The following is a 57,671-nucleotide window of genomic DNA, read 5'->3' as shown; positions in this document are numbered from 1 at the left end:
TATATCTAACCTACATGATGTAACTCAACTTACTCAGTTATAATTGAGTTAGAGAGATGTGAAATATTTATTCAACGTGTCAATTTGAAAAAAATGATATTAATTGAGAAAAAAATCGAATTCTATTTGCTCAAAAACTTATTTGTTTTAAATTTGCATCCGAATTTGTCCCATGGTGTAATGGTAACACTCCGGTTTTTGGTACCGTCATTCAAGGTTCGAGTCCTTGTGGGACAACTTTTAAATCCTGATTCTTAATTGAGTCAGGATTTTTTGCTTTTATAATAACTGTATATGTAAAAAAGCACCTCAAAAATATCGAGGTGCTTTTTTATCTTATGCTTTCGCGAAAGCGATATCATTAATAACTATTTGATCCTAAAGGTAACAACAGGTAAGGATGAGTGGTTTACAATATCTTCACTAACGCTGCCATTAAAGAAATGCGATATACCGCGTCTTCCATGTGTTGCCATACCTATTAAGTCTCCTTTAATATCTTTAGTGAAGTTAAAAACACCTTCTTCAATGGAGAAATCATTGTAAATAGTGTAATCAGTAGGTTCGACATTAATGTCTTTTAGGTATTCCTTTACTTTTTGTTCTGCTTTTTGAGTATTTAAAAAATTTGACGGAGTATTTACATAGAGCAAGTGTAATTTGCATCCAGTGCCTTTTGCAAATGCAGCTGCCTCTTTAAGCGCGTTACTAGATTCTGGATCTAAATCTGTTGCAAAAACAAATTCATTAACATCTAGTCTTTTTTTACGGTCCTTAATAACAAGTACTGGTATTTCTGAATTGCGCACTACTTTTTCTGCATTTGAACCTATGAAAATATTTTTCATGCCGCTAGCTCCATGGCTACCCATTACAATTAAGTCTGCATTATGTCTTTTTACAGTATCCATGATACCGCTGAAGGCTGCGCCAGTTTCAACATCACCATGTATGGTGACGTCGTTTAAATAATCTGCTTTTAGTAAGTTGTCAAACTTTTCTTTGGCTAATTTCATAAAAAAAACAGCTTCCGGTAAATTTGAGCTGGCATTATTTGCCAGATGTAAAGGAAGGTCTAATTGGTGTAATAAGAAAATCTCACCATTGTTTTCACGAGCTATATCTGCCGCAACACGCAAAGCATTGTCTGCTTGTTCTGAAAAATCAGTAGGTACGATTATTTTTTTCATAGAGTTGGATTTAGGACTATAAAGATAAGTAATTCTGTTTCAAGCTGACAGTGTGAAATATCGCTTGCAAAAGCCTAAAAAAGTCGTATATTTGCAAAGTATTTAAACAATATGAGGGGACAGATGTCCCCTCTTTTTATAAAATATGCTGAAAGATACCGTACAAGATTTACTCGATGATGCCTTTGAGGAGCGACCAGATTTGTTCCTTATGGAGATGACAATAGATGGAGGTAATGACATTAAAGTTATTATAGATGGTGATGAAGGTGTGACTGTTGCTGATTGTATTTTTATATCGCGTGCGGTGGAACACAACCTAGATAGAGATGAGGTTGATTTTTCTCTAGAAGTAGCTAGTGCTGGTGCAAGTGCGCCGCTTACATTGCCTAGACAATTTAAAAGAAATGTAGGTAGGCAGTTAGAGGTTATTGATAGGGAGAAAAAGAAAGAAACTGGTGAGCTGGTGTCTGCAGATGATGAAGGTATTGCAATTCAGTGGAAGGCGAGAGAACCTAAACCGATTGGGAAAGGAAAAGTAACGGTTGAAAAAGAGTGGTCGATCAAATATGACGACATTAAACAAGCAAAAGTGATTATAACATTTAATTAATAAGTGAATATGGAAAATCTCGCATTGATCGAGTCTTTTTCTGAGTTTAAAGATGATAAAATGATAGATCGTGTCACGTTGATGGCGATCTTAGAAGATGTTTTTAGAAGTGCTCTCAAAAGAAAGTACGGCGATGACGATAACTTTGATATTATTATTAATCCAGATAAAGGAGATTTAGAGATCTGGCGTAACCGTGTTGTGGTCGCTGATGGTGAAGTTGAAGATGATAATTCAGAAATTGAATTAACGGCAGCTCGTAAAATTGAGCCAGATTATGAAGTTGGTGAAGATGTAGCTGAAGAGGTAAAGCTAATTCAGTTGGGTAGACGTGCAATTCTAGCATTAAGACAAAATCTTATAGCTAAGATTCATGAGCATGATAATACAAATATCTATAAGCACTTTAAAGAGCTTGAAGGAGAATTGTATAGTGCAGAGGTTCATCACATTCGACATAGAGCAATCATTTTGTTGGATGATGAAGGAAATGAAATCATTATGCCTAAAGATCGTCAGATTGGTTCTGACTTCTTTAGAAAAGGAGAGAATGTTAGGGGTATTATCGAGAGTGTTGAGTTGAGAGGTAATAAGCCTAATATTATACTTTCTCGAACTTCTCCTAAGTTTTTAGAAAAGCTTTTTGAACAAGAAATCCCAGAAGTTTTCGATGGTTTAATTACTGTTAAAGCAGTTGTTCGTGAACCAGGTGAGAAAGCAAAAGTAGCAGTAGATAGCTATGATGATCGTATTGATCCTGTTGGAGCTTGTGTAGGAGTGAAGGGTTCTCGTATACATGGTATTGTTAGAGAGCTAGGGAATGAAAATATTGATGTTATTAATTATACTTCAAATACTCAGTTGTATATTGCTAGAGCTTTAAGTCCTGCAAAAATTATTTCTATGGAAATAAATGAAGAGACTAAAAAAGCTGAAGTAAGATTGAATCCTGAAGAGGTTTCAAAGGCAATTGGTAGAAGAGGTCATAATATTAGATTAGCTGGTAAATTAACTGGCTATGATATTGATGTTATTAGAGATGGTGCCGAGGAAGATGTTGAGCTGGCTGAGTTTAGCGATGAAATTGAGCCTTGGATCATTCAGGAATTTAGTAAAATTGGATTAGATACGGCAAAAAGTATCTTAGAACAAGATGTTACTGATTTAGTAAAGCGTACAGATTTAGAGGAGGAAACAGTCATTGCGGTTGTGAATATCCTTAAATCAGAATTTGAAGATTAGATAAAATAAAAGTCAACCCATAACCATTTATGGCCGAAGTAAAGAACATGAGACTCAATAAGGTGCTAAGAGAATTTAATATATCTCTGGATCGTGCTGTAGAACATTTAGCTGCTCAAGGAATTGAGATTGAAGCTAGACCGACTACAAAAATCGATGCAGATGTATACAAGGCTCTTGCAGATGAGTTTCAAACTGACAAGAGTAAGAAGGTAGCTTCTAAAGAAGTTGGTAAAGAGCGTCGCAAAGAACAGGAAGAGTTGCGCGAGCAGCGTGAGAAAGAGCAGGAAGAGAAGCAAAAAAGGCAAGAAGTTATTAAAGCCAAAGCCACTCTTGACGGTCCTAAGCAAGTAGGTAAAGTTGATTTATCTGGTGGCGCTGATGCAAAACCTGTCGAAAAGAAAGAAGTGCCTCAAAAACCAGTCGAAAAGAAAGTTGAGCCAGCTCCAACTGAAGTAGTTGAAGATTCTTCTCCTAAAATTGTTTCTAACCGTCCAAAGGTGCAAGAGACGAAGGTGAAAGGTAAAATAGATCTTGAACCTAAGAAGAGACCTGTTTCTAAGAAGAAAGATGTAGCTTCACAAAAGCCTAAAGTTGAGAAATCGCCTAAGGTGGAATCCAAAGTTGATAAGCCTAAAGTAGATAAAAAGCCTGATGCAAAGAAGGAGTCTGTTGAAAAAACTTCAGTAACTAAATCTACTGAAAGTAAGACTTCTGAAGCTAAGGCTCCCGAGGTAAATCAAGAGCCTGAAAAGATTAAAACCGAGTATCAGAAACTTGGTGGTTTAAAAGTTACAGGTAAAACGATTGACTTATCTCAATTTAAAAAGCCTAAGAAAAAGGAGGATCCTAACAAGCGCAAGCGTAAGAGGATAACAAAATCTCCGGGCTCATCTGGTTCTGGAGGAAATCGCTCAGGTGGTAATAGACGTGGTCCTGCTCAAAAGCGCACTCCTATAGTTAAGGCTGAGCCTACAGAAGAAGAAATCCAAAAGCAGGTAAGAGAGACTCTTGAAAAGCTTCAAGGAAAGTCCTCTAAGTCTAAAGCGGCTAGATATCGTCGTGATAAAAGAGATTCTCACCGTGAAAAGGTTGAAGCTCAAGAACAAGCTGATTCAGAAGAGAAAATCTTACAAGTTACAGAGTTTGTAACAGTAAGTGATATATCTACTATGATGGATGTTGCTGTTAACCAAGTGATCGGAGCTTGTATGTCATTAGGTATGATGGTGACAATGAACCAAAGGCTTGATGCAGAAACTATTTCTATTGTTGCAGAAGAATTTGGTTATGATGTTGAGTTTGTTAACGCAGATATTGAAGAGAGCATAACTGAAGTTGAGGATAGTGAAGAAGACTTAACTACACGAGCTCCTATTGTAACAGTTATGGGTCACGTTGATCACGGTAAAACATCTTTATTGGATTATATCCGTGAAGAAAATGTTATTGCAGGTGAGAGTGGTGGTATAACACAGCATATAGGTGCTTATGGTGTTCAATTAAAGAACGGTCAAAAGATCGCATTCTTAGATACACCAGGTCACGAAGCATTTACAGCGATGAGAGCTCGTGGTGCGCAAGTTACTGACCTTGCTATTATTGTAATTGCAGCAGATGATGATGTGATGCCTCAAACTAAAGAAGCAATTAGTCACGCACAAGCAGCTGGTGTGCCTATTATCTTTGCAATAAACAAGGTAGATAGGGAAGCGGCTAATCCTGAAAAAATTAAAGAAGCACTTGCTCAAATGAATTTGCTTGTAGAAGATTGGGGTGGTAAAATCCAATCTCATGATATCTCTGCAAAAACTGGTCAAGGTGTTGAAGAGTTATTAGAAAAAGTATTGCTAGAAGCTGAATTGTTAGATCTTAAAGCTAATCCAGACAAACCTGCTGTCGGAACTGTCGTAGAGGCGTTCTTAGATAAAGGTCGTGGTTATGTTTCTACCGTGTTAGTGCAAGCAGGAACATTGAGGATAGGTGATTACGTACTTGCAGGTCGTAATCATGGTAAGGTTAAGGCGATGCAAGATGAACGTGGTAATAACGTTGATGTAGCTGGTCCTTCTACACCGGTTTCAATATTAGGTTTAGATGGCGCACCTACGGCAGGTGACAAGTTCCATGTGTTTGAGGATGAAAAAGAAGCGAAAGATATTGCTTCAAAACGTACTCAACTACAGCGTGAGCAATCTGTTAGAACGCAAAAAACTCTTTCTCTTGATGAGATTGGTCGTCGTATTGCATTAGGTGACTTTAAAGAATTGAACTTAATACTGAAAGGAGATGTTGATGGTTCTGTTGAAGCATTAACAGATTCATTCCAGAAGTTGTCTACTGAGGAGATCCAAGTTAATATTATACATAAAGCGGTTGGAGCAATTACAGAAAGTGATGTGCTTCTAGCTTCTGCTTCTGATGCAATCATTATCGGATTTAATGTACGACCTCAAGGTAATGCAAGATCTGTTGCAGAGCAGGAAGAAGTTGATATCCGCATGTACTCAATCATATATGATGCTATTAATGACCTTAAAGATGCTATGGAGGGAATGCTTTCTCCAGAACTTAAAGAAGAGATTACTGGTAATGCAGAGATTAGAGCAACATTTAAAATATCTAAAGTAGGAACTATTGCTGGTTGTATGGTTACTGACGGTAAGATATATCGTAATAGTGGTGTAAGATTAATACGTGATAGTGTTGTTGTCTACACTGGTGAGCTTTCTGCCTTAAAGAGGTTTAAAGATGATGTTAAGGAGGTTGCAAAAGGATATGAATGTGGTATGCAAATTAAAAACTACAACGACCTTCAGGAAGGAGATATTATAGAATGTTTCCGTGAAGTAGAGGTAAAGAAAAAGTTGAAATAATCTTTCAATTTTATTTATAAAAAAAGGCGATTTCGTTAGAAATCGCCTTTTTGATTTTTAAGAGATATTTAAATTATGGCTTTAATATAAATGCGTTAGGAAATTCTTTCTTAATTTCAATTAACGCTCTTTCTGCTTGTAATTTGTTTCTGTAACTACCTACCCATAATTTAAAATTGGGTGCTTCATATTCTAAGTTTGATTCCCATGTCATTGGGCTTGCTTTGTATTTTGCTTCTATTTTTTTAGCCCCTTCTATTTCTCCATAAAACAACTGAATGGTGTAGCGATCTTTGAATTTTCCTTCCTTATCCATAGATATTTTTTTAGAAATAAGGCTTTCTATTTTAGTTTCTTCAACTTGATTCGAATGTTGAGCAAGCGCTATGGAGCTCAACATTAATATTGCTACGGTTACTACTATTCTTGAATTCAGGTGCTTATGCATATCTATGGATTTTGTTATTCCGCTTTCGCGAAAGCGAGTTTATTTAGAATTATTATAAATTATTTTGTTCAATTTAACTGCTGCAAAATTATAGACTTTATACCTTATTTTTGCGGCAGCATTTACGATACGGTAAAATACCGTAATTATTGTGCCAAATTTATTGCAATATTCAGTAAAAGACATGATAAAAAGGAAATTACATTTTTCCGCTTGGCAATTTATACTTGCGTCTGTTTTTGTAACGTTTTCAACATTAAGCGTTTACGGTCAGGATGCAGCCACAAATGATGGCGAGCCAGCGGCACCTGTTGAAGCATCCGGATCTGGGAATGCAGCTGCAGGAGAGGCTTTATTTAAAGCAAACTGTGCGTCTTGTCACAAACTTTACAAAAAAGCGGTTGGGCCAGCGTTACATGAAGTATCTCAAAAATATGACCGTGAGTGGTTGTATAGTTGGATTACAAATTCAGCTGCTTTAATTGCTAGTGGTGATGCGCAAGCGGTAGCGGTTTACAATGAGTATAATCAGACTGCGATGAATGCTTTTCCGCAATTATCGAATACAGACATTGATAATATTCTTGCGTATACTGATACACCTAAGCCTGCGCCGGCTGCTGCGGTTGCGGGAGCTGTAGGTGGTGATCAAGCTACTGGTGTCACAGATAACTCTTTAAATAGTATCGTTCTGGCAGCGCTGGCGCTCATATTAGTACTATTAGTTGCTTTGCTTTTTGTTGTAAACAGTACATTAAAGAGGTTTGCAGATGCTAATGGTATTCAAACTGACTTTGAAGAGGAAAAAGAAGTGCGTCGTCCTATTTGGAAGGCTTTTGCTGAGAATCAATTCTTAGTATTGGTAAGCGCAGTGTTCTTATTGTTAGCGAGTGCGTATTTTGCTTATGGTGCTTTAATGTCAGTTGGTGTGGATCAAGGTTATGCTCCGGTACAACCTATACATTATTCGCATAGAATACATGCTGGGACTAATCAAATAGAGTGTAAGTATTGTCACTCTAGTGCTAGAGAGTCTAAGCATTCAGGTATTCCTTCATTGAATGTTTGTATGAATTGTCATAAGTCTGTAGGTGAAGTTGCAGATGCAACTTACCAAGAAGGTATAAATGAATATGGAGTCGATTATAATAAAGAGATTCAAAAGTTATATGCAGCAACTGGATGGGATTCAGATGAGCAAGCATTTACGGGTGAAACGCAGCCGGTAAGATGGGTTCGTATTCATAACTTGCCAGACCTAGCGTATTTCAACCATGCGCAGCATGTTACGGCAGGAAATATAGCTTGTCAGCAATGTCATGGTCCTGTAGAGGAAATGGAAGTTATGTATCAATACTCACCTTTAACGATGGGCTGGTGTATTAACTGTCACAGAGAAACTAATGTAGATCTAGCAAATAACGGGTACTACGAAAAAATTCATGAAGAGTTGTCTAAGCAACGTGGTGGTAAACAACTTACTATTGCAGATTTAGGTGGTCTTGAATGTGGTAAATGCCACTATTAATAAATAGTTTTAGAGAGATATATGGCTACTACTAAGAAATATTGGAAAAGTACAGCGCAGCTCGATGAAAGCAATGAGATTGTAAAGAATCTTGAGCAAAACGAATTTGCTGCACCTGTTCCTACTGAAGAATTTTTAGGAAATAACGAGGTAATGGAGGAGTCTTCAACTACACGTCGTGATTTCTTAAAGTATGTTGGTTTTAGTACCGCTGCAGCTTCATTGGCTGCATGTGAAGGACCAGTAATTTATTCTGTGCCTTACGTAAACCAACCAGAGCAAATTATTCCTGGAATGGCTAATTACTATGCAACAACTATCGCAGATGGTTATGATTTTGCTAGTATATTAGTGAAAACGCGTGAAGGTCGTCCTATTAAGATAGAGAGTAATAAAGATGCAAAATATCGTGGTCATGCAAATGCACGTGTTCATGCCTCTGTTTTATCTTTATATGATAATAATCGTTTAAAGACACCTCTTGTAAAAGGTGCGGAGTCTACATGGGAAACTTTAGATAAAGAAGTCGCTCAAAAGCTTAATGAGTTAAATGGCAAAACACTTGCAGTATTGACTCAAACTTTTGCTAGTCCTTCCACAATGGCTATTATAGAGATGCTTAAGTCGAAGTATTCTAATGTTCGTCACGTTACTTACGATACGGTAGGTGAAGATGGTGCGTTAAATGCTTTTGAGGCTAAATATGGCGTTCGTGGTCTTGCTGATTATGATTTCACTGATGCTGAGACTATTGTTTCGATAGGTGCTGATTTTGTAGGTAACTGGCAAGGTGGTGGGTTTGATAAGGGTTATTCTGCATCAAGAGTGCCATCTAATAAAAGTATGTCGCATCATGTTCAGTTTGAGTCTAACATGACTCTTTCTGGTGCGAATGCAGATTTACGTTATCCAGTAACTCCTACAGAGCAAAAGCATATTCTTGCTGCTTTGTATAGTAAGTTAGTTGGTGGTGCGGCTAATGTCTCTTTGAGTGATAAAGTTGCTAAGGTGGTTGAGCAAACAGCTCAAAAGCTTTCAAAAGCTGGTAGTAAAGCCGTTGTGTTATGTGGTCTTCCTGATCAAGCAGCGCAGCAATTAGTTCTTGCTATTAATGAAAAATTAAATAGTTCTATAGTAGATACTGCTGCTCCTATAATGACTCGTCAAGGGAATCGTTTAGCGGTAGATCAGTTGGTTAAAGAAATGCAATCTGGTTCAGTTGGTGCGTTATTTGTGGCTGGTGTCGATCCTATCTATAGTTATGATAATAGTGATGCTTTCGCGAAAGCGATGGAAAAAGTTGCCTTAACGGTTTCATTTGCCTCACGTGAAGATTCAACAGCGCAGAAATGTGATTATGTAGCTACAACACCTCATTATCTTGAGTCTTGGGGAGATACAGAGATAAAGAAGGGAATTGTTTCTTTAGCACAGCCTACCATTCGTCCTATTTTTGATACTCGCCAATTACAAGATACTTTATTGAAATGGTCTGGTAGCGATCAATCTTATAAGGATTACTTAAAGTTATATTCTAAAAGTAGCGGTGCGAGTTGGTCTCAAGCCTTACAGGACGGTTTCTTTACATCTAATATCGGCTTGCAGGTTGATGAAAACGCATCAGAGTTTGTCGCTTCGGTTTCAGATAATAGCGCGCTTTCTCAGTTAGTGAATTCTAAAAAGCCTTCTGGTTTTGAATTGATATTATACACTAAAACTGGTTTAGGTGATGGTACGCAAGCTAATAACCCATGGTTACAAGAGCTTCCAGATCCTATTACTCGTACTACGTGGGATAATTATGTTACTATTTCGCAAATCGATGCAGAACAATTAGGTGTTGAAAATGAGAATGTAGCAAACGGTGGTTTGAACGGTAGTTGTGTTGTGGTTAAAATGAATGGCGTTGAGCGTAAGTTACCGGCATTAATCCAGCCAGGACAAGCTCAAGGAACTATTGGTATCGCTTTAGGATACGGTAAGACGGCTTCTATACAAGCTGAAATGCAGACTGGTGTAAATGCATATCCATTCTTTAAGAGTGGTTCTTCAATCCAGGCTGTTACTGTAGAGAATGTTGGTGGAGAACATGAGTTTGCATGTACACAATTACAAAATACAATGATGGGTCGCGATATCATACGCGAGACTGATTTAGCTACATATATAAACGGTGATAAACACGAGTTTAATCCGATGCCAGAAGTTTCTCTTAATCATATTGAGACTCCGGTAACTTCACCAGATGTAGATTTATGGACTAGTTTTGATCGTTCAACGGGTCATCATTTTAATATGTCTATAGATCTTAATGCTTGTACAGGTTGTGGTGCATGTGTTATTGCATGTCATGCAGAGAATAATGTGCCAGTTGTAGGTAAGCAAGAAGTTAGAAAATCACGTGATATGCACTGGTTGCGTATTGATAGATATTATTCTTCTACAGATAGTTTTGAATCAGATGAAGACAAGAAAGATGGATTCGAAGGCTTATTTGGTGATAATGGTTCTTTAGGTGGTTTTGGTGAGTTAGAAAATCCAGCAGATAATCCACAAGTGGCATTTCAGCCAGTAATGTGTCAGCATTGTAATCACGCACCTTGTGAAACTGTATGTCCTGTGGCAGCTTCTTCACACGGCCGTCAAGGTCAGAATCATATGGCTTATAACCGTTGTGTAGGTACTCGTTACTGTGCAAATAACTGTCCATATAAGGTACGTCGTTTCAACTGGTTCTTGTATAATGGGAATGATGAGTTTGATTATCACATGAATAATGACTTAGGTCGTATGGTAATCAATCCTGATGTTACGGTGAGATCTCGCGGTGTTATGGAGAAATGTTCTATGTGTATGCAAATGACACAAATGACAATTCTTGAAGCTAAGAAAGATGGACGTATGATCAAAGATGGAGAATTTGCTACGGCATGTTCAAATGCTTGTTCAAACGGAGCAATTAAATTTGGTGATATCAATGATAAAGAATCTGAAATCACTAAACTTAAAAATAGTGACCGTATGTATCATTTATTAGAGGAAGTAGGAACTGAACCTAACGTGATATATCAAGTTAAAGTAAGAAACGCATAATAATTAAGGAAAACTAATCGATACATTATGGCTCATTACGAAGCGCCCATAAGAAGAGCTCTAGTTACAGGAGATAAGTCTTACTCAGACGTAACAAGAGATATTGCTGCACCTGTAGAAGGTGCTGCTAACAAACAATGGTGGATTGTCTTTACAATCGCTCTTGTAGCTTTTCTTTATGGAATAGGATGCATTATTTATACGATCTCTACCGGTATAGGTGTTTGGGGTCTTAACAAGACAATTGGATGGGCATGGGACATCACCAACTTTGTATGGTGGGTTGGTATTGGTCATGCTGGAACGTTGATTTCTGCGGTTCTTCTGCTTTTCCGTCAAAAGTGGAGGATGGCCATTAACCGTTCTGCAGAGGCGATGACTATTTTCTCGGTAATACAAGCAGGTTTATTTCCAATTATTCACATGGGACGTCCATGGTTAGCCTATTGGGTATTGCCTATTCCTAATCAGTTTGGTTCTTTATGGGTTAACTTTAATTCGCCTCTACTTTGGGATGTATTTGCGATTTCCACTTATCTTTCAGTTTCTTTAGTATTCTGGTGGACAGGTTTACTTCCTGATTTTGCGATGATACGAGATAGAGCAATTACTCCTTTTAACAAAAAGATATATGGTATACTTTCCTTTGGTTGGTCAGGTAGAGCTAAAGATTGGCAACGTTTTGAAGAGGTATCTCTCGTTCTTGCTGGATTAGCAACACCGTTAGTACTTTCGGTTCACACGATTGTATCTTTTGACTTTGCAACCTCAGTTATCCCTGGATGGCACACTACTATATTTCCTCCTTACTTCGTTGCAGGTGCGGTTTTCTCTGGATTTGCTATGGTAAATACGCTTCTTATCGTAATGAGAAAAGTGGTAAGCTTAGAAAACTATATTACAATTCAGCACATTGAATTAATGAATATCGTAATTATGATTACGGGTTCTATTGTCGGTGTTGCATATATCACAGAGCTTTTTGTAGCTTGGTATTCTGGTGTAGAGTATGAACAATATGCATTTTTAAATAGGGCAACTGGACCATATGCATGGGCATATTGGGCGATGATGACTTGTAATGTGTTTTCACCTCAATTCATGTGGTTCAAGAAATTAAGAACAAGTATTATGTTCTCTTTTGTAATCTCTATCGTAGTAAATATAGGGATGTGGTTTGAGCGTTTTGTGATTATAGTTACATCTCTTCACAGAGATTATCTTCCATCATCATGGACAATGTTCTCTCCAACTTTTGTTGACATAGGAATTTTTATTGGTACAATAGGATTTTTCTTTGTTTTGTTCTTACTTTATTCAAGAACGTTCCCTGTAATAGCACAAGCAGAGGTTAAGTCAATTCTTAAAGCTAGTGGAAGTAAGTATAAGAAATTAAGAGAACAAAAAGGAACTAATGTTGAATCGGACACCGCATCTGGTGACCCTATTGCTCATCCTTCAAAGTAGTAATTATGTCAGATAAAACTATACACGCTCTTTATACTGATGATGATGTTTTACTCGGTGCAGTAAAACAAGTCAGAGAAAAGCATTATCACATTGAAGAGGTTTTTACTCCTTTTCCTGTGCACGGACTAGAAAAAGCAATGGGTATTGCAGATACTCGTTTAGCCATCAATGCATTCCTTTATGGTCTCGTTGGTCTTACAGTGGCTACCGTTATGATGAATTATATAATGATTCAGGACTGGCCACAAAACATTGGAGGTAAGCCTAGTTTTTCTTATTTAGAAAATATGCCGGCATTTGTGCCTATCATGTTTGAGTTGACGGTATTTTTTGCGGCTCACTTAATGGTTATCACTTTCTATCTTAGAAGTAGATTATGGCCGTTTAAATCTGCTGAGAATCCAGATGTACGTACAACTGATGATCACTTTTTGATGGAGATTGATGCTACTGGAAAAGATATTGAAGAAATGAGTAAATTTTTACATGACACTGGTGCTGTAGAAATAAAAATAATTGACAAAGACGCACACTAATGAATAGATATTTTCAAACGTTCATTTACGCCTTTGCTTCACTGATGATTATTTCATGTGGTGGAGATAGTAATGCAGTAGATGCTAAGTCAGACAGAAGTGTACAATACTTCCCTAATATGTACGAATCGGTAGGTTATGAAACCTATCAAGAAGGAGACATATTTGACGGGAATGTTGAGGCTCAACTTCCTGTAGAAGGAACAGTTAATAGAGGTTGGTTACCCTATGAATATGCAAACAGTAATGAAGGGTATGCTTCCGCGAAAGCAGAATTAAAAAATCCTTTGCCATATACTGAAGAAAATCTTGCTTCTGGTCAGGAATTGTACAATATATATTGTGCGATATGTCATGGTACTAAAGGTAATGGTCAAGGTCACTTAGTTAAGACTGAAAAGATACTAGGTGTACCTTCTTATGCAGATCGTGATATTTCTCAAGGTTCTATTTATCATGTAATGTATTGGGGAATTAACTATATGGGTTCTTATGCTTCTCAAACTTCTATTGAAGAAAGATGGCAAATAGCTCATCATGTTGATGCACTAACTAGAGACTTAAAAGGTCAAGACGCTAAGGATTTTGTTTCAGTTCAAGATGAATTGGAAATGGAATCTCAACTAGGAAATCATGCAGTCGAAGATCATGGTGTTGAAATGCACGGTGAGGACGCTCATGAAGACGACCACGGTAGTCAAGTAGAAAATCATTCATCAACTGAAGGCGAGTAATCGACCACGAAATTTTATTATATGTACAAAGTTTCAAGTAAATTAAAAATTTTCGCATTTGTCCTTATTGGATTAGGGGCATTACTTACCGTAGGTGGGTTTTTAAGTGCGCCTGCCTCTGAGGATGCAGTAAGAGAAATGTTAGCAAACGATGCTTCACATGGCGATGGTCATGGTTCTACAGATACTCATCAAGTGGTTTCACATGATGCTCATGATGATGCACACGCTTCCAATGCTCATGGTGATGAACATGCATCTGGTCACGAGTCTGATCACGTAGAGCACTTGTATCATCAATTAGCAAACAAGCCTTGGTCAGCACTATATGTTGCTTGCTTTTTCTTTTTTATGATAGCATTAGGTTGTACCGCTTTTTACGCAATTCAGAAAGTTGCGCAAGCAGGATGGTCTCCTGGTTTATTCAGAGTTATGGAAGGTATCAGCAGCTATTTACTAGTTGGTGGTATATTAATGTTTGTATTACTTCTTGCCACTGGTTTAGGTGCTAATCATATTTTTACTTGGATGAATCCTGGTGTGGCAGAAGTAGGTCATGAAAATTATGATGCTTTAGTTGCAGGTAAAACAGGATTCCTAAATGTCCCTTTTTGGTTAATTAGAGCTGGTGCATTTTTAGTAGGATGGAACTTATACAGATGGAATATCCGTAAGTTCTCGCTTAAACAAGATGAAGAGCCAGAAGGAAATGTTTGGTACAAAAAAGGATTCAAGCATTCTGCTATGTTTCTAGTTTTCTTCATTGTTACGGAATCTATTATGTCTTGGGATTGGATCATGAGTTTTGATCCTCACTGGTTCTCAACATTATTTGGATGGTATGTGTTCGCTAGTATGTTCGTTAGTGGTATTACAGTGATTGCATTAGTAACTATTTACTTAAAATCCAGAGGTCATTTAGAATTTATCAATGATTCACATATTCATGATTTAGCTAAATTCATGTTTGGTATTAGTATATTTTGGACCTACTTATGGTTCTCTCAGTTTATGTTGATTTGGTATTCTAATATCCCAGAAGAGGTAACTTACTTTATTACAAGAATAGAAGACTACAATATATTATTCTTTGGTATGGTTGCGATTAACTTCTTATTCCCGTTATTAATTCTTATGAATTCCGACTTTAAACGTGTGAATTGGTTTGTTGTAACTGCAGGAATCTTTATCTTACTAGGTCACTATTTAGATATTTATGTAATGGTTATGCCGGCTACTGTAGGTGAATCTTGGTTTATCGGTATGCCTGAAATAGGCTCGTTTATGTTATTTGCAGGTATTTTCTTGTTAGTAATATTCAACACTATTTCAAAAGCTCCGTTACTTGCAAAAGGAGATCCATTTATTGGAGAAAGTAAACATTTTCACTATTAATTAATTATAGAAAAACACTGAAATGACTGCATTTCTTATCATATTAATTGCTGCTTTGTTTGTTATTGCTTTATGGCAAATTTCAAAAATTGTTCAGCTAGGAAAATCTCCAGAAGCAAACGGTGCTGATGGTGAAATCGCCAATGACGCCGATAATAATCGTCAAGGTAAATACATGCTTTACTTCGTTATCGCGATGTATGTAATGATGATTGCTTGTTTTATAGGCTATCAAGATTATTTCTTACCAGATGCTGCATCTGCTCATGGGGCAGAATATGATTCATTGTTATTATTGACGACAGTGGTTATCATGATCGTTCAATTTTTAACTCAAGCATTATTACACTGGTTTAGTTATAAATATCGTGGTAGAAAAGGTCAAAAAGCTTTATTCTATGCTGATAATGATCGATTGGAATTTATATGGACTGCAATCCCTGTGGTTGTTTTAGCTGGCCTTATTTTGTGGGGATTATTCTCGTGGAATGATATTATGGATGTAGATAAACATGAGGATCCGTTAGTAGTGGAAGTATATGCTTATCAATTTGGCTGGAAAGTTAGATATAGCGGCGCTGATAATACTTTAGGAGATGCTAACGTGCGATTTATCGAAGGAGCTAATATTTTAGGTATTGATCCTACAGATGCTGATGGTAAAGATGATATGGTAGCTACAGAATTACATCTACCGGTTAACAGACCAGTAGTCTTTAATTTCCGTAGTCAGGACGTTTTACACTCTGCTTACATGCCTCACTTTAGAGCTCAGATGAATGTTGTACCAGGTATGGTGACTAAATTTAGCTTTACACCTACTGTAACTTCTGAGGATTATAAGTCAACTGAATTTATGACTGAAAAAGTTCGTAAGATTAATGAAATTAGACGACAAAAAAGTAAAGAATTAGAGGCTGCAGGTGATGTAGCTTTGGATCCTTACGAATTTGAATACTATTTATTGTGTAATAAAATATGTGGTGCGTCACATTACAATATGCAAATGAAGATAGTAGTTGAATCTGAGGAAGACTACAATAAGTGGTTAGAAACACAAACAACTTTTGAAACAACTTTAGCTAACGCTGAAAACTAAGATATATGGGACAAGTGATTGCAGCAGCAACAGAGCATGGACATGATGATGGTCATCACCATCACAAAGAAACATTTGTAACAAAATACATTTTCTCAACAGATCATAAGATGATTGCTAAGCAATATCTTATTACGGGACTTATTATGGGTGCTATAGGTATCTTAATGTCTGTACTAATGAGAATGCAGATTGCAAATCCAGAGCAACCAAATGTTATTTTTGAAGCGCTATTAGGTAAGTGGGCACCAGGTGGTGTAATGGATCCTAATATTTACTTAGCATTAGTTACCATTCATGGTACCATAATGGTATTCTTCGTTTTAACAGCTGGTTTAAGTGGAACTTTCTCTAACTTTTTGATTCCTTTACAAATTGGAGCTCGTGATATGGCTTCTGGTTTCTTAAACATGGTTTCTTATTGGTTGTTTTTCCTTTCTTCTGCAATAATGATTAGTTCTTTATTTGTTGAATTAGGACCTGCCGCAGCTGGTTGGACTATTTATCCTCCATTAAGTGCTGTAGCTAAGGCGATGCCTGGTTCAGGTATGGGTATGACATTATGGTTAGTTTCTATGGCTATATTTATTGCTTCTTCATTGTTAGGATCATTAAACTACGTTGTAACTGTCATAAACATGCGTACAAAAGGTATGTCTATGACTAGACTTCCATTGACAATCTGGGCATTTTTTGTAACTGCTATCATTGGTGTCGTTTCGTTCCCAGTATTATTTGCAGCGGCTTTATTGTTGATCATGGATAGGAGTTTCGGAACTTCATTCTTCTTGTCTGATATTTATATCAAAGGTGAAGTACTAGCACATCAAGGAGGTTCTCCAGTTTTATTTGAGCACCTTTTTTGGTTCCTTGGTCACCCGGAAGTTTACATTGTATTATTACCTGCTTTAGGTATTACATCTGAGATTATAGCCACTAACTCGCGTAAACCTATTTTTGGTTATAGAGCGATGGTAGCGTCTATTTTAGCGATTGCGTTCTTGTCAACAATTGTTTGGGGTCACCATATGTTTGTATCTGGAATGAATCCTTTCTTAGGTTCAGTATTTACATTTACAACTTTATTAATTGCGATTCCATCTGCAGTAAAAGCATTTAATTATATAACCACGTTATGGAAAGGTAATTTGCAGCTCAATCCGGCAATGTTGTTTTCTATAGGTCTTGTTTCTACATTTATTACTGGTGGATTAACCGGTATCATTTTAGGTGATAGTACGCTGGATATAAATGTGCATGACACTTACTTTGTTGTAGCTCACTTTCACTTAGTAATGGGTATCTCTGCGCTTTATGGATTGTTTGCAGGAGTTTATCACTGGTTCCCAAAGATGTTTAACAAGATGATGAATAAAAATCTTGGTTACGCACATTTCTGGTTGACAGCGATTGGTGCGTATGGCGTTTTCTTCCCGATGCACTTTATAGGTATGGCTGGTTTACCTCGTCGTTATTATACAAATACTAACTTTCCTTATTTTGATGACCTTGCAGACACTAATCAATTGATTACATATTTTGCTATTGCAACTGCACTTGCGCAATTGATATTTGTTTACAATTTTGTTAAGTCTATCTTTTATGGTAAGAAAGCGCCAGCTAATCCATGGAAATCTAATACTTTGGAATGGACTACAGGAGATAAGCATATCCACGGTAACTGGGATGGACCTATTCCTCATGTTCATCGTTGGGCATATGATTACTCAAAAGTGAATGAAAATGGTGAGTATGTAATACCAGGACAGGATTACACTCCACAACATATTCCTTTGCAAGATGGAGAAGAAGAAATGAATCATTAATTATGATTCTGTTACATAAAAAAAGCCGCTATTTAGCGGCTTTTTTTATACATAAGTTTTAAGCTTCACCTCTTGCAGGATAGTGTTTGTCTTCTACAAAATCAATGGATTTGATAAGGTCAGCTATTTTAGGTCTTGCAAATGGCATTGTTTGGATCGATGCAAAGAATAAAGTCTTGTCAGGCTTGATTAAAAATATAGCAGGTTCTGAAAACAAGTCGGGTTCTTTGTCACTAATCGCTTTTGATAAGTAAAGTCCCCATTCTTTTGCAGTTTCTACTGGTAAATCATACCCTATGGTCAATCCGTCTATATTCCAATCATTCGATGATTTATCTGCTCTATCCTTACTGTCCATGCTTATGGCTATCACATCAATACCTCTTTCTTTAAAGTCTGGCAAGTGATCGGTTATAGTTTCCAGTTGCTTTTTACAAACGGGACAGTGATATCCACGATAAAATATGATCAAGGTGTATTTATTCGGCTTTTGACTTTCTAGAGACCATTTAGTTTGGTCGTCTATCAAAGTCACTTTTAATTTTGGGGTATGCTGTTTTGGTTTCATTTTTTTTCTTTTAAGATACAAACGATGTTTTAGGCAAGGTCATAAGTTATTATTAAATTGAGTTAAGCTTTTGTTATTACGCTTTCGCGAAAGCGTAATAAATTCATCTCTATATTATCAAAGCAGCGGATTGAACATTATCTTTGATACATGAACGAACATTTAGATCCCACTGGAAGTCATTTCTCTCATGAAGAAAATGATGTTGAAAGAGCATTAAGACCTTTAAGTTTTGATGATTTTGCTGGTCAAGATCAGGTGCTCGAAAATCTCAAAATTTTTGTTGAAGCTGCAAATCAGCGTGATGATGCACTCGATCATGCTTTGTTTCATGGACCACCAGGATTGGGTAAAACAACGCTAGCCCATATTCTTGCAAATGAATTAGGTGTTGGTATTAAAGTGACTTCTGGACCTGTGTTGGATAAGCCTGGTGATCTTGCTGGATTACTTACTAATCTTGACGAGCGTGATGTGCTATTTATAGACGAGATACATCGATTAAGTCCGATTGTTGAAGAGTACTTATATAGTGCTATGGAGGATTATAAGATTGATATCATGATTGAGACTGGTCCTAATGCTAGGACAGTTCAAATAAATCTTGCACCTTTCACCTTAATAGGTGCGACTACAAGATCCGGTTTACTTACAGCACCCATGCGTGCCCGTTTTGGGATTCAATCTAGATTACAATATTATTCAACAGAATTACTTTCTACTATTGTCACTCGTAGTGCAGAAATTTTAAAAGTGCCTATTGATGAAGATGCTGCAATAGAAATTGCAGGTCGTAGTCGTGGGACGCCTCGTATCGCTAATGCATTGCTGCGTAGAGTGCGTGATTTTGCACAGATTAAGGGTAATGGTAGTATTGATCTTAAAATCGCTAAATATTCATTAAAAGCCTTAAATGTGGATGCAAATGGTCTTGATGAGATGGATAATAAAATCTTACTAACCATTATCGATAAGTTCAAAGGTGGACCGGTAGGGCTAACAACTATTGCAACTGCTGTGTCTGAAAGTGCAGAAACTATAGAAGAAGTGTACGAGCCATTTTTAATTCAACAAGGCTTTATTATGCGCACACCACGTGGGCGTGAGGTGACTGAGCTAGCTTATAAACATTTAGGTAAGATTAAAGGAAATGAATTAGGAGGCTTATTTGACAATCAATGAAAGAAATAGCTCAGGTTCCAGCACTTACTTTTTTGGCTAAATCCAGACAGATTTATAAAGATCCATTACCATTCCACAGAGAGAATTTTGCGAAGTATGGGAATACCTTTAAGATAAGTCCTAAGCCGAGACTTATGATTCACTTTACCTGTGATGAGAAAATCACACAGCACATTCTCCAAAAGAATCAAAAGAATTATCATAAGTCTTCTTTACAGACAGAGGATTTAGGAAAGTATATAGGTCATGGGTTATTGACGGAAAATGGTGAAAAGTGGAGAGCAAACAGAAAATTGATCCAGCCAGCATTTTATAAAAAGTCTATTAATAACTTTATGGCTACTATGGATGTGGTAGTTAAAGAAGAGCTCGATCGCATTCAACTAGATAAGATTACAGATGTTTATGCCATTTTTAATAATCTTGCTTTTAAGGTTGTGGCAAGAAGTTTATTTGATTTTGCAGACATAGAGAACTTAGAACAAAAGATTTCTAGACTTCAAGAAATTACAGAGCAAGCTCAAAAGATGTTGATTAAAGAACTACGTATCCCATGGATGAAGTGGTATTTTGATAGAGAGTGGCTATCTGGAACAAATAGTGTTCCTCATGCATTGGCAATGGTCGATGAAGCGAGAGATATACTGCGTATTATTATAAATAACCGTCGTGATAGTAAAAATGAACCTGGTGATTTACTGGATATGTTACTTCATAGTACTTATGAGGATGGAAGTCACATGGATGATGATCAACTAGTAGATGAGATTCTAGTATTATTTATTGCTGGACATGAAACCACGGCAAACGCTTTGAGCTTTGCAGCGCAATTACTAGCACATCATCCAGAAACAATAGAAAAGGCTAGAGAAGATGTTTCAAAAGCCAATCTTGACGAAACACTAATGAACCAATTGATGGCCATGCCATATCTCAAGCAATGCGTGGAAGAAACGCTAAGATTGTATCCACCAGCTTATGTAACGGATCGTGTAGCGCTAGAGGCAGATGAATGTGAAGATATAGTTATAGAGAAAGAAAGCATTTGGTTGGTTTCTTTTTATGAAATGCATCGACGTAAAGACTTATGGGGAAATCCAGAAGCTTTTGACCCAAGTAGATTTGAACCAGAAAAGGCAAAAAAGTATAGAGATTTCTATTTTCCGTTTGGTGCAGGACCACGCATGTGTGTCGGGAACAACTTTGCCATGATGGAAATGATGTTAGTAATTAGAAGAATGGTAGAGCGTTTTGAGATTACAACCGTTCAAGGTCATATCGATTACCATCCATTAATTACCTTGAAGCCTAAGAATGCAAATTTGGTTTTTAGTGAAAAAGTTTTTAGCTCTTAATATATTACTGGCTTTAACTTGAGCACAATTCACACAATTTTCACGAACACAAAAAACCCATGTGAACATTATAGTCTATTTTTGTTTCTGGACTAAAAATAACCCAGTTATTTATGAGTAAAGATAGCAAGAGACGTGAAGCACTTGTGTACCACGCAAAGCCTACACCAGGTAAAATAAAAGTAGTTCCTACTAAGAAGTATAGTAGCCAAAGGGATCTCTCACTGGCCTACAGTCCAGGCGTAGCAGAGCCATGTCTTGAAATAGCAAAGGATAAAGCAAATGTTTATAAATACACTACAAAAGGGAACCTAGTAGCTGTTATAACTAATGGTACGGCAGTTCTAGGTCTAGGAGATATAGGTCCAGAGGCTTCTAAACCAGTTATGGAAGGTAAAGGTCTTCTTTTTAAGATTTTTGCAGACATAGACTGTTTTGACATTGAGATCGATACTAAAAATGTTGAAGAGTTTATTCAAACGGTAAAAAATATTGCGCCTACTTTCGGAGGTATTAATCTGGAAGACATTAAAGCGCCAGAGGCTTTTGAAATCGAAAAGAGATTAAAAGAGGAACTGGATATTCCAGTAATGCACGATGATCAACATGGTACAGCTATTATATCTAGTGCAGCATTATTGAATGCTCTAGAGATTGCTAACAAGAAAATTGAAGATGTAAAAATTGTTATTAGTGGTGCTGGTAGTGCCGCAATCTCTTGTACAAATCTGTATGCAAAACTAGGTGCTCGTAAAGAGAATATCCTCATGTTTGATGTAGATGGGTTGATTACAACCTCTCGAACAGATTTAGGTCCTGAACAAATGGAGTTTGCTAGAGATATGGATCCCATTACTTTAGTAGATGCATTTAAAGGAGCAGATGTTTTTCTAGGATTATCTGTAGGTAATATAGTGTCGCCAGCCATGTTGCTGGATATGAATGAAAATCCTATAGTGTTTGCAATGGCAAATCCGAATCCAGAGATTGAATATGATACAGCGATAGCTACTCGCGAAGATTTAATAATGGCAACAGGTCGTAGCGATCATCCTAATCAAGTAAATAACGTTTTAGGTTTTCCATTTATTTTCAGAGGTGCATTAGACGTACGCGCTTCTAAGATTAATGAAGAGATGAAGTTAGCTGCTTGTCATGCCATTGCACAGCTAGCAAAAGAGCCAGTGCCAGAGCAAGTTAACATTGCTTATGGTGAGACAAAACTCAACTTTGGTAGAGAATATATAATTCCTAAGCCTTTTGATCCACGATTGATTTCTACTATTCCACCAGCGGTGGCGAGAGCGGCAATGGAAAGCGGTGTGGCTATGGAACCTATACAAGACTGGGAGAAATATGAAGATCAGTTGTTGTCTAGAATGGGATCAGATAATAAGCTTATCCGTTTAATATTAAACCGTGCGCGTACTAATCCTAAGCGTATTGTTTTTGCTGAGGCTGACAATCTAGATGTTATAAAAGCAGCGCAAATTGTTCATGAAGATGGAATTGCAACTCCTATTTTGCTAGGAAGACGTGATGTGATTGAAGAGTTGATGACAGAAATTGATTGGGATGATAAAATTTTAATTATCGACCCAAAATCTGATGAAGAGAAACCACGTAAAGATCGATACGCAAACGAGCTATGGCAAATGCGCGCTCGTAAAGGTGTGACAGAATTTGATGCTGGGAAATTAATGAGGCAGCGTAACTACTTTGCTGCAATGATGGTAAAACTGGGTGATGCAGATGCTGTTATCACTGGTGTTGCGCAATCTTTTCCTATATCTGTTAAGCCTATGATGGAAATCATAGGTAAATCTCCTGGAGTACAAAAAGTCGCTACCACTAATTTAATGATTACAGAGCGTGGACCTATGTTTGTCTCAGATACGTCGATTAATATTAACCCAGATGCTACAGAGCTTGCAAAAATTGCTCAAATGACAGCACGTACCGCTCGTATGTTTGGGATTGATCCTGCAGTCGCAATGATAAGCTATGCAAACTTTGGTTCTTCAGATCATCCTCATGCCCGCAAGGTGACTGAGGCCGTTAATTACCTACATAGATACTATCCAGATATCACTGTTGATGGAGAGATTCAAGCAGATTTTGCTTTAAATCCAGAACTTCTTAAAAAGAAGTTTCCGTTTTCTAAGCTGGCTGGTAAAAAAGTAAATACACTTGTTTTCCCTAATCTGGAAAGTGCAAACTCGACTTATAAGTTGATTAAAGAGCTTTATAATACAGACTCGATAGGGCCTATTATGATGGGAATGCAAAAGCCGGTTCATATCCTACAGCTTAATGCGAGTGTAGATGAAATTGTAAATATGGCAGCAGTAGCTGTGATCGATGCACAGCAAAAGGAAAAGCACGAACAAAAGAGAGAACAAGCCACTGGAAATAGCGCTAATCAAGGTGTGTTTTAGTACCCTTAAATTTATTACATTTGATGCTTTAACTTAAAATTAAGGAATGATAGCGCAGTTGCAAGGAAAGCTGGTGGAAAAAAATCTTACAGATGTAGTCATAGACTGCGGTGGTGTAGGATACTTTGTTGAGATATCGCTTCATACATATTCGTTAATTCCAGATGGTGAATTAATTAAATTATTCACTTTTATGCAGGTAAGAGAGGATTCTCAACGTCTATTTGGCTTTATGGAAAAGTCAGAGCGTGAGGTTTTTAAGCTACTACTATCGGTTAATGGAATAGGTGCAAGTACAGCCCGTACTATGTTGTCTAGTTTAGAACCGCGACAGATTGCGCAAGCTATTGCTTCTAGTGACGTGCGTACCATACAGAGTGTTAAGGGAATAGGGGCAAAAGGTGCACAGCGTGTTATACTAGATTTAAAAGATAAAATATTACAAGTATTAGAAGGAGAAGATATTTCTCTTCATTCGAGCAATACTGGACGCGATGAAGCGTTATCTGCACTAGAAACGCTAGGTTATTTACGTAAGCAAGCGCAAAAAGTGGTGGATAAAATATTGGCTAGCGAGCCAGACGCCACAGTAGAAAAATTAATAAAAGGCGCTTTAAAACAGCTGTAAGATTTGAAATATAGTTCTCTTCAACTTTTCAATAAGTATGTAGCATTCATTGGATGTTTTTTGATATTCGCTTTCGCGAAAGCGCAACAAACACCACCTACGACCGCACAAGACAGTACTAAGACTGGTGTGATTATAGGAGATATTGATTTGCCAGATCCGCCTAGCATTGTTACTCTTTACACTTATGATCCGGACTTAGATCGATATATCTATAAGAGTGAATTCAATGGTTTTCAAATAGGATACCCTTTCATGTTAACGCGTGATCAATATCTAGATCGTGTGATGAAAGAACGCATGACCCAGTATTTTAAAGATAAAGCGGCTGCTATTGCTGGTAAAACAGAAGCAGATAAAGAAAAGCAAAAGAACCTATTACCTAATTTTTACGTCGATTCAGACTTATTTGAAAGTATTTTTGGTGGTACTGAGATATCGGTAGTACCGCAGGGATCTGTAGAAGTTGACTTAGGGATGTTGTTTAATAAATCAGACAATCCTAGTTTTTCACCACGTAATAGATCCAATGCTACTTTTGATTTTAATCAACGTATCAATCTTAGTTTAGTTGGGAAAGTAGGGACGCGTTTAAATGTGAACGCTAACTATGATACACAAAGCACTTTTAACTTTCAAAATCAGATCAAGCTAGATTATACACCTACAGAAGACGACATATTACAAAGTATTGAAGTCGGTAATATTAGTATGCCTTTAAACTCCACATTAATACGTGGTGCTCAGAGTCTGTTCGGTGTTAAGGCTGAATTGCAGTTTGGTAAAACCAGGATAACAGGTGTGTTCTCAGAACAGCAATCAGAATCTAGAACAGTGCAAGCCGCAGGTGGTGCGTCTGTTAATGATTTTGACTTTTTCTCATTAGATTATGATGAGAATAGACATTATTTCCTGTCCCATTACTTTCGTGATAACTATGATGAAACGTTAGCTAATTACCCTTTCATCAATACAAATATTCAAATCACTAGAGCCGAAGTTTGGATTACAAACCGTGGTAATCGAACACAAGATGTTAGAAATCTAGTAGCGATTCAGGATATAGGTGAATCTGATCCTGCTAATATTGGATTGGGTACTATACCTGGTGGTTTTATAAATGCAGCGACTGGTAGTTTTCCGTCAAACGAAAATAATGACTTCAATCCTCGAGGAATAAATGGAGCAGCGCAGTCCATTTTAACAGATGCGATTAGAGATATCTCGACAGTACAATCTGGTTTTGGCGGTGCTCAAGTTAATGAGGGATTTGATTATGTAACTCTAGAGAATGCAAGAAAGCTTACAGAAAATGAATATACCTTAAATACCCAACTAGGTTATATATCTTTAAGACAACGTTTAAATAATGATGAAGTTCTGGCAGTGGCATTTCAATATACTGCTGGAGGAAAGGTTTATCAAGTAGGTGAGTTTGCAAATGATGGTGTGGTAGCAACGGATGTTATAGACTCTACTGACCCGACTCAAATTGCAGTGAATAATCAGAACCTAGTTGTTAAATTATTGAAGAGTAATTTAACGAATGTCAGTGAGCCTATCTGGGATTTAATGATGAAGAACATCTATAATTTGGGCGGTTCTCAATTGTCTCAAGAAGATTTCAGAATGAATATCTTTTATCAGTTCCCACCAGAGTTGAATTATATAACACCTGCAGCGCCTACACTTGCAAATCCAGTTGCAGAACCGTTGCCAGTAGACGTTGATCAAACGACTTTAATTAAGGTATTTAATTTAGACCGATTGAATCAGCAAGGTGATCCGCAACCAGATGGTGATGGTTTCTTTGATTTTATACCAGGACTGACTATTGATCAAGAAAATGGGCGTATTATTTTTACAACGGTAGAACCATTTGGTAATTACCTGTTTAATAAGTTGGATAATACTCCAGGAACAGGATTAGAAGATTATGATCAACCTACTTCATATAATGCAAACCAAGCAAAGTATGTTTATCGTGACATGTACGTCACCACAAAAGCGCAAGCACTGCAAACTGCAGATAAGAATAAGTATTTAATTAAAGGACAATATAAAGCAACTGGTAGAGAAGGAATCCCTATCGGTGCCTTTAATGTGCCTCGAGGTTCTGTAACGGTAACCGCTGGTGGTAGAACATTACAAGAAGGAATCGATTACTCTGTCGATTATCAAGGTGGTCGTGTGATTATACTAGATCAAGCGTTGTTGAATTCAAACACACCAATACAAGTTTCTACAGAAAATAATTCTGTATTTAATCAGCAAACCAAACGATTTACCGGTATCAACGTAGAGCATAGGTTTAGTGAAGACTTTATTCTAGGTGGAACTTTTTTAAATTTAAAAGAGCGACCTATAACTCAAAAATCTACTTATGGATTTGAACCTATTAATAATACCATTGTAGGCGCTAATTTTATATACAACACTCAAGTGCCGTTCTTAACTAGAATGGTTAACAAATTACCTAATATCGATACTGATGTGGAGTCCAGTATATCTCTACGAGGTGAATTAGCTTATCTTTTTCCGGGATCACCAGCAGGTGATGATTTTGAAGGACAAGCATCAGCCTATGTAGATGATTTTGAAGGTTCTCAAACTTCAATAGATATTTTATCGCCTTTTGCATGGTCATTAGCCAGTGTTCCTCAAGCGTTTGAAGGGTCAGGTTCTACATCAAATGCACTAGCTTATAATTTTTCTAGAGCACAATTGTCATGGTATACAATCGACCCTATATTTTATGGAACACAACGACCAGCAGATATTACAGATGACGATATCTCTGACCCTAGAACACGTCGTGTTTTTATAGAAGAACTATTTCCTAATGTCGATTTACAGCAAGGGCAACAGCAAGTTATAAATACACTAGATTTAAATTATCTTCCATCTCAACGTGGTCCTTATAATTACAATCCAGCAGCGGCAGGTAGTAATATTTTACCTAATCCAGACGACAACTGGGCAGGTATTATGAGACAATTCTCTAGTACGGATTTTGAACAGACTAACGTTGAGTATATTCAATTTTGGGTGATGGATCCTTTTGTTTATGATCCTACAAACGCTGGAGGAACTATATCGATTAACCTAGGTAGTATAAGTGAGGATATTCTAAAGGATAATCGCAAGCAATATGAAAATGGTTTGCCTGATGACGGTAGCACCACACTCACAAATGCAACAGATTATGGTAAGGTGCCAGTGAATCAATCCTTAGTTTATGCTTTTGATACTGATGGAGCGCAACGAACTAATCAAGATATAGGTCTTGATGGATTAAATGATATTGAAGAGAATACACAATTTGGAGCATTTGGACCTGATGATCCTGCTCGTGATAATTATGAGTACTTTCTAGCAACAAGTGGAGATATCGTCACACGATATAGAAGATATAATAATACACAAGGTAACTCGCCTACAGAAGTAACCCAAGACGATCGTGGAGCAACGACATTACCAGATGTAGAGGATATTAACAGAGATAACACTATGAATACTATAGATAGTTATTTTGAATATGATATACCGGTTGACCCAACTAGAATGACTGTTGCTACTAATGAGTATATATTTGATACCAAAGAGGTTCAGACTACTTTACCTAATGGGAATACTATAGATACACGTTGGGTTCAATTTAGAGTTCCTTTAAGTGATCCTAACCGAGAAGTTATAGGTGGGATCAATGATTTCAGAGCTATACGTTTTATGAGAATGTACCTAACTGATTTTAATCAAGAAACCTTACTACGTTTTGGTTCCATGGATTTAGTACGTGGTGATTATCGTCGTTATACTGCAACATTAGAAGAGGATCTAGATGATCCTAGTGATGACGGAACTGTGTTTGAAGTCGAAGGAGTTAATATCGAAAATAATGAATCACGTCAACCGATTCCATATAGATTACCACCTGGAGTTGAGCGTGAAGAATTAAGAACTCAAAATCAAAATATCAGACAAAACGAGCAATCTCTTGCCTTAAGAGTTTGTGGTTTAGAATCAGAGGATGGACGTTCTGTATTCAAGAATATAAGAATCGATATGCGACAGTATGAAAACTTGCGCATGTTTGTCCATGCAGAATCATTAGTAAACGAGGTAGCTATAGGTGACGATGAATTAGAGGCGTTTATTAGAATAGGTATTGATTATACAGATAACTATTATGAAATAAGGTTGCCGTTAAAACCTACTGCCTTTGGCACTACTGTAAGAGAAGAGATTTGGCCAGAAGCAAATGAGTTTAATATTGACCTTTCTTTGCTTCAAGAGATTAAAGCACGTGTTTTAAGTAACCCTTCATTAAATATTTCTGAAGTAAACTTCTTTGATGAGTCGACTCTTACTGACGCAACTGCAGCAAACCTTAATCAACATAAATACGGTATAAAAGGGAATCCTAACTTTGGAGATGTAAGAGCAATGATGATCGGTGTACGCAATGCTAGTACAAATGATATTTGTGGTGAAGTCTGGTTTAATGAAATGCGTTTATCAGGTTTAAAGAACCAAGGTGGATATGCAGCAGTGATGAACATGGATGCAAATATTGCAGATTTTGCAAGCGTAAGTGCTACAGGTAGGAGAAGTACTATCGGCTTTGGAGCTATTGAACAAGGTCCTAATGAGAGAGATCGAGAAAATATAACTCAATATGATGTCACTACTAATCTTAATTTAGGTCAGTTACTTCCAGAAAAATGGGGTGTTAAATTGCCATTCTCTTATAGTATAGGAGAAGAAACTATAACGCCACAATTTGATCCACAATTTGAAGATATCGAATTGGAGACAAGGCTAGATAACGCTAATAGTGATGCAGAGCGCGATATCATTAGTGAACAATCTGAAGATTATACCATGCGTCAAAGTGTAAACCTTATAGGTGTCCGCAAAGAACGCACTGGAGATTCAAAGCCTATGCCTTATGATATCGAGAATTTCACCTTTTCAGGTTCTTATAACCAGACAGATCAACGCAATTTTGAAATTGAGAAATTTCAGGATCAATCCGTTAATGTAGGAACAACATATAATTATGCGTTTCCTAAAGCAGAAGTAGAGCCGTTTAAAAAGTTAGTAGGCGATAATAGTTATTTAAAATTCTTGAAAGATTTTAATGTAAATCTATTACCTAATAGTTTTGCTGCCAGCGGTAATATTTTAAGACAGTACAATACACAGAAGTTTAGAGACCTTCAACTGGATACCAACCCAGTAGATACTGATGGTGATGGGATTCCTGATGCTCAAAATATTACTATAGATCCATTGTCTAATCGCAATTATACCATGAATCATCAATATGCCATCAATTGGGATATTACAAAATCTTTACAATTCAATTTATCTGCAAATAATGATCGCGTTATACGCAGTTACATTAATGATGATGATTCAATCGATGAAAGTTATGGGATATGGACAGACTTTTTAGATGAAGGTATTCCTAACTCACACTCACAGCAACTTCAAGCAACCTATAAATTGCCACTAGATAAGTTTCCGTTTCTCGCTTTCGCGAAAGCGAGCTACACTTACACCGCAGACTTCAACTGGCAACGTAACTCACAACAATTTGCGCAGCTAGACGGGATTCCTGATTTAGGAAACACAGTTCAAAATGCAAACACACACCGCATAAACACAACGCTAGATTTAGATAAATTATACAAATATGTAGGGCTTGAAAAAGTCAAGTTTGGTCCTGTTGCTAATAGGGCTCGTAGCCGTAATAATACAAGGTCTAGAAACGCAAGACCATCAACGCCAGGTGCAGCAAATGCACAGGATGAAAAAGATAAAACGCCGAAGAAAAATTTTGGTAATAAGGCTTACAACACATTAATCGGTATTGCTACCTCTGTAAAAAGAGCGCAAATTAACTACCAAGAAAACAATGGTATATTTTTGCCAGGTTACACGCCAGCTATTGGATTTATAGGTACTTTAAAGCCAACAACTGGATTTACATTTGGGTCTCAAGCAGAGATTAGAGATATCGCTGCTAGAAAAGGATGGTTAACTTTATTTCAAGATTTTAATCAACAATACAGCGAGGTTGAAAGCCGTCAATTAGATATTAATGTCAACGTTGATTTATTGAAAGATTTAAAAATTGATTTGGTTGGAAATAGAGCGTATCAAGAAACCTATACTGAGAATTATCGTGTAGATCCAGAGAACTTAACTTATCAATCATTGACACCTAACACTTTTGGTAATTATAGTATTACTACAAACATGATAGGTACTGCCTTTAATAAAAGCACCATTAGTGAATCTAAGAATTTCGATAATTTTAGAAATAATAGACTTGTTATCGCTGAGCGTCTAGCAGAACAGTTTTATGGTAATACAACATATTCTCGTGACGCAGATGGTTATCCAGAAGGTTTTAGTAGGAATAGTCAAGATGTGTTATTGCCGGCTTTCCTAGCTGCATATGAAGGTCGAGATGCAAAAGATCAAAAGACGAGTGCTTTTAAGGATGTTCCTTTACCTAATTGGACGCTTAAATACACAGGATTGATGAACCTTAAATGGTTTAGAAAAAGGTTCCGTAGATTCTCCATAAATCATGGGTATAGATCTAGTTATACAATCAATCAATTTCAAACAAATCTAGATTACTCTCCTGGTAATAGGAATTTAACCTATAGTGATCAAAGTCCTGATGCTTTAAACCAGACAGGAGACTTTAAGTCGCGTAATCTCTTTTTCAATATCAACTTATCAGAGCAGTTCAGTCCGTTAATTAAATTGGACTTTGAGATGAAAAACTCTGTGTCGATTGCAGCAGAAGTAAGAAAAGATAGAGTCGTTTCTTTAAGTTTTGATAATAATTTATTGACTGAAATAAATGGTAACGAATTTATTCTAGGGTTAGGTTATCGTATCAAGGATCTCAAGTTTAAAACTAATGTCGGTGGACGCAGTCAGATCATTAAAAGTGATCTAAACATGCGACTAGATGGCTCTGTAAGGGATAATGTAACTATCATTAGATATTTAGATCTAGGAACCGAAGAAAATTTACAAAATGGAATTTTCACAGATGCTAGTCAGGCTACCGCTGGTCAGACCATATATGGTCTTAAATTTACTGCAGATTATAATTTGAGTCAGGCATTTACAGCCATATTCTATTATGATCATACATTCTCAGAATTTGCGATATCTACTGCTTTTCCACAAACTACAATAAGAAGCGGTATTACATTGAGATATACCTTTGGTAATTAGTAAAAAATCATTGCCTATATCTTTGAGAGATATCTTAAATTTACCACCATTAAAATAAAATTATGAATATCCCAGCAGAATTAAAATATACTAAAGATCACGAGTGGATTCGTATTGAAGGTGATACTGCCACTGTAGGTATTACTGACTTTGCACAAAGTGAATTAGGTGACATCGTTTATGTAGAGGTGGAAACCGTAGATGAAACGCTAGATGTAGAAGAAGTTTTTGGAACAGTAGAAGCTGTGAAAACAGTTTCTGATCTATTTCTACCATTATCTGGTGAGATCACAGATTTCAATGAGAAGTTAGAAGATGAGCCAGAACTAGTAAATTCTGATCCTTATGGAGATGGATGGATGATTAAAATGTCATTCTCTGATGCCTCTCAGTTAGACGCGCTTTTATCTGCAGAAGCTTATAAAGAATTAATAGGTGGCTAAATTATTCTACTGGATAGCGCCAGTTTATACTGGATTGATTATTTATTTTTCAATTAGTGATAGTCCAGCGCCTTCAGTGAATATAAATAACATAGATAAATTATACCATGGTGGTGCTTATTTTATAATGGCATTATTATGGTATTTTTTCTTTTATAGCAGATTCTTAACACAACAATCTCATTTTAAATTTACATGGAAGGATATGGTCACTGCATGGTCTAGGACTATTGCAATAGCGGCTGCTGTTTTTTCATTTTTAATAGGAGTTATCGTTGAGTTTGCACAAGAGTATATTGCTGTTAATCGAACTATGGATTTTATAGATGCAGTGGCAAATACTATTGGCATTATTCTTGCAGTTACATTGATGTGGTTGTTATCTAAAAGATTTAACACATATTCATGAAGAAACCTGTTCACATGTTTAGGTTTTTTATTTATTTTTAGCCTTCAAATTTTATCCTACTATGGAAATTAAGAAATCAGAATCATCAGATTTACGTACTAACATTAAATTGTACGTGTTAATGGGACTTGCCTTTATGTTATTATTATCATGGCAAGGTCTTGAATATGAAACAAAAGAAGTAACAGAAATTGAAGAGTATGTAGAGCCAGAAGCTTTTGTTGAAGAAGAAGAAGTGCCTATTACTATGATGTTGAATACACCACCGCCACCACCGCCACCGCCACCAGCACCTGAAGTTCTTCAGGTAGTTGAAGACGAAGTGGAAATCGAAGAGGTTATCATTGAAAATACTGAAACGACCGAAGAAGAAGAGATCGTTGAGGTTGAAGAGGTAGCTGAAGAAGTAGGTGTTGTTGAAGAAATCGCTGAAGTTCCATTTGCTATCATTGAATCGGTACCAGTTTATCCTGGATGTGAGAAGATGAAAACTAATGAAGATCGTAAAAAATGTATGAACGAGAAAATCAAAAGATTTGTGGATAACAAATTTGATACTGGTCTTGCAAATGAATTGGGTCTAGAAGGTCGTCAAAAAATTACTGTACAATTTAAAATTGATTCAAAAGGTAATGTGGTAGGAGTTCAATCTCGTGCGCCTCACCCTAGATTGAAACAAGAAGCGGCAGATGTAATTAACAGTCTTCCTAAAATGACTCCAGGAATGCAGCGTGGTAAGGCAGTAACTGTAGTTTATGCATTACCTATTATTTTCCAAGTACAGGATTAAAGAAAAACATTTTATCATATCAAAAGGCCGAGCATTTAATGTTCGGCTTTTTTTATGGTATGTTTCTTGAAGTGTTTTCATAATAACATAAAACCATTAATTATGAAAACTAATTTATTTAAAGAAGGTGCTGCAACACCTTCTAAGAAAGATCGTTTTGACAAAAAGAAAGTCAACGTTAAAGTTAATCCAGTTATTAACTTTCAAATAGGTCTGATAGCAGCCTTGTTGTTAGCTTTTGTGGTGATCGAACTCACTACTCAAACTGTAGAACCTGAAAGAGTCATAGTTTCTAATACAGATATCGCAGATCCAGACTGGACTAATCCTACGTTTAGAATCGTACCTAACAAACCAAAGCCAGAGGTGGTTATAAAACCCAATAAAGAATTACCTCCAGTAGTCGTTCCAGATGACACACCTGATCCGGACCCAATTCCAGAAGAAAAACCTATTGAGCCTGTTGTTGATACACCATCAGATAATACACCAGTTGACGACTCACCTATAGAGAGTGCACCAGTAAAAACAAAAAAGCCGGCTCCTAAAACTTCAATTACTACGACTATGGATGGTGTCGATTCAATGCCCCTATATCCTGGCTGTGAATCATTAGATAATAATGTAGATCGTCGCAAGTGTTTCAATGATAAGATGCAACGGTTTGTACAACGTAAATTTAATAAAGGTCTTGCCGATGAATTAAATTTAGATGATGGTGAAATCGTTAAGATTGACATTTTATTTACCATTAATGAGAAAGGTCTACCTATAGATGTGAAAGTTAAAGCGCCACATGCTATTCTTGAAAAAGAGGCGTATCGACTCATTGGTAAATTGCCTAAAATTACACCTGGTAAAATAAATGGAGATCCGGTGAGTGTTTATTTTCATTTACCAATAAGATTTAAAATGAATAGATAATAACAGTTTTTTATTTATAAAAAAGTCACAGCTTGCTGTGACTTTTTCTATTTATATACTCCTATAAAACAAGTATCTTAGCCGCTTAATGCAGTGATTACAATGAAGAATCTATTTCTGATTATCAGTTTATTTAGTTTAGGAATCTTGACAGCTCAAAATCCAGTGGAAAAATTCCCATATTTTGAAGAGTGTAAAGATTTGCCTGTTAATGAATTAGAGGATTGTTTTTACAAAAACTTATATTCTTCTTTATATGAAAATTATAAGCATCCTCAGCAACTTCCATTAAATGCTGGTGAGAAAGTGACATTACGATTTGAAGTGAATCGTGAAGGTAGATTCATTCCCATTCGTTTTGATGCAGTTTATGCAGAGCTTACTACTGCAGTGAAAAATTCTTTTGAAAAGCTGCCGGTAATTGCAGCGCCTACTTATAATGGTAACCCTACATACATGCAATTTGTATTAAGAGTGCCAGTTCCCATGACACCTGATGGTTCTTTTCAGGTGTTTAATGGTAAAGAGCAAGAAAATAGTGTGGTTAAAAAAAGTTCAAACGCTTTAGAGAGTATCGCTTTCGCGAAAGCAAATGAAGAATATCCACAAATTATTTCAAATCAATATAATGGTCAACAGCTTAAGTCTAATGGGCTAATAGCACTATCAAACCAGCGATATCATCGATATGAAGCGGCTATGAATAGAATAGGGAATAACGCTCATACAGCCGTCAAACCTTATACGTTTTCTTATGTGGATCAATACTTTGATCTTGAGGCAGAGAGATCGTCATTAATGAAAGATGAATCTACGTGGCTAGGTAAAAAATGGTGGAATGAACACTTTTTTGAATTGGCTGGTGATGATTATTGGTTTGTAATAGATCCAGGAGTTGACTTGCAAATAGGTAAGGATAGTGGTGATGATATTAATACTTTTAATAATACAAGACTGGTTAATGTTAGTGGTGGAATAGGTAAACAAATAACATTTGGCGCTAGTATTCAAGAAAGTCAAGGACGTTTTGCTGGCTATTTCAACAGAGAAATAGAAAGTCGTGCACCGGATGGTGGGAATCCGGGCATTGTGCCTGGACGTGGTATTGCAGAAGATGGTGGAGATACTATTTATGACTATCCAGTAGCTACTGGTTATATCAATTATAAACCTAGTAAGTACTTTGATCTTCAATTAGGTCATGGACAACATTTTATAGGTGATGGTTATAGATCTTTAGTTCTTAGTGATAATTCACAACCGTTTCCATATGCAAAAGTAAATGCTAAGTTTTGGAAGTTGGATTACACGGTTTTATACACATCTTTAAGAGATGTAAGATCTGAGGTAACTGCAGATGATTCTTTCCGTACAAAATTTATGGTGCATCATTATTTAAGTTGGAATGCTACAGAAAAGCTCAATATAGGGCTCTTTGAAAGCGTTTTGTGGCAAGATGATAATCAACGTGGCTTTGATTTCAATTACTTGAATCCAATTATATTTTATCAAGCCATTGAGCTGCAAACTGGCTCTCGTGGAGGAAATGCTTTAATAGGAGCCACAGCAAAGTATAAATTTACTGATAGAATTACAGGTTATGCACAGTTAGTATTGGATGAGTTTTCTGGAGCATCTGTAGTGAATGGTGATGGTAGTTATCAAAATAAAAGTGCATATCAGCTAGGTCTTAAATGGCAAAATGCATTTAAAGTAAAAGACCTAATGTTACAGGCAGAATATAACAGAGTACGTCCTTATACATACAGTCACAACACGGTAGTCCTTAACTATGCTAACAGTAATCAAGCACTAGCACATCCATGGGGCGCAAACTTTTATGAAACTACTTTCATAGGAAGGTATACTAAAGATAGGTGGTATGGTAATGCTCAATTCACTTTAGGTGAAAGAGGACTAGATATTAATGATGGGATTGACAACGCTTTTTATGGTGGCGACATATACCGTAATGAAGATGATCGTATTGCTGATAATGGTAACGAGTTAGGTCAAGGAAACAGAGTAACTTTTATGTATGCACAGTTAGAAGCTGGTTATTTAATTAATCCAGCGAGCCAATTGAGGATTTATGGTCAGATCATTTATAGAGATTTTGATCCTCATTTTGAAATTGGAAATGTACAAGAACAAAATACGACATGGTTAAATATAGGGCTGCGCACTGATATTATGAACTGGTCTTTTGATCGCTAGATGATTTTCTAGCCTCAAAGATTTTTAAAAATATAAATGTAGACATGTTACGAGCTCGGTTTTTAGCAAGTTGTGCAATTTCTCCATGGAAATAGTTGTCAATCGTGTCAAACCACAATTGCAGCCATATTCCAAAGTGTTCCATCTCAATAGAATGATTAACTGCAGTATCAACCTCTTGATGCTTTTCAATAGGATTGCCGTGATAGCTCTTTGCTCTTAATAAGCTAGTGTCCCAGAAATCAGTCAAGTGATTAAGATGTGCAGGCCAATCGTTGATTACACTATTAAAAATGGGACCTAAATGCTCATTTTTACGAACCTTTTTATAGAACTCGTTAACTAGTAAAGCGATTTGTTCTCTAGAGTTAAGAAGCGATGTAGAGGTCATGATACAATGGTCGATTAAAAAGGTGAATAAACACTTTCAAAAGTAACTTTAATAAAATGGTTTTGCTTTTTTTAAAGAGTCATTTATAAGAGCTATTTTTAAATAATAATTAAAAAATAAAAATATCATGGGTGGAATGATGGGTTACTATATAATCGGTGGAGCAGTTTTTTTACTGAGCATGTTTGTAAGTAACAAGCTTAAAAGTAAGTTTAAAAAATACTCTCAAATTCATTTAAAAAACGGTATGAGTGGTGCAGAAATTGCCCAAAAAATGTTAGATGATAATGGTATTACTGATGTTAAGGTAATATCTGTAAAAGGTCAACTAACAGATCATTACAATCCTTCTAATAAAACCGTAAATTTAAGTGAAGTTGTATACTCTGAACGTAATGCAGCAGCAGCAGCAGTTGCGGCACATGAAGTAGGTCATGCTATACAACATGCAACAGCCTATAGCTGGATAGGGATGAGGTCTAAGCTGGTTCCTGTAGTAAGCATTGCGTCTAAATATTCGCAATATGTAATTATGGGTGGACTCGCACTAGCAGCGGCATCTGCCTTTGGTAGTACAGTACTCTTAATAGGTATTATTATGTATGCAGTAGGTACTTTATTTGCCTTTGTAACTTTACCAGTGGAGTATGATGCTAGTAATAGAGCACTAGCCTGGTTAGAGGATGAAAACATGTTGACTCAAGAAGAGCATGCCGGTGCAAAAGATGCCCTTAAATGGGCTGCGCGCACCTATCTAGTAGCGGCAATAGGCTCATTAGCAACTTTACTATATTTCATATCAATCTTCCTAAGAAGACGATAAATAAAACAGAATTTTATTAAAAAAGGAGGATGATTTAAAACCATCCTCCTTTTTATTTAATGTCACTTATAAACTTAAGGGATTGTATCCCAGGTATTCTATTTCGCTTTCGCGAAAGCGTATTCCATAATCTTCCAGCTCTTTTAAAATAGGCTCGTAAATAGGCGCTGTAATAGGTATTTGTACTCCAGGTGAGGTGATCTCGCCATTTAAGATTTTAAGAGCGGCAATTGCAACAGGTAGACCAACTGTTTTTGCCATGGCAGTTTGCATATTGCCATCACCTAAACACACCATCGTACTGTCTATCTGCTTCTTTTCACCATTAATCTCATATCCAAATTTATGATACATAACAATCATATCTTTTTCTCCATCTTGAAGAGTCCATGAGTCTTCTAAGATTTTTTGTAAGATCTGTGCAGGTGTAGCTTCTTTTAATGCTACCATCTTAGTAGCATTAAATAAATCTAATTCTACTAATTTATCCCACATGATATCGTCTTGATCAATTTTTAGAACGTGACGCATTTTAAGTTCTGCAGAGTCTGTAGGTGAATATGGTAAAAAGCTATTCACAAAATCCCGGTAACTCATGTTTTCAGAATCTTCAATGGTGTAAGTATCGTCAGTCATTCCTAATTGTACGAACATATTCCAAGCCTTGCTAAAACCTACACGACGCATGGTGCCTCGATACAATGTGAGGATATCATCGAGTCCGTATACCGAACGGTATTTTAAACTATTACGATTAGCATAAGCTTCAAATCTACCATAGCCATCTACATCTAGAAATTCTGTTCTTCTAAATAACTTATGGTATGGTATGTATTTGTATTGACCTTCCTGAATGAATTTTGCCGCACCGCCTTGACCTGCGGTAACAACATTACGAGGATTCCAAGTGAACTTATAATTCCACAAGTTATCGTCATTTTCAGGGGCAACTAATCCACCGGTAAAGGACTCAAATAATAAGATTTTACCACCTTGTGATCTTATTCTATCTAGTACTTGCATGGCGCTCATATGGTCGATACCAGGATCAACACCTATCTCGTTCATAAAGACAAGATTTTTTTCTATAGCACTTTCATTCAAGGCTTGCATTTCAGGACTTACATAACTGGCGGTAACCATTGATTTTCCATAAGCTATGCAATCTCTCGCCACTTCAATGTGAAACCTTGCAGGCAACATTGATATAACTATCGATGCTTTTTTTATATAAGATTTACGCTGGTCTTCATTAAAAATATCTAGTTGAACAGCTTCAACATTTTTATGATTTTGGCCTAGTAATTTTGCTTGATCTATATTTTTATCTGCTATCAAGAGCTTTAAATTCTCTTCTTCTGATTTTTTTAAAAGGTAATCGACTAGCACTCCAGTTGATTTACCTGCTCCTATAATCAGTATATCACGCATATCTGTTGTAATTTTGAGGCAATTTAAAAGACTTCTTATAAATAGATATACAAATGGTTAAAAAGTTATTGATTGTAGGTATTATATATGCATTAACAGCTGTTGTTTTAGGAGCTCTAGGAGCGCATGCCCTAGAGAAATATCTAACAATCGACCAGTTGAAAAGTTTTGAAACAGGTGTACGTTATCAAATGTATCATGCCCTAGCACTTATATTATTAGCTTCTATACCGCTTATAAGCGATAAGACTAAAAAAGTTGTTTTTTATTTATTTACCATTGGTGTTATTCTGTTTTCTATTAGTATTTACCTGTTAACAACTACAAACTTGTGGAACATTGATTTTTCTTTTCTCGGGCCAGTAACTCCTATAGGTGGATTGCTACTTATCTCTGGTTGGATTGTGCTTCTGTGGAAAATTATTTCAAATAATTCTGTTAATAGATAGGGAGAGAGATATATGATTTCTATTTTTGCATCCTAAACCTTAGCTAAACAAAAGGATAATCATGGGTTCAAATACCTTAGTTACGAAAACGATTTCGTTAGAAGAATGGGGAATTAAAAATTCCAAAATTAATTATCAACTACCACCAGCAGAGCTGCAAAAGATTAGTGTTGCTAGCTATGATGGTAAAGAAACCGCAAACGGCACACTCGCTGTTAATACCGGTGAATTTACTGGTAGATCGCCGATGGACCGCTTCATTGTTAGAGATGAGGTTACCGAGGACAAAGTCTGGTGGGGTAATATCAATATACCTTTTGAATCGGATAAATTTGATGCATTACTTCATAAAGTGACCTCTTACCTGGATGGTAAAGATGTTTTTGTGAGAGATGCATATGCCTGTGCACATCAAGATTATAGACTTAATATTAGAGTCATTAATGAGTATCCGTGGTCTAACATGTTTGCTTATAATATGTTCTTAAGGCCAGAGAATGAAGAGTTAGAGAATTTCTCTCCGGAATGGACTGTTATAAATGCACCGGGATTTATGGCAGTACCTGATCAAGATGGTACAAGACAGCATAATTTTGCTATTCTTAATTTTTCTAGAAAGATTGCTTTAATAGGTGGAACCGGTTATACTGGCGAAATCAAAAAAGGAATTTTTAGTGCGCTCAACTTTATTTTGCCTGTTTATAAAAACACTTTGCCTATGCACTGTAGCGCAAACGTAGGAAAAGATGGAAGTACAGCCATCTTTTTTGGTTTAAGTGGTACAGGTAAAACAACTCTTTCTACAGATCCAGATAGAGCATTGATTGGTGATGATGAGCATGGCTGGACTTCAAATAACGATGTTTTTAATTTTGAAGGTGGATGTTATGCAAAGGTGATAAATCTGGATGCAGAAGGTGAGCCAGAAATTTACAATGCTATTAAGCCTGGTGCGATTTTAGAAAATGTTATCTTGAACGCTGATAAAACAGTAGATTTTAAGGATACATCTATTACCCAAAATACGAGAGTAAGTTATCCTATCTTCCATATCGACAATATTAAGAAACCTTCTGTAGGAGATAATCCTAAGAATATTTTCTTCTTAACTGCAGATGCTTTTGGAGTATTGCCTCCTATATCTAAATTAACTCCTGGTCAAGCAGCATACCATTTCATTAGTGGTTATACTGCAAAAGTCGCAGGAACAGAAGCTGGTATTACAGAGCCAGTTCCTAGCTTCTCTGCTTGTTTTGGAGCGCCATTTATGCCTCTTCACCCTACTAAGTATGCTGAGATGTTGAGTGCAAAAATGAAAGAAACAGGTGTTAATGTATGGTTAGTAAATACAGGATGGACCGGTGGACCATATGGTGTTGGTTCGCGAATGAAGTTGAAATATACTCGAGCGATGATTACAGCAGCAATGGACGGTAGTCTAGAGGCTGCAAATAAGGACAATTATCACGTGCATTCTGTTTTTGGTGTTGCACAACCACGTACTTGTCCAAATGTGCCTACAGATGTTTTGAGTCCTAGGGCAACATGGAAAAATGATGAAGGTTATTATGAAACCGCATCAAAGTTGACTAATGCATTTAGAGATAACTTCAAACAATTTGAAGATTATGCTTCTTCAGAAATAATGGCAGGAGCACCACTGAAGTATTAATTGTATCAACTTTATTATATAAAAAAAGTCCCTTTATCTAAGGGACTTTTTTGTGTTTAAACATTACGCTTTCGCGAAAGCGTAATGTTATTTATCTTCTTTAATGTAGTTTTCAATAGCCATAGTCATTGAAGGAGACTCAGGTGTAGGAGCTTGTATGTCGATACGTAGTCCCATGTCCTCGGCAGTTTTCATAGTAGTATTTCCAAAAACAGCGATTCGTGTTTTATCCTGAGTGAATTCAGGGAAATTCTTAAACAATGATTCTATTCCACTAGGACTGAAGAATACTAAAATATCGTATTTCACGTCTGCTAGATCAGAAAGATCACTTATTACGGTACGGAAAAAAGTTCCCGAGGTCCACACTACTCCTAAAGCATCCATTTGTTCTGGTACTTCATCTTGAAGCTTGTCAGAACTTGGGATTAAAAACTTTTCGTTTTTATGCTTTTTAATAAGAGGAACTAGTTCTTTGAAGGTACGTTTACCAACATAAATTTTACGCTTGCGGTACACTACATATTTTTGCAAATAATAAGCAACAGCTTCACTTTGGCAGAAGTATTTCAACGAGTCTGGAATTTTATATCTCATTTCTTCGGCAACTCTGAAGAAATGGTCAACACTATTACGGCTAGTTAAAACAATGGCAGTGAACTTGCTAATGTCTATTTTTTGCTCGCGTACTTCTTTAGAAGGAACACCTTCTACATGTATAAACGAACGGAAATCTATCTTAACCTTAGTACGATCTACTAAAGTCTGATAGGGTGAATTTTCCATTTTAGGTTCAGGTTGGGAAACTAAAATTGTCTTCACTTTCATAGGCATTCTTTTCTTTATTAGTAGGCTCTAGACAGCATAATATACTTATATAAAAGTAGATAGGGTGCTGTTTCAAGCGCGCAAAGATACAAAATAAAATAAAAAGAGTGTTGAAGTAGTGACTTTGAATAGGTATAAAGGATTATAAAATTATAAATAACAAACATGAAAATACTTACAATGCTTATCAATCGTACCGCTACTATAGAATCATGAAAGGTGTAATAAATTAATAGATTAACAATAATTAGTAATATACCCAAGACGGCTCTATAAGTATTTCGATGGTATTCGATTAATTCTAATATCTCATCAAACTTCATTAAAGACGCAATCATCATAGAGAAATATCGCTTTGCAAGAATAAATATGGTTAGTCCAGTTAAGAAAAGTAAAAATGTCTTAAAATCTAATAATGATTGAACTTCAGTAAAGGATAGTTTTGTAATCCATAAAGCCAAACCAATAGTGTATACGGTCACTGTAATAATTCTGAGACCATGATTTGGGTTCTCGTTCCTAGAGACTTTAATGTATCGATTACTTATCGCAGCACTTAGTAAGTGATAAAATTCACTTTTGTAAATCCACTTTGCAATTACTAATAGTAACAGACAAAATGCGATAACTATGGTAGCCCAGTTATTTATATATGATTCTCTCAGTTCCATAGGTTGTAAAAATAAGTTCTTTTGTTTTTCGTTAGTACAGCTAGGCTATTTATTTCGTTATTTTTACCAACTCTATGAAGAAATCAATTGTAATAATTCCTACTTATAATGAAAAGGAAAATATATCCATGATAATTGAGTCTGTTTTCTCTCTTTATCAAGATGTACATGTATTAATTGTAGATGATAATTCACCAGATGGTACATCGGCTATTGTAGAGGATTATCAGTCAGGTTTTTCTGATAGACTTTTTTTAGAAAAAAGAGCTGGGAAACAAGGCCTAGGTACTGCTTATATACATGGTTTTAAATGGGCTCTAGTTAGAGATTATGATTACATATTTGAAATGGATGCAGATTTTTCACATAACCCTGCAGATCTATTTAAACTTTACACTGCCTGTGAGCTTGGTGCAGATCTTGCTATAGGAAGTAGATATGTAAAAGGTGTTAATGTGGTCAACTGGCCTATGTCACGTATTTTACTGTCTTATGGAGCTTCAAAATATGTTAGATGGATTACTAGAATGCAAATTCACGATACTACAGCGGGATTTGTATGTTATAAAGCTAGTTTATTAAGAAAATTTAATTTGAATAAGATTAAATTTGTAGGCTACGCATTTCAAATAGAAATGAAGTTTAAAGCGTGGTTACTTAAAGCTCAGATTGTTGAGGTGCCAGTAATTTTTACAGACCGCTCTAGAGGTCATTCTAAGATGAGCGGCGGTATTATAAGTGAAGCCGTTTTTGGGGTTTTAAAAATGAAGATAAGTAGTTTATTAGGGAAACTAGATATATGAGAAAGACGTTAATTAAAAATGCCAAGATTGTTACTGATGGAATCACTAGAAATGGTGATCTTCTTATTGAAGGTGATGTTATAAAAGAGATTTCTGAAAGTATAAGTGCCAAAGATGGTAATACAATTATTATCGATGCAGAAGGTAAATACTTATTACCAGGTGTCATAGATGATCAGGTTCATTTTAGAGAGCCTGGATTGACTCATAAGGGCAATATTGAATCTGAAAGTGCAGCTGCGGTCGCCGGAGGAATTACCACCTACATGGAAATGCCTAATACCTCTCCACAAACGACAACCATTAAAGAATGGGAAAATAAAATGGCTATAGCTGCTAAAGATAGTTATGCCAATTATGCTTTCATGTTTGGTGGGACGAATGATAATCTAGACGAAATTCTTAAGGTAGATGTAACTAAAGTGCCTGCGTTAAAGCTGTTTTTAGGATCGTCTACTGGTAATATGCTGGTTGATGATAAAGAAGTGCTTAAAAAAATATTTTCTAACGTAAAGTTGAGAATAGCACTACATTGTGAAGATGAAGCAACCATCAAAGCTAATTTACAACAGGCTATTGATACCTATGGAGATGATATCCCTATGGAGCAACATCCTATTATAAGAAGTGAAGAAGCTTGTTATCTAAGTAGTTCTGGAGCAGTTGAATTAGCCAAAGAAACGGGTGGTCGGATTCATGTATTCCATCTTTCAACAGGGAAAGAAACAAATCTTTTTAATAATAAAAAGGCTATAAAGGATAAGCAAATCACATCAGAAGTCTGTATACATCATCTGTGGTTTAGTGATGAAGATTATGCTGCAAAAGGTTCATTAATTAAATGGAATCCAGCTGTGAAAACAGCAAAGGACCGTGAAGAAATATGGGAAGCATTACTAGATGATCGTATCGATGTAATTGCCACAGATCATGCGCCTCATACCATTGATGAGAAATCTAATTCTTATTTAAAGTGTCCTAGTGGTGGACCATTAGTGCAACATGCTTTACCGGCTATGATGCAGTTTGTTGCAAAAGAGAAAATATCGATTGAAAAAGTAGTAGAGAAAATGTGCCATAATCCAGCATTGTTGTTTGATATTGCAGATCGTGGTTTTATTAGAGAAGGCTTCAAAGCAGATCTTGTACTTGTTGATCCCAATAATCCATGGACGGTAACTAAAGATAATATACTGGCAAAATGTGGGTGGTCACCTTTTGAAGGTGTTACCTTTAATAGTCGTATCACTCATACGTTTGTAAATGGTCACCTAGCATATCAAAATTTCAAGGTAAATCAGGTGAAAAATGCTCAAGCGCTTACTTTTCAACGATGAGAAAGTTGTTAGCGATTTTAAGTTTATTGATAATAGGTGCTTGCTCAGGAATTAACAAATCACCTAAGCCAGACCCTTTTTTTGATACTGAAAAAATGGCTTCTATAATGACAGATGTTTATTTAATTGAAGGTTCTATGACTTCTAATCGTAAATCCTTTGTCGATTTGGGAATTATACCGGATCAATACGTTTATCAAAAACACGGTATTGACAGTATCTCATTTAAGAACAATTTTAATTATTACGCAGATAGGGTAGAGGATTTTATTGAAGTTTTAGACTTAGTTGATGAAAAATTACTAGTCATTAAAGATAGCGTGACAGCAAGACAGGATAATACGAAAAAAGATGCTCCGCAGATTAATCCAGTCTCTGAAGAAAGGATTAGAAAATTAGATTCAGCAAGAAGTAGTATCATAAGTTATCCTAAAGAATCTAAATAATTGAAACCTACTCGCTGGATGCTTTTATCAATTGGTGTGTAGTTAAAATCTACATGCTCTTTAATCTTTAAGCCATCATACTTACTGTGAGAGGTTAATGATTGAACGGTAGCACGTTCTAGGCCTCTATTAAAACCTATCCAGTGGCCTACCTTCATTGTTGCAGATATGAGAAATAACATCCATTTAGGGATCATGATCTTAGGTGCTTTCTTTTTTAAGCTATGACTTATTTTACTTAAAATTTCTTTATAATGAATCGATGATTGAACGATAATAAAACGTTCATTTACGATATCAGAATTCATAAGTTGTATCATCGCATTGGTAACATCTCTTACGTCTACAAAACCACTAGATCCATCGGTATAAAAAGGTTGTTTCCTATAGGTTTGAGAGAATAATTTTCCAGATCCACTTTCCCAATTTCCTTCACCTATAATAACACCAGGATTAACTATAATAACATTCATCCCTTCTTGAGTTGCACGCCATACTTCCATCTCGCCACCGTATTTTGAAATGGCATAGTTGCTGTTTTTTGCGTCTAGATTAAAAAAGTCTTCTTCATTTATAGCTCGTTGTCCTACTGGTTCGCCCAGCGTTGCTATACTACTTACATAGCATAGTTTCTCTATTTGATGAGCTTGCGCGGTATTGATAACATTAGAAGTTCCTGTTACATTAGCCTTCTTCATTTGCCAGAAAGGAGCGCCATCTACAATAGCTGCGCAGTGATAAACCTGTGTAATGCCATCCATGGCTTCTTCTAGGCTTGGTATTTCTAGAATATCACCTTGTACCCATTCAATCTCGTCAACTAACTGATCTTTGTTAGCACCATAAGAATTAAATATAGCACGTGTTTTATCGATACTCTTAAGATCTCGATATATCGCTCTTGTTGGAGTTCCGCTTTCGCAAAAGCGATATAACAAATGTCCACCTACTAGTCCAGTGCCGCCAGTTACTAAAATCATATGGTAAAAGTACATAAACCGCGCTTTAAATACTCTTAAAAGTGCGGTAAAGCCTATATATTTGCAGCTTAAATATTTTGAGATGGCTTACAATTTTGCAGAAGAACTAAGATGGAGAGGTATGATACATGATATCATGCCAGGAACTGAAGAATTACTTGAAAAAGAAGTTGTTACAGGATATATAGGTTTTGATCCTACTGCAGATTCTTTACATATAGGTAGTATGGTGCAAATCATTTTATTGATGCATTTGCAACGTGCAGGTCATAGACCTATTGCTTTAGTAGGTGGTGCTACAGGTATGATAGGCGATCCATCTGGTAAAAGTGATGAACGCAATTTGTTGACTCAAGATATATTAGATAAAAATATTGCAGGTGTACAGTCTGTATTATCCAGATTTATCGATTTTGAAAAAGGAGATGATGCGACCAAAGCTGTTCTAGTGAATAACTATGACTGGATGAAAAACTTTAGCCTTATAGATTTTGCTAGGGATGTAGGGAAACACATAACTGTTAACTACATGATGGCTAAAGATTCTGTAAAGAAACGTGTTCAAGGTGAAGGCGAAGGAATGAGCTTTACAGAGTTTACTTATCAGCTTTTTCAAGGTTATGACTATGTTCATCTTTATGAAAATATGGGTTGTAAGCTACAAATAGGTGGTAGCGATCAATGGGGAAATATAACAACTGGTACAGAATTAGTGCGTCGTAAATTAGGTGGTAAAGCGTATGCCTTAACGACACCATTAGTTACCAAGGCAGACGGAACTAAATTTGGTAAAACAGAGTCTGGAAATGTTTGGTTGGATACAGATAAAACATCGGTTTATAAATTCTTTCAATTCTGGATTAATGCTACTGATGAAGATGCAATAAATTGGATTAAAATTTTCACATTCTTGGATAAAGAAACTTGTGAGTCTTTAATTGAAGAGCATGCAAAAGATCCTGGCTATAGAGTGTTGCAAAAACGTCTTGCAGAAGAAGTGACAGTTATGGTGCATGGTCGTGAGGCTTATGATACCGCTCTTAAAGCTTCGCAAATACTATTTAGTAAAACGGTAACTCCAGAGCAGTGGAGTGAATTTAATCAAGAAACTTTACTCGATATTTTTGAAGGTGTTCCACAAGCCGAAATTGCTAAAGATGCTTTAAAGGATGGTGTAGATCCTGTAACTCTCATGGCAGACTTAACAAGTTTCTTGCCGTCAAACAGTGAGGTACGTCGTGCTCTTAAAGAAAATAGTCTTTCTATCAATAAGAATAAAATAAACGCGGAGACAGTAATTACCACTGATAATTTAATTGCAGAGAATATGTTGTTGCTTCAACGTGGTAAACGTAATTACTTTTTAGTGTTAGTGAAGTAAAAGTTATTCCACAGCCATCAAATTGCAGCCTCTTATATCAGACTGATCAAACCTTCCTAGAACTTGAAAAGTGCCATCGGATAATACTTTACCTAGATCTTGTGTAGCAATAAAGGAACAGGAATTATAGTTAGCTAGATCTATTATGTTAAGTCCACCAGTTTTTGAGGATTTTAATAAACTCAATGGATCATTAGCGTCTCGAGTAGTCACTTTCATCCACGGTGGCGTGGTAAAATTAATGCCATCGCTAGCATAGGCTTGTGATAATAGCTCTGTCATGCCGTATTCACTTTGTATGCTTGCTTTCGCGAAAGCGGACTTTAAAATATCATGCAGCTCCTGTTTAATGATTTCCTTACGCATGCCTTTCATTCCTCCAGTCTCAATGATGATGGTTTGAGATAATTCTTGAGGGAACTTTTCTGCTAGTTGAAGTAGCGCAAAGGTGACTCCTATAAGAATGACCTTTTGATTATTTTGCTGTAAGGTTTTAAGCACTTGTGCAAGTTCATCTATATTATTAAGATAGAAGCCGCTAGATGGATGTTTACTTTTTTCTATCCAGCGTTGTGCCATATAAACCAAAGAAGATCCACTGCGCTCTAAGTAATGCGGTAGTAAGGCGAGTACAGCATAATCTTCATGATTACCATAAGTGATGTCAAAGCTTTTATCCAAACTTAAATCATATACACCAGTATCAGTGATATGATGTTTAGATGTGGTCATGCCTGTGGTTCCGCTACTGGTAAATGTAATTTCTGACTTAGTAGTATTACTAACAATATGGTGGCTCTTGAAAAACGAAATTGGAAGATATGGGATTTCATCTACCGATTGTGGTGTCGTTCTACCTATTAAAAGACAGTATTTATGATATACAGCGTTGTGATCTAATTGATGTTTAAAGATGGCTAGTGCCAATTCTTCAAAATTAGATGGTGATGTGATATTAAAAACTGACTGAAACAATAGGAAGCGTTTATTGATTTCAAAAGTAAATAAAAAAGCGCCGCAGTAACACTGCGGCGCTTGATTTATAAAAGTTTTGTAATTCTTATTGAACGACTAACTTTCTAGTTTGTGAATTTCCATTTTGAGAAACCTTTACAATGTAAAGACCAGCATTTAATGAAGATACATTGATAGAGTTAGTTACTGCTTTTTGAGAAATAACTTGCTGTCCTAATGCAGAGTAAATAACGACATCTACAGGATTACCATTCTCTACAGAGATATTGATTTCATTACCAGAAACTGGATTAGGGAATAATTTAAAGCTGTTTTTAGTAAACTGCTCATTTGATAATGTAAAGTCGTTTACAGCACCTGGTGTACCTAAGTCACCTGCGCCAAAAGTACTTGTTGCAAGTCCCCAGTTAACACCTAGATCATTGTCTGTCGCATTATACTTTGATACTGCAAGTTCCATACTAGCGCCATTACCGTCAGGGAATGTAGCGCCGTTATCCCAAGATACTTCATCGATTACTGTTCCGCCGCACTGAATCGATAGTTCATCTGATCCATTTCCTAAGAAAGTAGAAGTTCCATCATAAACATAATCAGGTGTAATTCCACCGTTTAATGTTGTGTTTGCATTCGCTACAAAAACAGCATATCCATTTGCAGGAACTATGACAGATGTAACAATCGTAAAGTTTTCTCCAGAATTAGTAAGATCAACTATTTCATAACCTAACATATCGATAGGTGCGCTTGTCGTATTGTAAACCTCAAAATACTCACCTTCATTATCCTGGGACGCATTTGGGTTTTGCATGATCTCTGTTAAAATAATATCACCAGGATTTGCACATGTAACGTTTGCTAAACAAGCTGGGCTTGAAATATTACGAGATAAATTACAAGCGCTATTTGCTGGGTCACCTGTTACTGTAACTGTAAAGTCAACACCTTCAGTAACACCAGTAATCATAATTTGACCAGCTGCAACCGTTGATGGATTGTCTCCAGCAATAGTTCCATTTCCTGCCGTATCTATTGTATAAGTAGAAGTACCACCGCCGGTATAATCGATAGTTACATCATATAAATCTACACCAGATGTTGAAGTCTGACAAGTTTCAGTTATAGTCGCTAATTGTAAATCACATGGGAAAGAAACGTCAAAGCTAGTAGCGTCTGTAGCAAGTACGGTTGCGCCATCTAACATGTCAACTGTTACAGCATAAGCCATACCATCACTTACTGCTAATGCAAAAGGCGATGTAGCATTCGCAGTTGCCGTTCCATTTACAGTTACCGTAAAAGTTCCACCTGCAGGTAAGTTAAGCGCTGTCCATGTAACATCTACACTAGTTGTTCCTCCTTGTAGGCTACTACCATTTCCCGGAGCGGTAATGGTTACAGTAGGGTTAGTGTTAGGAGTTGAAGAGTAAGAGCCTGTTCCAATTATTGATTCAAATGTTGTAGATCCACACTGACCATCTAAAGTATTAGGAGTGCTTGTCACCCAATTTGCTTGATTAAAAGTAGCATCAGGACCTGTACCATCTACTCTTTTTGCATAAGAATCTAAATATTCCCAAGTTTCTCCAGTTCCGTCTACTTGAGTTCCGTAAGTATCAATAACAGTCATTGTAGCGCTTTCAATAATACGTACAGCATCATCTCCATTGTTGTTTGCTGTTCCAGCTGCTTGATAGTCTGCAGCAACAATACCAGGGAATTCGCTATTTAATAAAGCTTCAGTTCCTGAGTATACATAAACGAAAGAATTTGTTCGAGTTCCAAAAGGTGTCAAATCAAATGGAGTACCAAAAGCACCACCATTTGCAGATTTCTCTAATGTAAACTGTGTGAAATCTACAGTTCCATTTGCATAAATTTCGATAAGTTTTGGTGTTCCACCTGTACAAGTACCATCAACTATAGAAGTGATTATAGGTTGTTGTGCGAAAGAAATTGCTGCAACGAAGAACATTGCAACCGTAAAGTAAATTTGTTTCATCTCTGATTGTTTTTTGCAAATATACATTATTCATAATCCTGCAGTCTTGACTTTAAGGGATTTAATGTTAACATAACATCAGATGTAATAAATTAATCAACCATTTAACACAACGGATTTTGTCTATTTTACGACGATTTTCTCTACGTGATTAATGTCCTCTCCAGAAATTGAGATTAAGTATATTCCTGCTTTCAAAGAGCTTAAATCAACTTTTACTATTTCATTAAAGTTTGATGTCTTATTGAAAACAATTCTTCCATTGAAGTCATATATGGTTAGAAGACCATTGTTGACTTGATTCAATGAAGCAATTGAGACTAGTCCGTTAGTAGGGTTAGGGAAGATATTGAAAGAGTTAATGGATTCATTATCATTGCTTAGAGGTGCTGGTGTATCAAATGCTTCAATTTGATCAAATCGGTTGTTGCTGTCTCCTTGTGTAGCGCTAAAACCTAAACCTCTGGCTGCAAAAACTTCCCATATTCTATCACTGTTAACACCGCCATTTGCAATCATGTCTGCCTGTAGAATGGCGTCTCTACCATCTACAAAGCCAGGATTACAAGGCTGTAGTTTCATGCCGTCCATAATTAGTTGCATTGCAATATTGTTTCCGCCAGTTCCATTAAACAGATCAGGATCATATCCATAATCACTTATAAATCTCCAAGATAGGTCCCATAGCATACTAGCCCATATAGAGCCAATCCCATGTGGTGTGGAAAAGTTTGCATTGTTAGTGTCGCCAAATGTTACTGGATTGATATTAAAATCAGTGCTATAAGGGAAATTTCTAATTCCAGGTCCAGTTACAGATTGATTTGTAGCATAGGTTCCTATACCTCTTATATCTGTACCTAAATCTCCTGGTTCTATAGTAATGATAAGACTGAACCAGTCACTCCAGCCTTCACCCATTTGTTCATTATTACTTAAGCAACTAGGGTTTGCAGGACCACCTGTCAATCGTGTTGAAATACCATGCCCATATTCATGTGCTACAATTCCATTATCTAAACTACCATCTTTTCTAAAAAGCCCCGTATTGTTCAAACTAGCGTTGATAGTCGCGCCACCTTGTAATGCTGCAATTAAAGAATTACCATTATTTTGACTAATCATAATTGATGGAATAGTGACTAGATTTCCGTCATTCCCTGGTGCCATCGCGATAGGTGCAGTCGCAACATTATTAACTACAATCACGGCAATAGCTCCTTGATTTTGCGCAGCAAGAACTTTAGTCCCAAATTGGCAATTACCACGACGCATTACTACAATTTTTCCATTTAATGATGGGCCGTTTGTAATAACATCACAAGCATCGCTAGTGTCTGTAGATACACCTCCGGAATTATCGTCTATAACCAAGGCTAAATCTGATACTAAAGGACTATTAGGACTCGGTAAAGTATTGCCGAAAGCTGCTGGCTCACCATCATAACTGCCAGCGAGGTTACTGTTGTTTATCGTTAAAGGGTTTACTCCACCAGTGGTAGGCGCGTTCCATAAAAACATATTCATTCTAGGATTACCACCATCTCCAGGAGTACCAAAGGTTGCGTTATTAAATCCGCTGCCATCCTGAGCATCTGCAACGACAAAGTCTCCTTCTAGACCACCATTACCATAGTTATTAGATTGAAAATTTCCACTGGCTTCATCAAATCCGTACTGGTACCAAATATCATGCATCATGTTATTCATATAGAATAGGTTAACAGTTGATCCATTAATATTATCTCTAGCAGGAACGTCCAGCTGCTGTGGGAAACTAAAGTCCAGTGTAATCCCGCCATCTGGTGATGCACCTATAGTGGATCCATCGCCATCAAAGTCGTCTTGAGCAAATACATTATTTCCTCTTGTAATAGTGAAATCAGGTCCTACAACAGCATTAGTGTCATGCCATCCAAAAGGTGATGCAACTGGATCTGCAGGACTATTTACTATAGATTCATTCCCATGATTAGGACTTTCTAATGGAAGAGCATAAACGTTATATTGAGAATTGTCCATGAAAGTAGTAGCTGTTTGTGTACTAAACGTCTCTGTAAAATAGCTGCTATGACGTGGTTGATGTTGATTTTCTTCATCATGACTGAAGTTACAACTAATTACTAAATCAATTTCCTTAATTAATTCACCAGATATACTGTCAATGTATAATAAATACATGTGTTGATTATCATTAGTTTCTATGTAGACTTGCCAGGTGAGTCTTAATATATTTTCAGTTTTAATAAAAATAGGATTAAGCTTGATCGGTTTTGATGATAAAGAGCTATTTGAGAAATGTAATATGCCGTTTTGATCGGATCCAGTAGCATACGTATTGGTGTTAAAATTTAATTCCATCGAGCTAGCAGCTTGATGAATTGCAGTTATTGGTTCAATAGCGTTATTGGTCGAGTTTATTTTACTAATAATGTTCTTTTCAAATGAAATGGAGCTACTAATCACCTCATTATCTTTAATTAAGAACATAGAAGAGCTATTTGCAATTTCAATCCCTTGATAGTATTGAGATATATAAACGGTCTGAGCATTCAGACTTTTTGAAAAAGAGCTTGTAGTGACTTTTAGTTCGTTAATATCTTGAACTTCAAAAAGATAAGTGCTTTTGTTTTGATTTAAAAATTCTTTTGCTATACTGGTATATTCTTGTGCAGTGGCCTGTAAGCAAGTGATTGTTATAAATAGGGATATTAAAATTCTCATATATAATTGATAATATGCGTAGTATTAAAGTCCCAATATACGTCTTGAATCTCATAATTCTATCACAAGACTTTGTTCATGTAACTGGTTTATGAAATTTCGCTTTCGCGAAAGCGGCTCTCAAAAAAGAGCATAGATTTAATATCGCTTAACTTAAAGCTAACAATCAATTAATTTTAATTGCTGATAAACTTATTAACTTAGCAGCTTACTTTACACTAAGATGAAAGACGCTATTGCAAAGATTTTATTGGTAGATGATGAGCCAGATATTCTAGAAATCGTAAGCTATAATTTGAAAAACGAAGGTTATCAAGTTTTTACAGCTGAGAATGGAAAAGAAGGTGTTCAAAAGGCCAAGAAGAAAAAGCCAGACTTGATCATTCTAGACGTTATGATGCCTATCATGGATGGTATTGAAGCTTGCGAGCAAATCCGTAAAATTCCAGAATTAGATCATACTATTATTACGTTCTTAACTGCACGTGGTGAGGATTATTCAATGATCGCCGGTTTTGATGCTGGTGCAGATGATTATATTGCAAAACCTATCAAGCCACGCGTATTAGTTTCTAAAGTAAAATCTTTATTGCGTCGCAATACGATGCCTAAAGGTGATGAAGGTAATATTGTTAAGATAGGCGACCTAGTTATCGATAAAGATCAATATAAAATCATCTTTAAGAAAGAAGAAATTATTTTGCCACGCAAAGAATTTGAACTACTTTCATTACTTACTTCAAAGCCTGGAAAGGTTTTTAAAAGAGAAGAGATTCTCGATGTGGTATGGGGTAATGAAGTTATTGTAGGTGGTAGAACTATTGATGTTCATATCAGAAAACTAAGAGAAAAACTAGGTGACGATAGCTTTAAAACCGTAAAAGGTGTAGGCTATAAATATGTCAAATAACTCTTCTAATACTAAACGCAGCTATCGATTTGCAGTTAGATCATCTCTATTTATTACAATAGTTTTTGGTCTATTATTGCTATTGTTCCATCTTATTTTTGATCTTGAGTTTAAAAAATGGTGGCATGAACTGATCATGGTTTTGCTTCTTTTTTCTAGTTCCTTTTTTATAATACAATATCGTGTACAGCGATTTATATATCGTCGTATTAAAAAGATTTATGAGGATGTAAGTCTTTTAGAAACCAGCAGTTTTACAGATCGAGAGATTGCGACAGATATGCGTACATTAACAGAGCAGGTAGAACGATTTGCAAAAGATAAAAAGATTGAAATTGAAACTTTGAAGGTTAGAGAAACTTATAGAAAAGAATTCTTAGGTAATATCTCTCACGAACTTAAAACGCCACTTTTTACAGTACAAGGCTATATAGACACGCTTATTGACGGAGCTCATAAAGATAAAGTCATACGTAAAAAGTATTTACAAAGAGCACAAAAAGGTGTGGAACGACTAACCTATATCGTTAAAGATATGGACATGATTACAAAGCTAGAGGTAGGCGACATGTCTCTAGAGGTAATAGATTTTGATATTGTAGAATTAGTGCAACAAGTCTTTGATCAATTTGAGATGAAGGCCGCAAAAAAGAACATTTCTCTAACCTTTGATATGGATTATACAGATCCTATTATAGTTTTTGCAGATCAAGAACGCATACAACAAGTGATTGCCAATCTAGTTGTTAATTCTATCAAATACGGTAAGCAAAACGGTACAACAGAGATAGCCATTGAAGATCTTATAAATAATAAAGTCATCGTTAGAGTTACAGACAATGGCGAGGGAATTAAGGCAGAATTTATACCACGATTATTTGAGCGATTCTTTAGAGTAGATCAAAGTGGTTCTCGTCGTGAAGGTGGATCTGGTTTAGGTCTAGCTATAGTAAAACACATTATAGAAGCCCATAATGAGAGTATTTATGTGGATAGTGAGCCTGGTATCGGTTCGGAGTTTTCGTTTACGTTAGAAAAAGTCTCTGATAATATATCAGATATTGAAGTAGTTGTTGAAGAATAGATAGAATCTAACCCTTTGTAAAGTTTTATTTTTTCTAACATCTCAATTTTAAAATCTTCTTGACTGGCAAAAGGAACAATACCTTGATCATCTAATGATTGAGCGAGATACTCTTGTTCAAACTGTCCAGGTGTAGGTATAAAGAAAGCTTTTTTTCCTAGTTTATGTAGATCCATAATGGTAGTGTAACCACTGCGACTTAAGATGATATCACTGCGATCTAGAGCCTTTTGTAATCCTTCGGTAGATAAGTAATTATAATAGGTGATATCACCTTTCTTTTCCATTTGTTGTTTTCCACGTACGTTACCTGCAATAAAAAGTACCTCGCCACTAAAACGTTTCACTTCGCTTAATAATTTACGTTCTAAAATACTACGTTGAGGTTCTGGACCAGAGAGAAGAACCATTAAATCGTATTTTATCTGTGATTTAGGATTGCGTTCAAACCTACTTAATGGTCCCAGATAAACTTTAAAAATATCGTCATCGGTATGTTGAGATAATAATCCAGATAAATTCTGTATACCATCTACATCGGGTATCCAACAATAATCAAACTTTTTTATATAATGCAAGTGTAGTTGAGTGCTTAACCAAGTCGTTGAGCCCGATAATACTTGCAATTGATGTGTGATAATCACACTAGGAATAATTTTACTATACAGGCCTAATCTATTGTCCGATATAACACCGTCTAATTGATGATGCGCAATTAACTCAGCTAGCATCAAGTGTTCTTTACGTATAGCATTCCAGATTTTAGGAGAGTCCTTAAGTAATTTAAGTTTTAAGAATTGTCCTTTTTCTGGATACGAAATCTCATAACTAGGTAATTCAATAAATTTTAATCTCGGAAATTCTTTTTTTAATAGTTCTAAAGCCATTCCATCGCTTGCTATGATAGGGTTGTCACCATTTCTGATAATAGCATTGATGATAGGAATACAACGAGTTGCATGACCTAATCCCCAATTTAGTGGTGCAACCAGAATGTTTTTAGATATTTGCATATTCAAATATAAGTGTCTTTAAACCATAAGGGTTTAAGGATTAATTATCCATCTATTAAATAATTGTATTGGGATCTAAGAATAAATTAAAGCGATTTAACGAAAACGAAACATTCGATAACGTTATTCAACCTACTCGGGAAGAGATGACTACTGCTTTTGAGTGGAAAGGTAAATGGGCTACATTTTTTAAAAACGATAATCCTATAACCTTAGAATTAGGTTGTGGTAAAGGAGAATATACCATTGACCTAGCACGCAAATACCCTAACCGTAATTTTATAGGTGTAGATATAAAAGGTGCTCGTTTCTGGCGTGGTGCAAAAACAGCTATTGAGGAAGGACTCACTAATGTCGCTTTTTTGAGAACTCAAATAGAACTAGTTGAGTATGCTTTTGGAAAGAATGAGATAGATGAAATATGGATTACTTTTCCAGATCCACAAATAAAATATAAGCGCACTAAGCACCGCATGACTAATCCAGAATTTTTATCTAAGTATAAAAACATTCTTGTAGAAGGTGGATTTATTAATCTCAAAACAGATTCTGAGTTTATGCATGGTTATACATTGGGTTTATTGCAAGGACTATGTGAAGATATTGTCTTTGCGCATCATGACATCTATACACACACTGAAGCGCCTGAAGAGGTAGTAAGTACCCAGACTTTTTATGAAAAGCAGTATCTTGAGCAAGGTAAAGCCATAACTTACCTTAAATTTAGACTGCGATAAATGATTACGTTTTTACATTTTATTTTTGGTTTTTGTGTCGGTTTTGTAGGAGTCATTCCTCCAGGATTATTGAATTTAACAGCTGCTAAAATAAGTGTAAAACAAAGTAGACGAGCCGCAGTCGTATTTGCCTTAGGTGCCGCTGTTGTTGTAATTGCGCAGGTTTATGTAGGAGTGTTTTTTTCTAAATTGCTTAATGATAATCCAGAGATTTTAATTACTCTTGAAAAATTTGCGATTGCTGTTTTTATAGCCTTATCTATTTTCTTTTTTATAAAAGCTAGACTGGATAATTCTCCAGAAATACAACCAGTAGATAAATCAGATGTTAAGCTTTTTAGTCAAGGTATTATTTTGTCAGCATTAAATATCTTCCCGATTCCTTTTTACATAGGTTTTAGCTCGTTCCTTGCAGGTCGCGGTCTATTTACCTTTGAATATCCCATGGCTCATTTGTTTATACTAGGTGCTTCTATGGGGACTTTTATGATGCTGTTTGCATACATCAAATATGTTAAGAAATTTGGTTTTGACAGTCATACATTTGCTCGTAAAATCAATTATCTACTTTCCGCTTTAACCATGGTCATTGCCTTATTCACTTTAATACGTATTTATGAAGTCTTCTAATGATTTTTATGATCGTGTTTTTAAAGTAGTAAGACTAATTCCTTATGGTCGTGTCACTAGTTATGGCGCCATAGCACGATATATTGGTGCGCCGCGCAGTAGTAGGACAGT

At 36.2% G+C, this 57,671-nt stretch carries 45 protein-coding genes and 1 tRNA gene (1 of these 46 cut by a window edge); 34 read left to right on the top strand and 12 right to left on the bottom strand.

Annotation, left to right across the window (positions count from 1 at the left end):
* Positions 1–166: 166 nt before the first annotated feature.
* Positions 167–237, top strand: a tRNA-Gln gene (locus ACJJVI_RS04285).
* Positions 238–368: 131 nt separating this feature from the next.
* Here the strand turns inward: ACJJVI_RS04285 and ACJJVI_RS04280 are convergent.
* Positions 369–1,190 carry a universal stress protein gene (locus ACJJVI_RS04280; protein WP_036583881.1) on the bottom strand — a complete coding sequence of 274 codons (822 nt, stop codon included), beginning with the start codon at positions 1,188–1,190 and terminating at the stop codon, positions 369–371.
* A 145-nt stretch (positions 1,191–1,335) separates the two neighbouring features.
* Between ACJJVI_RS04280 and rimP the strand changes: the two genes are divergently transcribed.
* From rimP to infB, 3 genes are read left to right on the top strand one after another with little or no spacing between them, the layout of a single operon-like run.
* Positions 1,336–1,803 (top strand): ribosome assembly cofactor RimP, encoded by a 468-nt coding sequence (gene rimP, locus ACJJVI_RS04275; protein WP_042247192.1) that lies wholly within the window; start codon positions 1,336–1,338, stop codon positions 1,801–1,803.
* Between the two features lie 9 nt (positions 1,804–1,812).
* On the top strand, positions 1,813–3,045 hold the full coding sequence (gene nusA, locus ACJJVI_RS04270) for a transcription termination factor NusA (RefSeq protein ID WP_036583886.1): 1,233 nt from the start codon (positions 1,813–1,815) through the stop codon (positions 3,043–3,045).
* A 29-nt stretch (positions 3,046–3,074) separates the two neighbouring features.
* The gene (gene infB, locus ACJJVI_RS04265; protein WP_348022203.1) at positions 3,075–5,921 is read left to right on the top strand and encodes a translation initiation factor IF-2; all 2,847 of its coding nucleotides are present in this window, start codon (positions 3,075–3,077) and stop codon (positions 5,919–5,921) included.
* Positions 5,922–5,994: 73 nt separating this feature from the next.
* Here infB and ACJJVI_RS04260 read toward each other — a convergent pair whose 3' ends face one another.
* Positions 5,995–6,369 (bottom strand): SPOR domain-containing protein, encoded by a 375-nt coding sequence (locus ACJJVI_RS04260; protein WP_405350589.1) that lies wholly within the window; start codon positions 6,367–6,369, stop codon positions 5,995–5,997.
* Positions 6,370–6,553: 184 nt separating this feature from the next.
* Here ACJJVI_RS04260 and ACJJVI_RS04255 point away from each other — a divergent pair, with 184 nt between their 5' ends.
* From ACJJVI_RS04255 to ACJJVI_RS04220, 8 genes are read left to right on the top strand one after another with little or no spacing between them, the layout of a single operon-like run.
* The gene (locus tag ACJJVI_RS04255; RefSeq protein ID WP_042270936.1) at positions 6,554–7,897 is read left to right on the top strand and encodes a c-type cytochrome; all 1,344 of its coding nucleotides are present in this window, start codon (positions 6,554–6,556) and stop codon (positions 7,895–7,897) included.
* A gap of 21 nt (positions 7,898–7,918) precedes the next feature.
* Complete coding sequence (locus ACJJVI_RS04250) at positions 7,919–10,990, top strand: TAT-variant-translocated molybdopterin oxidoreductase (protein ID WP_405350585.1); 3,072 nt, start codon at positions 7,919–7,921, stop codon at positions 10,988–10,990.
* A 27-nt stretch (positions 10,991–11,017) separates the two neighbouring features.
* Entirely contained in the window at positions 11,018–12,457 is a 1,440-nt protein-coding gene (nrfD, locus tag ACJJVI_RS04245) for an NrfD/PsrC family molybdoenzyme membrane anchor subunit (protein ID WP_042247201.1), read from the top strand.
* Positions 12,458–12,462: 5 nt separating this feature from the next.
* Positions 12,463–12,996, top strand: a complete 534-nt coding sequence (locus ACJJVI_RS04240; protein ID WP_036583899.1) for a DUF3341 domain-containing protein — start codon at positions 12,463–12,465, stop codon at positions 12,994–12,996.
* Positions 12,996–13,730, top strand: coding sequence for a c-type cytochrome (locus ACJJVI_RS04235; RefSeq protein ID WP_405350581.1), 735 nt, complete (start codon positions 12,996–12,998; stop codon positions 13,728–13,730). The genes ACJJVI_RS04240 and ACJJVI_RS04235 overlap by 1 nt, the downstream gene beginning before the upstream one ends.
* 21 nt (positions 13,731–13,751) lie before the next feature.
* Positions 13,752–15,125, top strand: a complete 1,374-nt coding sequence (locus ACJJVI_RS04230; RefSeq protein WP_042270943.1) for a hypothetical protein — start codon at positions 13,752–13,754, stop codon at positions 15,123–15,125.
* Positions 15,126–15,147: 22 nt separating this feature from the next.
* Entirely contained in the window at positions 15,148–16,224 is a 1,077-nt protein-coding gene (locus ACJJVI_RS04225; RefSeq protein WP_036583907.1) for a cytochrome c oxidase subunit II, read from the top strand.
* Between the two features lie 5 nt (positions 16,225–16,229).
* Positions 16,230–18,050 (top strand): cbb3-type cytochrome c oxidase subunit I, encoded by a 1,821-nt coding sequence (locus ACJJVI_RS04220; RefSeq protein ID WP_051788717.1) that lies wholly within the window; start codon positions 16,230–16,232, stop codon positions 18,048–18,050.
* A gap of 58 nt (positions 18,051–18,108) precedes the next feature.
* Here ACJJVI_RS04220 and ACJJVI_RS04215 read toward each other — a convergent pair whose 3' ends face one another.
* Entirely contained in the window at positions 18,109–18,618 is a 510-nt protein-coding gene (locus ACJJVI_RS04215) for a peroxiredoxin-like family protein (protein WP_405350577.1), read from the bottom strand.
* 150 nt (positions 18,619–18,768) lie between these two features.
* Between ACJJVI_RS04215 and ruvB the strand changes: the two genes are divergently transcribed.
* From ruvB to ACJJVI_RS04165, 10 genes are all read left to right on the top strand, one after another.
* Positions 18,769–19,800, top strand: a complete 1,032-nt coding sequence (gene ruvB, locus ACJJVI_RS04210; protein ID WP_317290284.1) for a Holliday junction branch migration DNA helicase RuvB — start codon at positions 18,769–18,771, stop codon at positions 19,798–19,800.
* A complete protein-coding gene (locus tag ACJJVI_RS04205; protein ID WP_405350575.1) occupies positions 19,797–21,155 on the top strand; it encodes a cytochrome P450 in 1,359 nt (452 codons plus the stop codon). Before ruvB ends, ACJJVI_RS04205 begins: the two co-directional genes overlap by 4 nt.
* Positions 21,156–21,268: 113 nt before the next feature.
* A complete protein-coding gene (locus tag ACJJVI_RS04200) occupies positions 21,269–23,593 on the top strand; it encodes an NADP-dependent malic enzyme (RefSeq protein WP_042270947.1) in 2,325 nt (774 codons plus the stop codon).
* Between the two features lie 46 nt (positions 23,594–23,639).
* Entirely contained in the window at positions 23,640–24,221 is a 582-nt protein-coding gene (gene ruvA, locus ACJJVI_RS04195; protein WP_405350572.1) for a Holliday junction branch migration protein RuvA, read from the top strand.
* Positions 24,222–24,224: 3 nt separating this feature from the next.
* Positions 24,225–31,490 (top strand): cell surface protein SprA, encoded by a 7,266-nt coding sequence (sprA, locus tag ACJJVI_RS04190; RefSeq protein ID WP_405350570.1) that lies wholly within the window; start codon positions 24,225–24,227, stop codon positions 31,488–31,490.
* Between the two features lie 62 nt (positions 31,491–31,552).
* A complete protein-coding gene (gene gcvH / locus ACJJVI_RS04185; protein WP_036583934.1) occupies positions 31,553–31,933 on the top strand; it encodes a glycine cleavage system protein GcvH in 381 nt (126 codons plus the stop codon).
* Positions 31,926–32,342 (top strand): membrane protein, encoded by a 417-nt coding sequence (locus ACJJVI_RS04180; RefSeq protein WP_042270949.1) that lies wholly within the window; start codon positions 31,926–31,928, stop codon positions 32,340–32,342. Before gcvH ends, ACJJVI_RS04180 begins: the two co-directional genes overlap by 8 nt.
* Positions 32,343–32,403: 61 nt before the next feature.
* Positions 32,404–33,132 (top strand): energy transducer TonB, encoded by a 729-nt coding sequence (locus ACJJVI_RS04175; protein ID WP_036583938.1) that lies wholly within the window; start codon positions 32,404–32,406, stop codon positions 33,130–33,132.
* A gap of 102 nt (positions 33,133–33,234) precedes the next feature.
* Positions 33,235–34,056, top strand: coding sequence for an energy transducer TonB (locus ACJJVI_RS04170; RefSeq protein ID WP_405350567.1), 822 nt, complete (start codon positions 33,235–33,237; stop codon positions 34,054–34,056).
* A 102-nt stretch (positions 34,057–34,158) separates the two neighbouring features.
* Positions 34,159–36,273, top strand: a complete 2,115-nt coding sequence (locus ACJJVI_RS04165) for a gliding motility protein RemB (protein ID WP_405350564.1) — start codon at positions 34,159–34,161, stop codon at positions 36,271–36,273.
* Here ACJJVI_RS04165 and ACJJVI_RS04160 read toward each other — a convergent pair.
* The gene (locus ACJJVI_RS04160) at positions 36,248–36,664 is read right to left on the bottom strand and encodes a group III truncated hemoglobin (RefSeq protein WP_036583946.1); all 417 of its coding nucleotides are present in this window, start codon (positions 36,662–36,664) and stop codon (positions 36,248–36,250) included. The genes ACJJVI_RS04165 and ACJJVI_RS04160 overlap by 26 nt on opposite strands.
* A 136-nt stretch (positions 36,665–36,800) precedes the next feature.
* On the opposite strand from ACJJVI_RS04160, the gene ACJJVI_RS04155 reads away from it, so the two are divergent.
* Positions 36,801–37,487, top strand: a complete 687-nt coding sequence (locus ACJJVI_RS04155) for a zinc metallopeptidase (RefSeq protein WP_042271081.1) — start codon at positions 36,801–36,803, stop codon at positions 37,485–37,487.
* Between the two features lie 66 nt (positions 37,488–37,553).
* Here the strand turns inward: ACJJVI_RS04155 and ACJJVI_RS04150 are convergent, their stop codons facing one another.
* Positions 37,554–38,918: a saccharopine dehydrogenase family protein gene (locus ACJJVI_RS04150; protein ID WP_317290277.1), complete on the bottom strand. Its 1,365-nt coding sequence runs from the start codon at positions 38,916–38,918 to the stop codon at positions 37,554–37,556.
* 53 nt (positions 38,919–38,971) lie between these two features.
* On the opposite strand from ACJJVI_RS04150, the gene ACJJVI_RS04145 reads away from it, so the two are divergent.
* Together ACJJVI_RS04145 and pckA are read left to right on the top strand one after the other, a co-directional pair.
* The gene (locus ACJJVI_RS04145) at positions 38,972–39,367 is read left to right on the top strand and encodes a DUF423 domain-containing protein (protein WP_405350560.1); all 396 of its coding nucleotides are present in this window, start codon (positions 38,972–38,974) and stop codon (positions 39,365–39,367) included.
* A 61-nt stretch (positions 39,368–39,428) separates the two neighbouring features.
* Positions 39,429–41,039, top strand: coding sequence for a phosphoenolpyruvate carboxykinase (ATP) (gene pckA / locus ACJJVI_RS04140; protein WP_036583953.1), 1,611 nt, complete (start codon positions 39,429–39,431; stop codon positions 41,037–41,039).
* An 87-nt stretch (positions 41,040–41,126) separates the two neighbouring features.
* Here pckA and ACJJVI_RS04135 read toward each other — a convergent pair whose 3' ends face one another.
* Both ACJJVI_RS04135 and ACJJVI_RS04130 read right to left on the bottom strand, forming a co-directional pair.
* Positions 41,127–41,867, bottom strand: a complete 741-nt coding sequence (locus tag ACJJVI_RS04135; RefSeq protein ID WP_036585301.1) for a uroporphyrinogen-III synthase — start codon at positions 41,865–41,867, stop codon at positions 41,127–41,129.
* A 17-nt stretch (positions 41,868–41,884) separates the two neighbouring features.
* Complete coding sequence (locus ACJJVI_RS04130) at positions 41,885–42,538, bottom strand: DUF4271 domain-containing protein (protein WP_042270955.1); 654 nt, start codon at positions 42,536–42,538, stop codon at positions 41,885–41,887.
* A gap of 74 nt (positions 42,539–42,612) precedes the next feature.
* On the opposite strand from ACJJVI_RS04130, the gene ACJJVI_RS04125 reads away from it, so the two are divergent.
* Genes ACJJVI_RS04125 through ACJJVI_RS04115 form a run of 3 tightly spaced genes read left to right on the top strand, consistent with a single transcriptional unit; the run spans position 42,613 to position 45,124 of the window.
* A complete protein-coding gene (locus ACJJVI_RS04125) occupies positions 42,613–43,341 on the top strand; it encodes a polyprenol monophosphomannose synthase (RefSeq protein ID WP_405350557.1) in 729 nt (242 codons plus the stop codon).
* Complete coding sequence (locus tag ACJJVI_RS04120) at positions 43,338–44,678, top strand: dihydroorotase (RefSeq protein ID WP_317290273.1); 1,341 nt, start codon at positions 43,338–43,340, stop codon at positions 44,676–44,678. The genes ACJJVI_RS04125 and ACJJVI_RS04120 overlap by 4 nt, the downstream gene beginning before the upstream one ends.
* A complete protein-coding gene (locus tag ACJJVI_RS04115) occupies positions 44,675–45,124 on the top strand; it encodes a DUF4296 domain-containing protein (RefSeq protein ID WP_042247240.1) in 450 nt (149 codons plus the stop codon). The genes ACJJVI_RS04120 and ACJJVI_RS04115 overlap by 4 nt, the downstream gene beginning before the upstream one ends.
* Here ACJJVI_RS04115 and ACJJVI_RS04110 read toward each other — a convergent pair.
* A complete protein-coding gene (locus ACJJVI_RS04110; protein ID WP_405350554.1) occupies positions 45,103–46,119 on the bottom strand; it encodes an NAD-dependent epimerase/dehydratase family protein in 1,017 nt (338 codons plus the stop codon). The two genes, ACJJVI_RS04115 and ACJJVI_RS04110, sit on opposite strands and share 22 nt — an antisense overlap.
* 67 nt (positions 46,120–46,186) lie before the next feature.
* Here ACJJVI_RS04110 and tyrS point away from each other — a divergent pair, with 67 nt between their 5' ends.
* The gene (gene tyrS / locus ACJJVI_RS04105) at positions 46,187–47,485 is read left to right on the top strand and encodes a tyrosine--tRNA ligase (protein WP_036583968.1); all 1,299 of its coding nucleotides are present in this window, start codon (positions 46,187–46,189) and stop codon (positions 47,483–47,485) included.
* A gap of 3 nt (positions 47,486–47,488) precedes the next feature.
* On the opposite strand, the gene ACJJVI_RS04100 is transcribed toward tyrS, so the two are convergent.
* The 3 genes from ACJJVI_RS04100 to ACJJVI_RS04090 all read right to left on the bottom strand — a co-directional run bounded on the left by ACJJVI_RS04100 (position 47,489) and on the right by ACJJVI_RS04090 (position 53,186).
* On the bottom strand, positions 47,489–48,460 hold the full coding sequence (locus ACJJVI_RS04100; protein ID WP_405350552.1) for an acyl transferase: 972 nt from the start codon (positions 48,458–48,460) through the stop codon (positions 47,489–47,491).
* An 85-nt stretch (positions 48,461–48,545) separates the two neighbouring features.
* The gene (locus ACJJVI_RS04095) at positions 48,546–50,462 is read right to left on the bottom strand and encodes a lamin tail domain-containing protein (RefSeq protein WP_348022216.1); all 1,917 of its coding nucleotides are present in this window, start codon (positions 50,460–50,462) and stop codon (positions 48,546–48,548) included.
* Between the two features lie 123 nt (positions 50,463–50,585).
* Positions 50,586–53,186, bottom strand: a complete 2,601-nt coding sequence (locus ACJJVI_RS04090) for a T9SS-dependent M36 family metallopeptidase (protein ID WP_405350548.1) — start codon at positions 53,184–53,186, stop codon at positions 50,586–50,588.
* Positions 53,187–53,409: 223 nt separating this feature from the next.
* Between ACJJVI_RS04090 and ACJJVI_RS04085 the strand changes: the two genes are divergently transcribed.
* Together ACJJVI_RS04085 and ACJJVI_RS04080 are read left to right on the top strand one after the other, a co-directional pair.
* Positions 53,410–54,096, top strand: a complete 687-nt coding sequence (locus tag ACJJVI_RS04085) for a response regulator transcription factor (RefSeq protein ID WP_036583981.1) — start codon at positions 53,410–53,412, stop codon at positions 54,094–54,096.
* Entirely contained in the window at positions 54,086–55,180 is a 1,095-nt protein-coding gene (locus ACJJVI_RS04080) for an ATP-binding protein (RefSeq protein WP_317290266.1), read from the top strand. Before ACJJVI_RS04085 ends, ACJJVI_RS04080 begins: the two co-directional genes overlap by 11 nt.
* Here the strand turns inward: ACJJVI_RS04080 and ACJJVI_RS04075 are convergent.
* Complete coding sequence (locus tag ACJJVI_RS04075) at positions 55,081–56,193, bottom strand: glycosyltransferase (protein WP_405350545.1); 1,113 nt, start codon at positions 56,191–56,193, stop codon at positions 55,081–55,083. The genes ACJJVI_RS04080 and ACJJVI_RS04075 overlap by 100 nt on opposite strands.
* 68 nt (positions 56,194–56,261) lie before the next feature.
* Here ACJJVI_RS04075 and trmB point away from each other — a divergent pair, with 68 nt between their 5' ends.
* The 3 genes in view from trmB to ACJJVI_RS04060 are tightly spaced (each overlapping or abutting the next) and all read left to right on the top strand, a layout consistent with a single transcriptional unit that may run on beyond the window.
* On the top strand, positions 56,262–56,930 hold the full coding sequence (gene trmB, locus ACJJVI_RS04070; protein WP_405350543.1) for a tRNA (guanosine(46)-N7)-methyltransferase TrmB: 669 nt from the start codon (positions 56,262–56,264) through the stop codon (positions 56,928–56,930).
* On the top strand, positions 56,931–57,560 hold the full coding sequence (locus tag ACJJVI_RS04065) for a LysE family transporter (RefSeq protein WP_042247259.1): 630 nt from the start codon (positions 56,931–56,933) through the stop codon (positions 57,558–57,560).
* A protein-coding gene (locus ACJJVI_RS04060) for an MGMT family protein (RefSeq protein WP_036583994.1) crosses the window boundary here: on the top strand, positions 57,547–57,671 show its 5' portion. Its footprint extends 220 nt past the window's final position; 125 of the gene's 345 nt are visible here — the first part of the coding sequence; it begins with the start codon at positions 57,547–57,549; its stop codon lies off the right edge, out of view. Before ACJJVI_RS04065 ends, ACJJVI_RS04060 begins: the two co-directional genes overlap by 14 nt.

This window comes from Nonlabens sp. Asnod3-H03, assembly GCF_045063665.1.
Taxonomy (GTDB): domain Bacteria; phylum Bacteroidota; class Bacteroidia; order Flavobacteriales; family Flavobacteriaceae; genus Nonlabens; species Nonlabens ulvanivorans.
The sequence above is the reverse complement of the archived record's forward strand: the minus strand, read 5'-3'. Positions and strand labels throughout refer to the sequence as shown.

Excerpts from the sequence above, each read along its gene's own strand:
- rimP (WP_042247192.1), top strand. The coding sequence starts at position 1,336 with ATGCTGAAAGATACCGTACAAGATTTACTCGATGATGCCTTTGAGGAG.
- ACJJVI_RS04250 (WP_405350585.1), top strand. The coding sequence starts at position 7,919 with ATGGCTACTACTAAGAAATATTGGAAAAGTACAGCGCAGCTCGATGAA.
- ACJJVI_RS04165 (WP_405350564.1), top strand. The coding sequence starts at position 34,159 with ATGAAGAATCTATTTCTGATTATCAGTTTATTTAGTTTAGGAATCTTG.
- ruvA (WP_405350572.1), top strand. The coding sequence starts at position 23,640 with ATGATAGCGCAGTTGCAAGGAAAGCTGGTGGAAAAAAATCTTACAGAT.
- ACJJVI_RS04175 (WP_036583938.1), top strand. The coding sequence starts at position 32,404 with ATGGAAATTAAGAAATCAGAATCATCAGATTTACGTACTAACATTAAA.
- nrfD (WP_042247201.1), top strand. The coding sequence starts at position 11,018 with ATGGCTCATTACGAAGCGCCCATAAGAAGAGCTCTAGTTACAGGAGAT.
- ACJJVI_RS04230 (WP_042270943.1), top strand. The coding sequence starts at position 13,752 with ATGTACAAAGTTTCAAGTAAATTAAAAATTTTCGCATTTGTCCTTATT.
- ACJJVI_RS04170 (WP_405350567.1), top strand. The coding sequence starts at position 33,235 with ATGAAAACTAATTTATTTAAAGAAGGTGCTGCAACACCTTCTAAGAAA.
- ACJJVI_RS04135 (WP_036585301.1), bottom strand. The coding sequence starts at position 41,867 with ATGAAAGTGAAGACAATTTTAGTTTCCCAACCTGAACCTAAAATGGAA.
- ACJJVI_RS04160 (WP_036583946.1), bottom strand. The coding sequence starts at position 36,664 with ATGACCTCTACATCGCTTCTTAACTCTAGAGAACAAATCGCTTTACTA.
- ACJJVI_RS04220 (WP_051788717.1), top strand. The coding sequence starts at position 16,230 with ATGGGACAAGTGATTGCAGCAGCAACAGAGCATGGACATGATGATGGT.
- ACJJVI_RS04150 (WP_317290277.1), bottom strand. The coding sequence starts at position 38,918 with ATGCGTGATATACTGATTATAGGAGCAGGTAAATCAACTGGAGTGCTA.
- ACJJVI_RS04120 (WP_317290273.1), top strand. The coding sequence starts at position 43,338 with ATGAGAAAGACGTTAATTAAAAATGCCAAGATTGTTACTGATGGAATC.
- infB (WP_348022203.1), top strand. The coding sequence starts at position 3,075 with ATGGCCGAAGTAAAGAACATGAGACTCAATAAGGTGCTAAGAGAATTT.
- ruvB (WP_317290284.1), top strand. The coding sequence starts at position 18,769 with ATGAACGAACATTTAGATCCCACTGGAAGTCATTTCTCTCATGAAGAA.
- ACJJVI_RS04080 (WP_317290266.1), top strand. The coding sequence starts at position 54,086 with ATGTCAAATAACTCTTCTAATACTAAACGCAGCTATCGATTTGCAGTT.
- ACJJVI_RS04130 (WP_042270955.1), bottom strand. The coding sequence starts at position 42,538 with ATGGAACTGAGAGAATCATATATAAATAACTGGGCTACCATAGTTATC.
- nusA (WP_036583886.1), top strand. The coding sequence starts at position 1,813 with ATGGAAAATCTCGCATTGATCGAGTCTTTTTCTGAGTTTAAAGATGAT.
- ACJJVI_RS04085 (WP_036583981.1), top strand. The coding sequence starts at position 53,410 with ATGAAAGACGCTATTGCAAAGATTTTATTGGTAGATGATGAGCCAGAT.
- ACJJVI_RS04200 (WP_042270947.1), top strand. The coding sequence starts at position 21,269 with ATGAGTAAAGATAGCAAGAGACGTGAAGCACTTGTGTACCACGCAAAG.
- gcvH (WP_036583934.1), top strand. The coding sequence starts at position 31,553 with ATGAATATCCCAGCAGAATTAAAATATACTAAAGATCACGAGTGGATT.
- ACJJVI_RS04125 (WP_405350557.1), top strand. The coding sequence starts at position 42,613 with ATGAAGAAATCAATTGTAATAATTCCTACTTATAATGAAAAGGAAAAT.
- ACJJVI_RS04260 (WP_405350589.1), bottom strand. The coding sequence starts at position 6,369 with ATGCATAAGCACCTGAATTCAAGAATAGTAGTAACCGTAGCAATATTA.
- tyrS (WP_036583968.1), top strand. The coding sequence starts at position 46,187 with ATGGCTTACAATTTTGCAGAAGAACTAAGATGGAGAGGTATGATACAT.
- ACJJVI_RS04075 (WP_405350545.1), bottom strand. The coding sequence starts at position 56,193 with ATGCAAATATCTAAAAACATTCTGGTTGCACCACTAAATTGGGGATTA.
- ACJJVI_RS04215 (WP_405350577.1), bottom strand. The coding sequence starts at position 18,618 with ATGAAACCAAAACAGCATACCCCAAAATTAAAAGTGACTTTGATAGAC.
- ACJJVI_RS04115 (WP_042247240.1), top strand. The coding sequence starts at position 44,675 with ATGAGAAAGTTGTTAGCGATTTTAAGTTTATTGATAATAGGTGCTTGC.
- ACJJVI_RS04110 (WP_405350554.1), bottom strand. The coding sequence starts at position 46,119 with ATGTACTTTTACCATATGATTTTAGTAACTGGCGGCACTGGACTAGTA.
- ACJJVI_RS04280 (WP_036583881.1), bottom strand. The coding sequence starts at position 1,190 with ATGAAAAAAATAATCGTACCTACTGATTTTTCAGAACAAGCAGACAAT.
- ACJJVI_RS04095 (WP_348022216.1), bottom strand. The coding sequence starts at position 50,462 with ATGAAACAAATTTACTTTACGGTTGCAATGTTCTTCGTTGCAGCAATT.
- ACJJVI_RS04090 (WP_405350548.1), bottom strand. The coding sequence starts at position 53,186 with ATGAGAATTTTAATATCCCTATTTATAACAATCACTTGCTTACAGGCC.
- pckA (WP_036583953.1), top strand. The coding sequence starts at position 39,429 with ATGGGTTCAAATACCTTAGTTACGAAAACGATTTCGTTAGAAGAATGG.
- ACJJVI_RS04255 (WP_042270936.1), top strand. The coding sequence starts at position 6,554 with ATGATAAAAAGGAAATTACATTTTTCCGCTTGGCAATTTATACTTGCG.
- ACJJVI_RS04065 (WP_042247259.1), top strand. The coding sequence starts at position 56,931 with ATGATTACGTTTTTACATTTTATTTTTGGTTTTTGTGTCGGTTTTGTA.
- ACJJVI_RS04155 (WP_042271081.1), top strand. The coding sequence starts at position 36,801 with ATGATGGGTTACTATATAATCGGTGGAGCAGTTTTTTTACTGAGCATG.
- ACJJVI_RS04240 (WP_036583899.1), top strand. The coding sequence starts at position 12,463 with ATGTCAGATAAAACTATACACGCTCTTTATACTGATGATGATGTTTTA.
- ACJJVI_RS04205 (WP_405350575.1), top strand. The coding sequence starts at position 19,797 with ATGAAAGAAATAGCTCAGGTTCCAGCACTTACTTTTTTGGCTAAATCC.
- ACJJVI_RS04225 (WP_036583907.1), top strand. The coding sequence starts at position 15,148 with ATGACTGCATTTCTTATCATATTAATTGCTGCTTTGTTTGTTATTGCT.
- ACJJVI_RS04235 (WP_405350581.1), top strand. The coding sequence starts at position 12,996 with ATGAATAGATATTTTCAAACGTTCATTTACGCCTTTGCTTCACTGATG.
- ACJJVI_RS04145 (WP_405350560.1), top strand. The coding sequence starts at position 38,972 with ATGGTTAAAAAGTTATTGATTGTAGGTATTATATATGCATTAACAGCT.